Origin of the sequence: Blautia sp. TF10-30 (assembly GCF_003481245.1) — a bacterium.
GTDB classification, from domain to species: Bacteria; Bacillota; Clostridia; order Lachnospirales; family Lachnospiraceae; genus Fusicatenibacter; species Fusicatenibacter saccharivorans.
In genome coordinates, this window is record NZ_QUKM01000011.1 from 1 (window position 1) to 57,671 (window position 57,671).

At 46.6% G+C, this 57,671-nt stretch carries 54 protein-coding genes and 3 pseudogenes (1 of these 57 running past the window's edge); 48 read left to right on the top strand and 9 right to left on the bottom strand.

Annotated elements, in window-relative coordinates; translation table 11 throughout:
- Positions 1 to 60 precede the first annotated feature (60 nt).
- A complete protein-coding gene (locus DXD02_RS10650; protein ID WP_330411384.1) occupies positions 61 to 438 on the bottom strand; it encodes a DUF2800 domain-containing protein in 378 nt (125 codons plus the stop codon).
- Positions 439 to 818: 380 nt separating this feature from the next.
- On the bottom strand, positions 819 to 1,001 hold the full coding sequence (locus DXD02_RS10655) for a hypothetical protein (RefSeq protein ID WP_117510831.1): 183 nt from the start codon (positions 999 to 1,001) through the stop codon (positions 819 to 821).
- 338 nt (positions 1,002 to 1,339) lie between these two features.
- On the opposite strand from DXD02_RS10655, the pseudogene DXD02_RS10660 reads away from it, so the two are divergent.
- The 5 genes and pseudogenes from DXD02_RS10660 to DXD02_RS10680 all read left to right on the top strand — a co-directional run.
- Positions 1,340 to 1,807 (top strand): annotated as a pseudogene (locus DXD02_RS10660) (tyrosine-type recombinase/integrase); the annotation flags it as partial.
- A 98-nt stretch (positions 1,808 to 1,905) separates the two neighbouring features.
- Positions 1,906 to 3,561, top strand: a complete 1,656-nt coding sequence (locus tag DXD02_RS10665) for a hypothetical protein (RefSeq protein ID WP_117805357.1) — start codon at positions 1,906 to 1,908, stop codon at positions 3,559 to 3,561.
- Between the two features lie 346 nt (positions 3,562 to 3,907).
- Entirely contained in the window at positions 3,908 to 4,285 is a 378-nt protein-coding gene (locus DXD02_RS10670) for a TnpV protein (RefSeq protein ID WP_055060280.1), read from the top strand.
- 105 nt (positions 4,286 to 4,390) lie between these two features.
- The gene (locus DXD02_RS10675) at positions 4,391 to 4,870 is read left to right on the top strand and encodes an MGMT family protein (protein ID WP_055154158.1); all 480 of its coding nucleotides are present in this window, start codon (positions 4,391 to 4,393) and stop codon (positions 4,868 to 4,870) included.
- 121 nt (positions 4,871 to 4,991) lie between these two features.
- The gene (locus DXD02_RS10680) at positions 4,992 to 5,642 is read left to right on the top strand and encodes a helix-turn-helix transcriptional regulator (RefSeq protein ID WP_055060282.1); all 651 of its coding nucleotides are present in this window, start codon (positions 4,992 to 4,994) and stop codon (positions 5,640 to 5,642) included.
- Positions 5,643 to 5,748: 106 nt separating this feature from the next.
- On the opposite strand, the gene DXD02_RS10685 is transcribed toward DXD02_RS10680, so the two are convergent.
- Positions 5,749 to 6,555, bottom strand: coding sequence for a helix-turn-helix transcriptional regulator (locus DXD02_RS10685; RefSeq protein WP_055154162.1), 807 nt, complete (start codon positions 6,553 to 6,555; stop codon positions 5,749 to 5,751).
- A 484-nt stretch (positions 6,556 to 7,039) separates the two neighbouring features.
- Between DXD02_RS10685 and DXD02_RS10690 the strand changes: the two genes are divergently transcribed.
- The 11 genes from DXD02_RS10690 to DXD02_RS10750 all read left to right on the top strand — a co-directional run bounded on the left by DXD02_RS10690 (position 7,040) and on the right by DXD02_RS10750 (position 15,973).
- Complete coding sequence (locus DXD02_RS10690) at positions 7,040 to 7,228, top strand: hypothetical protein (protein ID WP_055060284.1); 189 nt, start codon at positions 7,040 to 7,042, stop codon at positions 7,226 to 7,228.
- Positions 7,225 to 7,566 carry a DeoR family transcriptional regulator gene (locus tag DXD02_RS10695; protein ID WP_055060285.1) on the top strand — a complete coding sequence of 114 codons (342 nt, stop codon included), beginning with the start codon at positions 7,225 to 7,227 and terminating at the stop codon, positions 7,564 to 7,566. The genes DXD02_RS10690 and DXD02_RS10695 overlap by 4 nt, the downstream gene beginning before the upstream one ends.
- Entirely contained in the window at positions 7,559 to 7,855 is a 297-nt protein-coding gene (locus tag DXD02_RS10700) for a DUF3847 domain-containing protein (protein WP_055060286.1), read from the top strand. Before DXD02_RS10695 ends, DXD02_RS10700 begins: the two co-directional genes overlap by 8 nt.
- Before the next feature lie 296 nt (positions 7,856 to 8,151).
- Positions 8,152 to 8,580 (top strand): hypothetical protein, encoded by a 429-nt coding sequence (locus DXD02_RS10710; protein ID WP_055218800.1) that lies wholly within the window; start codon positions 8,152 to 8,154, stop codon positions 8,578 to 8,580.
- A 194-nt stretch (positions 8,581 to 8,774) separates the two neighbouring features.
- The gene (mobQ, locus tag DXD02_RS10715; protein ID WP_118666827.1) at positions 8,775 to 10,355 is read left to right on the top strand and encodes a MobQ family relaxase; all 1,581 of its coding nucleotides are present in this window, start codon (positions 8,775 to 8,777) and stop codon (positions 10,353 to 10,355) included.
- A 64-nt stretch (positions 10,356 to 10,419) separates the two neighbouring features.
- A complete protein-coding gene (locus DXD02_RS10720; RefSeq protein ID WP_118666828.1) occupies positions 10,420 to 11,064 on the top strand; it encodes a CHC2 zinc finger domain-containing protein in 645 nt (214 codons plus the stop codon).
- Positions 11,033 to 12,370 carry a virulence-associated E family protein gene (locus DXD02_RS10725; RefSeq protein WP_118666829.1) on the top strand — a complete coding sequence of 446 codons (1,338 nt, stop codon included), beginning with the start codon at positions 11,033 to 11,035 and terminating at the stop codon, positions 12,368 to 12,370. Before DXD02_RS10720 ends, DXD02_RS10725 begins: the two co-directional genes overlap by 32 nt.
- 241 nt (positions 12,371 to 12,611) lie before the next feature.
- Positions 12,612 to 12,845, top strand: a complete 234-nt coding sequence (locus DXD02_RS10735) for an excisionase (RefSeq protein ID WP_016218019.1) — start codon at positions 12,612 to 12,614, stop codon at positions 12,843 to 12,845.
- A gap of 110 nt (positions 12,846 to 12,955) precedes the next feature.
- A complete protein-coding gene (locus DXD02_RS10740) occupies positions 12,956 to 14,155 on the top strand; it encodes a site-specific integrase (protein ID WP_118666830.1) in 1,200 nt (399 codons plus the stop codon).
- Positions 14,156 to 14,340: 185 nt separating this feature from the next.
- Positions 14,341 to 14,805, top strand: coding sequence for a low molecular weight protein-tyrosine-phosphatase (locus DXD02_RS10745; protein WP_055228706.1), 465 nt, complete (start codon positions 14,341 to 14,343; stop codon positions 14,803 to 14,805).
- Positions 14,806 to 15,034: 229 nt separating this feature from the next.
- Positions 15,035 to 15,973 carry a hypothetical protein gene (locus tag DXD02_RS10750; protein ID WP_118666831.1) on the top strand — a complete coding sequence of 313 codons (939 nt, stop codon included), beginning with the start codon at positions 15,035 to 15,037 and terminating at the stop codon, positions 15,971 to 15,973.
- 122 nt (positions 15,974 to 16,095) lie between these two features.
- Here the strand turns inward: DXD02_RS10750 and DXD02_RS10755 are convergent, their stop codons facing one another.
- On the bottom strand, positions 16,096 to 16,350 hold the full coding sequence (locus DXD02_RS10755; RefSeq protein ID WP_022461058.1) for a heavy-metal-associated domain-containing protein: 255 nt from the start codon (positions 16,348 to 16,350) through the stop codon (positions 16,096 to 16,098).
- A 289-nt stretch (positions 16,351 to 16,639) separates the two neighbouring features.
- Here DXD02_RS10755 and DXD02_RS10760 point away from each other — a divergent pair, with 289 nt between their 5' ends.
- Positions 16,640 to 17,542 carry an AraC family transcriptional regulator gene (locus DXD02_RS10760; protein WP_055228413.1) on the top strand — a complete coding sequence of 301 codons (903 nt, stop codon included), beginning with the start codon at positions 16,640 to 16,642 and terminating at the stop codon, positions 17,540 to 17,542.
- A 10-nt stretch (positions 17,543 to 17,552) separates the two neighbouring features.
- On the opposite strand, the gene DXD02_RS10765 is transcribed toward DXD02_RS10760, so the two are convergent.
- Entirely contained in the window at positions 17,553 to 18,887 is a 1,335-nt protein-coding gene (locus tag DXD02_RS10765; protein ID WP_022461056.1) for an MATE family efflux transporter, read from the bottom strand.
- Positions 18,888 to 19,201: 314 nt separating this feature from the next.
- Between DXD02_RS10765 and pckA the strand changes: the two genes are divergently transcribed.
- Entirely contained in the window at positions 19,202 to 20,806 is a 1,605-nt protein-coding gene (pckA, locus tag DXD02_RS10770) for a phosphoenolpyruvate carboxykinase (ATP) (RefSeq protein WP_117510336.1), read from the top strand.
- A gap of 240 nt (positions 20,807 to 21,046) precedes the next feature.
- Here the strand turns inward: pckA and DXD02_RS10775 are convergent, their stop codons facing one another.
- A complete protein-coding gene (locus DXD02_RS10775) occupies positions 21,047 to 22,537 on the bottom strand; it encodes an AAA family ATPase (protein ID WP_118666832.1) in 1,491 nt (496 codons plus the stop codon).
- 135 nt (positions 22,538 to 22,672) lie between these two features.
- Between DXD02_RS10775 and DXD02_RS15470 the strand changes: the two genes are divergently transcribed.
- Positions 22,673 to 22,837 carry a hypothetical protein gene (locus DXD02_RS15470; protein ID WP_158578772.1) on the top strand — a complete coding sequence of 55 codons (165 nt, stop codon included), beginning with the start codon at positions 22,673 to 22,675 and terminating at the stop codon, positions 22,835 to 22,837.
- A gap of 2 nt (positions 22,838 to 22,839) precedes the next feature.
- Here the strand turns inward: DXD02_RS15470 and DXD02_RS10780 are convergent, their stop codons facing one another.
- The gene (locus tag DXD02_RS10780; RefSeq protein WP_118666833.1) at positions 22,840 to 23,766 is read right to left on the bottom strand and encodes a DMT family transporter; all 927 of its coding nucleotides are present in this window, start codon (positions 23,764 to 23,766) and stop codon (positions 22,840 to 22,842) included.
- Positions 23,767 to 24,081: 315 nt separating this feature from the next.
- On the opposite strand from DXD02_RS10780, the gene DXD02_RS10790 reads away from it, so the two are divergent.
- The 25 genes from DXD02_RS10790 to DXD02_RS15960 all read left to right on the top strand — a co-directional run bounded on the left by DXD02_RS10790 (position 24,082) and on the right by DXD02_RS15960 (position 52,113).
- On the top strand, positions 24,082 to 26,010 hold the full coding sequence (locus DXD02_RS10790; protein WP_199691642.1) for an ABC transporter substrate-binding protein: 1,929 nt from the start codon (positions 24,082 to 24,084) through the stop codon (positions 26,008 to 26,010).
- Positions 26,011 to 26,109: 99 nt separating this feature from the next.
- Positions 26,110 to 27,114 (top strand): ABC transporter permease, encoded by a 1,005-nt coding sequence (locus DXD02_RS10795; protein WP_118666835.1) that lies wholly within the window; start codon positions 26,110 to 26,112, stop codon positions 27,112 to 27,114.
- Between the two features lie 15 nt (positions 27,115 to 27,129).
- Positions 27,130 to 28,383: an ABC transporter permease gene (locus DXD02_RS10800; RefSeq protein ID WP_117805092.1), complete on the top strand. Its 1,254-nt coding sequence runs from the start codon at positions 27,130 to 27,132 to the stop codon at positions 28,381 to 28,383.
- A gap of 10 nt (positions 28,384 to 28,393) precedes the next feature.
- Entirely contained in the window at positions 28,394 to 29,401 is a 1,008-nt protein-coding gene (locus DXD02_RS10805; RefSeq protein WP_173841206.1) for an ABC transporter ATP-binding protein, read from the top strand.
- A complete protein-coding gene (locus tag DXD02_RS10810; protein ID WP_022462701.1) occupies positions 29,394 to 30,212 on the top strand; it encodes an ABC transporter ATP-binding protein in 819 nt (272 codons plus the stop codon). Before DXD02_RS10805 ends, DXD02_RS10810 begins: the two co-directional genes overlap by 8 nt.
- A 198-nt stretch (positions 30,213 to 30,410) precedes the next feature.
- Positions 30,411 to 32,276, top strand: a complete 1,866-nt coding sequence (locus DXD02_RS10815) for a sensor histidine kinase (protein ID WP_118601349.1) — start codon at positions 30,411 to 30,413, stop codon at positions 32,274 to 32,276.
- A complete protein-coding gene (locus DXD02_RS10820; RefSeq protein WP_118666836.1) occupies positions 32,248 to 33,696 on the top strand; it encodes a response regulator in 1,449 nt (482 codons plus the stop codon). The genes DXD02_RS10815 and DXD02_RS10820 overlap by 29 nt, the downstream gene beginning before the upstream one ends.
- On the top strand, positions 33,689 to 35,446 hold the full coding sequence (locus DXD02_RS10825) for an ABC transporter ATP-binding protein (RefSeq protein WP_117802568.1): 1,758 nt from the start codon (positions 33,689 to 33,691) through the stop codon (positions 35,444 to 35,446). Before DXD02_RS10820 ends, DXD02_RS10825 begins: the two co-directional genes overlap by 8 nt.
- Before the next feature lie 115 nt (positions 35,447 to 35,561).
- Positions 35,562 to 35,831 (top strand): spore coat associated protein CotJA, encoded by a 270-nt coding sequence (locus tag DXD02_RS10830; protein WP_242998449.1) that lies wholly within the window; start codon positions 35,562 to 35,564, stop codon positions 35,829 to 35,831.
- Positions 35,828 to 36,109, top strand: coding sequence for a spore coat protein CotJB (locus DXD02_RS10835; protein WP_022462706.1), 282 nt, complete (start codon positions 35,828 to 35,830; stop codon positions 36,107 to 36,109). Before DXD02_RS10830 ends, DXD02_RS10835 begins: the two co-directional genes overlap by 4 nt.
- Before the next feature lie 3 nt (positions 36,110 to 36,112).
- Positions 36,113 to 36,766, top strand: a complete 654-nt coding sequence (locus tag DXD02_RS10840; protein WP_055218834.1) for a manganese catalase family protein — start codon at positions 36,113 to 36,115, stop codon at positions 36,764 to 36,766.
- A gap of 165 nt (positions 36,767 to 36,931) precedes the next feature.
- On the top strand, positions 36,932 to 37,102 hold the full coding sequence (locus tag DXD02_RS15475) for a hypothetical protein (protein WP_156327612.1): 171 nt from the start codon (positions 36,932 to 36,934) through the stop codon (positions 37,100 to 37,102).
- Between the two features lie 187 nt (positions 37,103 to 37,289).
- A complete protein-coding gene (locus tag DXD02_RS10845; protein WP_118666837.1) occupies positions 37,290 to 39,137 on the top strand; it encodes a glycerophosphodiester phosphodiesterase in 1,848 nt (615 codons plus the stop codon).
- Between the two features lie 30 nt (positions 39,138 to 39,167).
- The gene (locus DXD02_RS10850; protein ID WP_242856723.1) at positions 39,168 to 40,400 is read left to right on the top strand and encodes an FtsW/RodA/SpoVE family cell cycle protein; all 1,233 of its coding nucleotides are present in this window, start codon (positions 39,168 to 39,170) and stop codon (positions 40,398 to 40,400) included.
- A gap of 95 nt (positions 40,401 to 40,495) precedes the next feature.
- Positions 40,496 to 40,729, top strand: coding sequence for an acyl carrier protein (acpP, locus tag DXD02_RS10855; protein WP_022462712.1), 234 nt, complete (start codon positions 40,496 to 40,498; stop codon positions 40,727 to 40,729).
- 142 nt (positions 40,730 to 40,871) lie between these two features.
- On the top strand, positions 40,872 to 42,323 hold the full coding sequence (gltX, locus tag DXD02_RS10860; RefSeq protein ID WP_118666838.1) for a glutamate--tRNA ligase: 1,452 nt from the start codon (positions 40,872 to 40,874) through the stop codon (positions 42,321 to 42,323).
- Positions 42,320 to 44,140 (top strand): ATP-dependent helicase, encoded by a 1,821-nt coding sequence (locus DXD02_RS10865; RefSeq protein WP_118666839.1) that lies wholly within the window; start codon positions 42,320 to 42,322, stop codon positions 44,138 to 44,140. The genes gltX and DXD02_RS10865 overlap by 4 nt, the downstream gene beginning before the upstream one ends.
- A 150-nt stretch (positions 44,141 to 44,290) precedes the next feature.
- On the top strand, positions 44,291 to 45,283 hold the full coding sequence (locus tag DXD02_RS10870) for a 2-hydroxyacid dehydrogenase (RefSeq protein WP_117805089.1): 993 nt from the start codon (positions 44,291 to 44,293) through the stop codon (positions 45,281 to 45,283).
- 163 nt (positions 45,284 to 45,446) lie between these two features.
- Complete coding sequence (locus tag DXD02_RS10875; RefSeq protein ID WP_022462716.1) at positions 45,447 to 45,806, top strand: zf-HC2 domain-containing protein; 360 nt, start codon at positions 45,447 to 45,449, stop codon at positions 45,804 to 45,806.
- Positions 45,803 to 48,478, top strand: a complete 2,676-nt coding sequence (gene polA, locus DXD02_RS10880) for a DNA polymerase I (RefSeq protein ID WP_117805088.1) — start codon at positions 45,803 to 45,805, stop codon at positions 48,476 to 48,478. The genes DXD02_RS10875 and polA overlap by 4 nt, the downstream gene beginning before the upstream one ends.
- A 34-nt stretch (positions 48,479 to 48,512) precedes the next feature.
- Positions 48,513 to 49,112, top strand: coding sequence for a dephospho-CoA kinase (gene coaE, locus DXD02_RS10885; protein WP_117510320.1), 600 nt, complete (start codon positions 48,513 to 48,515; stop codon positions 49,110 to 49,112).
- Positions 49,099 to 49,896 (top strand): MBL fold metallo-hydrolase, encoded by a 798-nt coding sequence (locus DXD02_RS10890; RefSeq protein ID WP_055218850.1) that lies wholly within the window; start codon positions 49,099 to 49,101, stop codon positions 49,894 to 49,896. Before coaE ends, DXD02_RS10890 begins: the two co-directional genes overlap by 14 nt.
- 99 nt (positions 49,897 to 49,995) lie before the next feature.
- Complete coding sequence (locus tag DXD02_RS10895) at positions 49,996 to 50,268, top strand: ACT domain-containing protein (protein WP_022462719.1); 273 nt, start codon at positions 49,996 to 49,998, stop codon at positions 50,266 to 50,268.
- A gap of 19 nt (positions 50,269 to 50,287) precedes the next feature.
- Complete coding sequence (locus DXD02_RS10900) at positions 50,288 to 51,652, top strand: PFL family protein (RefSeq protein WP_022462720.1); 1,365 nt, start codon at positions 50,288 to 50,290, stop codon at positions 51,650 to 51,652.
- 227 nt (positions 51,653 to 51,879) lie between these two features.
- Positions 51,880 to 52,113 carry a hypothetical protein gene (locus tag DXD02_RS15960; RefSeq protein WP_055267335.1) on the top strand — a complete coding sequence of 78 codons (234 nt, stop codon included), beginning with the start codon at positions 51,880 to 51,882 and terminating at the stop codon, positions 52,111 to 52,113.
- On the opposite strand, the pseudogene DXD02_RS10910 reads toward DXD02_RS15960, so the two are convergent.
- Positions 52,034 to 52,216, bottom strand: a pseudogene (locus tag DXD02_RS10910) (IS66 family transposase); the annotation flags it as partial. The gene DXD02_RS15960 and the pseudogene DXD02_RS10910 overlap by 80 nt on opposite strands.
- Positions 52,217 to 52,694: 478 nt before the next feature.
- Between DXD02_RS10910 and DXD02_RS10915 the strand changes: the two are divergent.
- The 4 genes and pseudogenes from DXD02_RS10915 (at position 52,695) to DXD02_RS15645 (ending at position 56,613) form a co-directional block, all read left to right on the top strand.
- Positions 52,695 to 54,896 carry a hybrid sensor histidine kinase/response regulator gene (locus DXD02_RS10915; protein ID WP_117805085.1) on the top strand — a complete coding sequence of 734 codons (2,202 nt, stop codon included), beginning with the start codon at positions 52,695 to 52,697 and terminating at the stop codon, positions 54,894 to 54,896.
- Positions 54,893 to 55,617, top strand: a pseudogene (locus DXD02_RS16420) (substrate-binding periplasmic protein). Before DXD02_RS10915 ends, DXD02_RS16420 begins: the two are co-directional and overlap by 4 nt.
- A 257-nt stretch (positions 55,618 to 55,874) precedes the next feature.
- Positions 55,875 to 56,180: a response regulator gene (locus DXD02_RS10925; protein ID WP_416388356.1), complete on the top strand. Its 306-nt coding sequence runs from the start codon at positions 55,875 to 55,877 to the stop codon at positions 56,178 to 56,180.
- A 121-nt stretch (positions 56,181 to 56,301) separates the two neighbouring features.
- Positions 56,302 to 56,613 carry a hypothetical protein gene (locus tag DXD02_RS15645; protein WP_147342484.1) on the top strand — a complete coding sequence of 104 codons (312 nt, stop codon included), beginning with the start codon at positions 56,302 to 56,304 and terminating at the stop codon, positions 56,611 to 56,613.
- On the opposite strand, the gene DXD02_RS10935 is transcribed toward DXD02_RS15645, so the two are convergent.
- Positions 56,556 to 57,671 carry the 3' portion of a tRNA(Met) cytidine acetate ligase gene (locus DXD02_RS10935; RefSeq protein WP_117805083.1) on the bottom strand. 135 nt of this gene lie beyond the right edge of the window, so only the last 1,116 of its 1,251 coding nucleotides appear in the window; its start codon lies off the right edge, out of view; it ends in the stop codon at positions 56,556 to 56,558. The two genes, DXD02_RS15645 and DXD02_RS10935, sit on opposite strands and share 58 nt — an antisense overlap.

Here is a 57,671-nt window from a genome sequence, read left to right on the forward strand (position 1 = left end):
TTGCATATCATAGAAGAATCTTATTTACAGACTTTTTCTCACAGTCTCAAAATGGAAAGGTTATAGAACGCCCAGACCATATTTGGAGTCAATGATGTGAAGTACATCATCCGCTACGATGAGGCAGTCCCCCGTTCCAAAGCCATCCGGTACCCATCTGGAAAAATCAAGTCTTTGTTCTACAAGCACCAGAGGATCTTTACAGAGTTTCTTTGCTTCTTCGAACTGTTCTATGACGAAGTTGCAGTATTCCTCTGTGCAGTTTTCCATCTCCACATCGTAGTAATCCAAATCTGCAGTCGGATCACGCCCGGATTTTCCAAGAGCTTTCAGAACTTTGTATTCACAGAGTTTATGTGCATCTGTTCCCTGCTGTGCATAAGGACTTGCCCGATCCCTGATCTCAGCACATAACCTTACGGATGGTGGGCAGTTCAATCACTGCTTACTTGAGGGAGCGGAGAGCAATGCGTGTTTAGGCATTGCCGATCACCTCCAAAGCTGCGATCACTTCCGGGTATTTATCAGCAGGAACTCCGGTCAGAGTACCATCGGAAGAAAAGGTTGCTACGATCTTCTTCACATCCGCTTTATACTTTCCGGCATCTGCCTTGGCCTTCTGAGCCAGTCTTGCTCTGACATCTTCTTTGGTATAAGTGATGGTTTCGGATTCCTTTTCAGGAGAAACTTCCTGCGCCGCCTCAGATACTTTTTCTGCTTTGACTGTTTTTTACTTTTTCGCTGGAGCTTTCGGCTGTGTCACGTCTTCTGTGGAAGAGTAGATTTCACTAAGCCGTGTGAAGCTGTCAGCAATGGTCTTAAATAACTTCGCCAATTCTTTTTCCTTCATCGTCTTTTGCCTCCTTTGACATATGGTTGACTGCGTTTTTCTTTGCAAGCTGTCTGGTAATGACACTGATTGCAATCAGCACATCTGAGATTTCCTTATCAAGTTCTGCATCGCTGATTATGGCAGCATCTGTTTCTGTAACATTTCCCATCGTTTACACCGCCTTTCTGAAAGACTTTTCCTTTCACTATCCCATGGACACAAAATCCCAAAAAGGGCGGGAGAAAAATTTAAAGTGGTCGGATTGGATTTTTACATTTATATAGAAGAAACCCGCTCAAAGGAAAAAAATTAAAAAAAGTGCCGCCCAATTCGCAGATTCCTGTCCATGGGATAGTGAAGAGATAAATACACATCTCTACCATTTAACGAAAGGAGCTATTCTTATGGGAGTAGGTTATAGAAACCAGGAAGGCTATGCCGATCCGGTGCCATATCTGGCAATCTCCAATATGAATGTCCAATATTACCCCTCATGTTTGCAGACATGCAGGAACAAGAGTGCTGCCGATAACAGAAGATGTGGCAGAAATGTTTCGAGCAATCATCGAAGACAGGAATGCTCCTAAAGTGGAAAAATCCATTGATGGCTACAGTGGATTCCTTTTCTACGATGACAATGGAATGCCACTTGTGGCAATGCACTGGCAGCACCGATTCAACCACATGGTCGGCAGATACAATGATATCTATCGGGTGCAGATGCCTAATATCACACCTCATGTATGCCGACACACCTATTGCAGCAATATGGCAAAATCAGGAATGAATCCAAAGACGTTACAGTACCTCATGGGGCATTCGGATATAAGTGTTACAATGAATGTGTACACGCATATCAGTTTTGATGATGCTGAGGAAGAATTGAAACGTATGGAAGAGTTTAGGAAGGCGCAGGCGGAGGTTGAGCAGAAGAAGGAGAAACCGATGTCGCAGAAAGTGTTTAAAGTTGTATAATATGGAAATGGGATGACGCTCTGGTATAGACTGGGGCGTTATTTTTGTGGAAAAAAGTAGGTTCAGAGGATATAATATAATCAGGGTGATTTAGGAAGATGGGAAAAGCGGTTTTGATTTCATATGAAAGGAATGGTTGTGAAATGTATTACGATGAAAAAACAGCGGAGAAGCCAGAAAAATGGCCTGCGAATGCTCGTGAACAGATTTTAGATACATTATGTGAATGTGTAGAAGAATTTAGGAAAAATCCGTCTTATAAGACAAGAGAAGTCCTTTTGTCTTTAACGTGTGAGCATGATTTGAATTTGAATGAGAATTCTGGATTGGTTCGTGTAACCGAGTATGAAGTTGGGATACTGAATTTTCTCTATTTAGTTGGTAATGCATATCAAATATCTTCATTAAAAACATATATATACAATATTATAACGCAGGTAACTAGATTACAGAAAATTACTTCTTGGTTTAATCCTGTGATTAATTGTGATGAAGAAAATACATATCGTGTAATACCATATGAACAGGGGCTTATGTTCCCACTGAGATTGTATCACATAGCGTATCAAAAGTTCACAATAGAAAAGAATAAGTCATTTGCAGAACAATTAATAGAAATTGTAGAGGAAACGTTAAAAAGCTGCCAAACGGAAGAAGAGATTGATACCTTGACTCATTCATATACATCTATGTTACTGGATATTAGTAATATGCATGGAAGTAAAAGAGAAAAGTTATGGGAATTTACAAGAGAAGAATTATACAAATTATTAGCAATAGAAGCAAAACTACTTAGAATGAATAAGCAGCCTGCAAACATTCGACCAGTTAAGGGTGTGCTTATGATGATGATAAGCAATTTCATTTTAAAATCGAGAAATGGGTATAACAATGATTATATTTGTAAATATCTGCCAATAGAAGTTGCAAAGAGTAGTATTAGTAATCATCAAATTTGGATGAAGAAAACAGAGCTGCTTAATGATGAGCGAGAGAAAAAAGTTATTCCAGAATTGTTTGAAGATATGTCATGGATTCATTATGACTGGATAAAAGACATTGATTTTTCTGAGACACGAAACTATTATGTGTCATGTTTCAGTAAGTCAATAAATAATAGCCATATGCAAGACGGTTATGGAGAATGTTTGTATGGATATAAAAATGATAGAATTGTGGACCTGATTGGACCTATTGGATTATATACATTGACAAAAAAGGCTGACGCTGACGCAGATTTGCCAGATACTATGAAAAGACCATATATAGCTCAAGTAATAACATTTGATGTTTTATATGACATTGAAGAAGCAAAGACGGAATTACAATACTTATTTAGCGTTATAGACATGTTTGATTTATCTGACAATAATAAGAAAATGTTTTTACAGGAGATATTGCAATATTGGATTCTTTCTGTTAAAGATAGCAAATGGAAAGCTGAAAGAGAAAGAAGATATGTTATTTTTTTATATGACGATTATGAATATATTGAAACAGAATTGGATGATACATTCTTGAAAGTTAAAACATCACTTTTTATTACGCCTGATTTTATTATAGGGAAAAATCCTAGCAAATGGGAAATAATGCGACAACTTGCGGCAAAAAGAAAAGCATTGTTTAGTAAAGAATATCTGTTTTGTGAAAATTGTTTAATGCAAGATCATGATGTGGCAATACATGAGAAACCAGAAAAATGTCCGATATGTGGTTCTAAAAATATAAGGATGATATATCACGAGAATGCTTAGTAGTAAGAAGCTTCATTTTACTACCAATTTTACTACTAACAGGTAGTAGCAACGTGTTCAATCTTACTCTGATTTGCCACAATCTGTAATTTCAGAGCATTTAATAAAACACCCGAAAACCCTAGCAAAGCAGGGCGTTTCAGGGCAAAACAAGGAGAAATAAAACAATGATTAAAGTACTTTTTATTTGCCACGGCAGGATTTTCTGTTCAGAATGAAAAGTCTCAAATCGTCTTAAATACTTCTATAAATAGCATTTCTTGTGTTCCATTCTCAATTTTACCAATGATTTACCAATATTTCTGGAGAGTCAGACTTGCAAAACCAGAATGAGGAGATTAAAAATATGAGCAAATTGAAACCAAGAATAACGGAAAACGGAATTGATTATATCCTTGTCGGAGATTACTACATCCCGGATTTGAAACTGCCGGAGGAACACCGCCCCATTGGGAAGTATGGACGGCTACATCAGGAATATTTAAGAGAAGTCCACCCAGCCAGATTGAACACATTGATATTGACCGGGGAGTTATGGACATATCTTGCAGACCTGAACGAACAGGCACAGGAACGGTTAGACATCATCATGGAACAGATGAAAACTGCCGAGGGCGTAACCGAGGAATTGAAGCGTACCCATCAAATGGAATGGGTGCAGCGTTGCAATAACATTCACAACCGGGCAGAAGAAATTGTTTTGCATGAGATGATTTATTCGTAATGATATGTTAAGAGTTAAGCAAATATGAAGTTGTCAAGTTTTTTCAAACAGCCTCATTGCATAGAAATGACAAACAGATTATTCTTAAAGCAGGAGGTGGCAGAAATGGCAAACGAAGATAAGAAAGATTTTAATGCTATGTTGCACGACAATAAGGATATGCCAAAATTTCAAATCATTACAGACCAGAAAAGTATTGAAAAATATGGTGGCAGTAAAATGTATTTTGCACCGCCAATCGACTATGACAAAGTAATGAAAAAAATTCCGTATGGTAAAGTGATTACCGTCGGGAAAATACGAGAATACTTTGCGGAGTTAAGTAGTGCAGATTTTACAGAACCGATTACAGCAGGAATTTTTGTTTCTATTGTGGCATGGGCGAGTTATCAGCGTTCAGAAGATGAAACGCCTTATTGGAGAACATTGAAAGCAAACGGAGAACTAAATGCTAAATACCCAAATGGTATTGAAGCACAAAAAGAAAAATTAGAAGCAGAAGGACACACCATCATTCAAAAAGGGCGTAAAAATGTACGATACTATGTAAAGGACTATGAAAACTCCCTCTTTGATTTGAAATAGGTAAATTTGAATTTGGCAGATGTAAAAGGATTTTGACACTCATAATAAGTGATGTCAAAGCTATTTTGTAGACAATAGTGGGTGTTTTTCCTACAATAAAAGTGCAAGGAGGTATAGTGGCATGGAGCATGATATTGGATGCAAAATCAAGGCAGCCCGAATTGAAAAAAAGCTGACGCAAGAACAGGTTGCCGAATTGTTGGGTGTGAGTCGTCAGACCATCTCAAATTGGGAAAATGAAAAATCCTATCCAGATATTATCAGCGTCATTAAAATGAGCGAATGCTACGATGTCTCTCTTGACTATCTATTGAAAGGAGAACAAAAAATGAAAAGCTATTATGATTATCTTGAAGAAAGTACGAATGTTGTGAAAAGCAATGCCAACAGAAACAAGATTATTACGATTCTCTCCTATCTCTTGATTTGGGCGTTTGCAATGATAGTGTTCTGGTTTTTTGCAAGTGGAAGTGACGCTATGGGTTACAGTTTGATGTTTCTTTGGTTTATTCTTCCTATATCCACATTTATTGTATCTATTGTTATTGGTAAAAATAACTTTTGGGGAAAAGGAAAATGGGCATTCACTCTTTTCTTTGGCGTAATGTATATGCTTGCTGAATATGGCACATTCAAAATGGCAAACAACATTGCTTTTAACAAACTGAATGCCCCTGACTTGGGAATGATTGTAGCCGGAGCAATAATCTCTGCAATCGGTATGTTGGTAGGTTCACTGTGGAATAAGAAACGCCACAATCAAAAAAAATAAGTAACAAGAAAAATCCCAACTTGTTATTCTGAAAATTTAACTGAATAACCACAGCACAAACCGCTGCTACATGGAAGCTAACAAACCATGCAACAGCGGTTTTTCTTTACCGTTTTTTCCTCTGACTGATAGGCGTTCCCATTTTCTTTGATTTTTTGAGAATCCGAATCAGCCAGCGAAATTCTTCGTCTGACAGATTTTTATAGTTGATACCAAGCTGCTTGCAGTAAAGAACAACCAGCTTTTCATCCCGACTGCCCTTGAAATTTTCGACTGCTTCCAGATTTTCTTTCAGTTCATCGGCAACGGTAGTTTGGGGTGCGCTCTCGCTGTCCTTTTTGTGGGCTTCCCGAATATCCCGGATAATGAGATTGAGGTCATCCCGTACCATGTGGCTGAAATACTCATCATCACTGATATGGGCAGCTTGCAGCACCTTTAAATGCGGGTCATCTTCGCCGGGGCGATACCGTTCAATGATTTCATGTCGGACGGTATCGACAAGGGCATTGAGGTTCTGAATCTGCATGGTGGCAATCCCATCCACATAAATCTCAATGTCCGCAAGAAACTTGATAAAGTCCTTATGGGTGGCAAGTTCGCAGAGCAGGCGGTTGTTAATCCGACCGCTTTTCAGGAGTGCCACCATTTCATCACTCAAATGCAGCTCCCTTAATGGCGTGTTGATCTCTGTCCTGTTCTCTGACCGGCAAAAGAGATAATCGAGGGACACCCCATAAAAATCTGCCAGCAGGATAAGGTTGCCATGATTGATTTCCTTATAGTCATCTTTTTCATAACTGCCAAGAGCCGATTTTGAAATACCCGTTTGCTCTGCCAGTTCTTCCAGTTTTAATCCTTTGTTTAATCGTAAATCTTTTAGCCGTTCCTGTATTGTAGTAGCTCCGTTCATTGAAGCAGCTCCCCCTTTTTGACAACATATATAACCGTTGAATTGATTATACCATATCAATTCCGCAATCGTGGAAATTTCTGATTTTTACCCCTGATTCCTACTTTGTGGACATACGGCACAGGGCACAAAAATGTTCTATGATACAGGTAGTTCATCGATGGATTATTCCAATCGAATGACCAGCCTGTGTGGGATATGCTTCCCCGGCGATGTAGCGCCATGACTTTTGGCAGGGATGTGGAGGAACCCTGACCGAAACGAGCGTACCAAAGGGAGCGATACGCCGCTGTGAGATTCAGGGGAGGAACGACACCGGGGAGAACTGGCGAACTGACACCGAAATGATACCGAAACACGACAATCTGATAGGGGGACAGTCTACCCTATCGCTGATACTTCGGGAGATTTTAAGCGGCTCTATGGCTGTAATTTTGCCGAAAATCGCCCCGAAACCATACACTAAAACGGGAGAAAACACAATATGCCGAGAATGAGCAAAAAAAGGAAGCATGAGCTTTCCTTTTACCTCAATGACCGGGGGCGTGTCACTTACAACGAATTATGCCGGAAATGCCAGCATGGGTGCAGGCAGAGCTTCCGGGCGGTTGTGATTGACTGCCCTCATTATTTATCCAAACGAGCCAAGAAAAAGGAGGAACACACAGAATGAATTTTGAATTTATGACGATAGACACACCACTGCCGCCCTGTATGCCATTTCCCAGAGCATTGACAGGGTTTCCAGTCAGCAGCACCGCAAAGGTCATGTACTGCCGGATGTTAGACGCTATACTATCCAAAGGGCAGGAGGACGAGAACGGAATCCTGTTTGTCTGCTTCCCTGTCACAGCCATTGCCGCAGTCCTGTCCCGCAGCCCCATGACGGTCAAGCGTTCTCTGAATGAACTGGAAACTGCCGGACTTATCATGCGGGTGCGTCAGGGCATTGGAGAACCAAACAGGATTTATGTGCTGATACCGGGAAAGGAGGATACTGCCCTTGCCTGATACCTCAAAGCTGGAAAAGCTCAACCGGGAGTTGGAGAAAAGCGAAAAGAAACTGCGGAAAGCAATCAATGATGAAAAGGCATTGCAGCACCAGCTAAAGCAGCTTACCCGAAAGGAACGGAGGCATCGGCTCTGTACCCGTGGCGGTATGCTGGAAAGTTTTCTGCAAGAGCCGGAACGCCTGACAGATGATGATGTCATGCTGCTGTTGAAACTCATTTTTCACAGGCAGGACACGCAGGAACTGTTGAAAAAACTGCTGGAACGGGAGAAGCCGGAAAACCCTTAGTTTACTAAGGGCGCAATTATACACCACCCAGAGGTTGGTGCATTGCGTTCTCCGAAGGCTCCTCGCCGGAGGGCTGTGATTTTCCGCAGTCATGGTCTGCTCCAAATCATACAGGGGACGCTACACTTCCCCTGCGCTGGCTGCCGCCAGCTACCCTTTTGTGGACTTGCCATCTGGGGACACCTTGCGTTGTAAGCTGTTCCCAGCCGACAAGTTTTACAAAAGCTCTCTGTACTTTGAGGGTCGAATAAAGTATAATGAAGTCAATGAGAAATCGGGAGTTGGAGGTATTCACTATGAAAAAGATTATAACCGTAACGCTTTGCATTGTGCTGGTTCTTCTCTTTGCCGGATGCGGAAAGAACGGCGATACATCAAAAGTGGAAATTGATTATGGAGCATCTTCCGTTTATTCAAAAGAAGAAATAGATTCTGCCATTGAGATTATAAAAAAGCAGTTCGCTTCGTTTGAGGGCTGTGAATTGCATAGCCTTTCTTATATGCCAGATGAAGAATGCAACAATGCAGATAACATTGAATGGATGAATGATTTAAGAACGGAAGATAATAAAGAAGCCTTTACGCAATGTATTGCATTTAAAAGTAGTTTCCGTTCGCCAAAAAACGGCGGCGGTGCATGGGAGGCGAACGAAGAATACACTTGGTCATGGTGGCTTGCACGGTGTGAAGGTGGAGAATGGAAGTTAATGACGTGGGGGTATTGATAAGCGTAAGAACTTCCAGTTTGCCACTCACACATCGGGTCAACTTGTCCCGAACTTTTACAACTTAATACCCGCCGCCCACACAGCGGCACACCAAGCAGGAAATCTGAAAAAGGTTGCCTGCTTTTTTTCTGCCCGAAATGAGGTGGTAAAACGCCACCCCATCCACCAATTACCGAAAGGAGGGACACGAAATGTCCTGCCCACACAACGAAATCACGATTGTTCAGCGCAGCCAGCGGCAGTCTGCGGTTGCCACCGCTGCTTACCAAAGCGGCGAAAAGCTGTTCTGTGAATACGACCAGCAAGTGAAGCACTACCCGGAAAAGCGTGGTATTGTCCACAATGAAATTCTGCTCCCGGCAAACGCCCCACGGTCGTATGCAGACCGCAATACTTTATGGAACGCCGCCGAAGCGGTGGAAAAGCAATGGAACTCCCAGCTTGCAAGGCGGTGGGTGCTTACCATCCCAAGAGAGATACCACCCGACCAGTATGCTGTCCTTGTCCGGGAGTTTTGTGAGCAGCAGTTTGTTTCCAAAGGCATGATTGCTGATTTTGCAATCCATGACCCCCATCCGCCGGGACACAATCCCCACGCCCATGTCATGCTCACTATGAGGGCAATGGACGAACATGGAAAATGGCTTCCCAAGAGCCGCAAGGTTTATGACCTTGACGAAAACGGGGAACGGATAAAACTTCCGTCCGGCAGATGGAAAAGCCACAAGGAGGATACGGTGGATTGGAACGACCAGAAGTATTGCGAAATCTGGCGGCATGAATGGGAGGTCATCCAGAACCGCTATCTGGAAGCCAATGACCGTCCGGAGCGTGTGGACTTGCGTTCCTATGCCAGACAGGGGCTTGATATTGTCCCCACTGTCCATGAGGGGGCTGCTGTCCGGCAGATGGAAAAGCGTGGTATCCAGACGAATATCGGAAACCTGAACCGGGAAATCAGAGCCGCCAACAGTCTGATGAAGTCCATCCGGCAGCTTATCCAAAACCTCAAAGGCTGGATTACCGAGCTGGGAGAAAAACGGAAAGAGCTGCTTGCACAAAAAGCGGCGGAGGAAGCGACACTTCTTCCCAATCTGCTGATGAAGTACATGGAGATACGAAAGGAAGAACGGAAGGACTGGACGAGGGCTGGACAGAACCGGGGGACTTCACAGGACTTAAAGGCAGTCAGCGAAGCCCTGTCCTATCTCCGGCAAAAGGGGCTTTCCACTGTGGAGGACTTAGAAGCGTTTCTGGAATCTTCCGGGAAATCAGCCGCAGATTACCGCAGTCAGATGAAGCCAAAGGAAGCCCGCAGCAAAGTGATTGACGGGATTCTTGCCAGCCGGACAGACTGCAAGGAATGTAAGCCTGTCTATGAGAAGTACCAGAAGATATTTTTCAAGAAAACAAAGGAGAAATTCAAACAGGAATACCCGGAGGTTGCCCGGTATGCGAAAGCCGCCGCCTACCTTGCCAAGCACCCGGACGATAAGGACAGTACCCAAAAGGAGCTGCAAGAGGAGCAGGAAACGCTTCTGGAAGAAATTGCAGCCCTGAAAACACCGCTGACCGAGGTACAGGAGGATTTGAAGAAGCTGCGGGACATTCGCTACTGGGTACGGAAAGCCACCCCCGGCACAGAAGAAAGCAAAGAGCCGCCCAAGAAACAGCCTATCAAAGAAGTCTTGCAGGATAAGGCTGACGAGAAAAAAGCACAAAGAACTGTCCCGGCACAGGCGAAACACAGACAACAGGATATGGAACTTTAACAGGCACTTGCATTTTCAATCAGAGAATGTCAGGTGCTTTTCTTATTTTCAAGGAGGGATAGATTTGAATGTATTTGAAGCTGTGAAGCAGTCCGTCACAACAAGACAGGCTGCGGAGCATTATGGAATCCATGTAGGTCGGAACGGGATGGCTTGCTGCCCGTTCCATAACGATAAAACCCCAAGTATGAAGCTGGATCGGCGTTACCACTGCTTCGGCTGCGGTGCGGATGGGGATGTGATTGATTTTACCGCCGCCCTGTATGGGCTGGGAAAGAAAGACGCCGCCGTACAACTGGCACAGGACTTCGGGCTTTCCTATGAGGACTGGAAACCGCCGGGAAAAGCAAAAAAGCCCAAGCCCCGGCAGAAATCCCCGGAGGAACAGTTTCAGGAAGCAAAGAACCGCTGCTTCCGTATTCTTGCCGATTATCTTCACTTGCTTATGGCATGGAGAAAGGACTACGCCCCGCACTCCCCGGAGGAAGCCTTTCATCCCCGGTTCGTGGAAGCCTTACAGAAGCAAGCCCAAGTGGAATATCTGCTGGATATATTGCTGTTCGGGGAGACAGAGGAAAAAGCGGCTTTGATTGCGGACTACGGAAAGGATGTGATACAGCTTGAACAGCGAATGGCAGAGCTTGCAGCCGCAGACGCAGCAAGAATTAAAAAACACCATGAACGCCATGCAGCCACCCCAGAGCATTGAGGAAATCAAAGCGGGACTGGAAACTACCGAGAAAGGCGGTGTCCGTCAGAGCATACGGAACTGCCTGACCGTATTCCAGCGTGATCCGCTGCTTTCCGGGGCTATCGCATACAACATCCTGACCGACCGCAAGGACATCATAAAGCCCATCGGCTTCCACAGAGAAAGCACAGCCCTGAACGATACGGATATGAAGTATCTGCTTCTCTATCTGGAAGAAACCTATGGGCTTACCAATGAGAAAAAGATTGATAATGCCATCGGGATTGTGGCGAATGAAAACAAGTACCATCCCATCCGGGACTACCTAAGTGCCCTTGTGTGGGACGGGACAGAACGAATCCGTTTCTGTCTGCGGCACTTTCTGGGGGCTGACGCAGACGATTACACCTATGAAGCGTTGAAGCTGTTCTTGCTGGGTGCTATCTCACGAGCCTTTCAGCCGGGGTGCAAGTTTGAAATCATGCTCTGTCTGGTAGGCGGTCAGGGGGCTGGCAAGTCCACATTCTTCCGTCTGCTGGCAGTCCGGGATGAGTGGTTCTCCGATGATTTGCGGAAGCTGGACGATGACAATGTGTACCGCAAGCTGCAAGGTCACTGGATTATCGAAATGTCGGAAATGATGGCAACCGCCAACGCCAAGAGCATTGAGGAAATCAAGTCGTTTTTAAGCCGGCAGAAAGAGGTTTACAAGATACCCTATGAAACCCACCCGGCAGACCGCCCCCGTCAGTGCGTGTTTGGCGGCACTTCCAATGCCCTGGACTTCCTGCCCCTTGACCGTTCCGGCAACCGCCGCTTTATCCCCGTCATGGTGTACCCGGAGCAAGCCGAGGTTCACATTTTGGAGGACGAAGCTGCTTCCAGAGCCTATATCGGGCAGATGTGGGCGGAAGCGATGGAGATTTATAAAAGCGGCAGGTTCAAGCTGGCTTTCAGCCCCGCCATGCAGCGGTATCTCAAAGAACACCAGCGGGATTTTATGCCGGAGGACACCAAAGCCGGGATGATACAGGCGTATCTTGATAAGTACACCGGGAGCATGGTCTGCTCCAAGCAGCTCTACAAGGAAGCCTTGAACCATGCCTTTGACGAGCCGAAGCAATGGGAAATCCGGGAAATCAACGAGATTATGAACCAGTGCATTACCGGCTGGCGGTACTTCCCGAACCCAAGAATGTTTTCCGAATATGGCAGACAAAAGGGCTGGGATCGAGAAAACCCGGCAACGGACTCCGGCAACCCGTCTGAAAAAACGATGGACGGTTTTGTGGAGGTCACAGAACAGATGGAGCTTCCATTCTGAAAATGACCGCCCGTTGCACCCCCTGTTGCTATCCCGTTGCCGAGCCGGTTGCCGGGAAAAACCCCTTATTTCCGGGCTTTTCTCCCTTATAACAACCAAAACAACAGAAAAATAAAAGAAAAGTATAAATAGTAACCATCGCCAGATTGAGATTGTTTGCAAGGTCTTTTGAAGCCCGTTGCCGGACTTCGTTGCCGACACCCTCTGTCTGGCTATTTTCATGCATGGAGGATAACTGCCTATGGCGAATAATAAGATGAATATTGAAGGAAAAAATTACTCGGATATTCCGGTGTGGCGTAGATATACGCTTACCATTGAGGAAGCAGCCAGATATTATCATATCGGCGAAGGAAAATTGAGAACGCTTATTGACACACATCCCAATGAGGATTTTTATGTGATGAACGGCAATCGTGCCCTCATTAAGCGTGAGAAATTTGAGAGGTATCTGGATCAGGCTACTGCTGTGTAAACAGAGCTGACAGATTTACCGATTTCACATGATATAACTATGCGGAGAGCTGGATTTGTGCTATGATAAGAGCGCAAGTCTGGCTCTCTTTTTTGAAAGGAGAGTTCACGATGAGTGAGAAAAGACGAGATAACCGTAATCGGATTTTGCGAGAGGGCGAGTACCAGCGTAAAGATGGGAGGTATCGGTTCTGCTATATTGATGAGGACGGAAAAGAGAAAAATGTATACAGTTGGCGTTTGGACAAGAATGACCCAATGCCAAAAGGGAAGAAGCGGGAGCCTTCCCTGCGTGAGAAAGAAAAACAGATTGAAGCGGATTTGTTTGACCGTATCGTAACCAACGGTGGCAACTATACTGTTTTGGAACTGGTAGAAAAGTATGTTTCATTGAAAACAGGAGTTCGTCACAATACGGTTGCCGGATATAAAATGGTCATCAATATGCTGAAAAAAGAGAGTTTTGGGAATCTGCGAATTGATAAGGTGCGTTTGTCAGACGCAAAGGCATGGTTGATTAAGCTCCAACAAATTGATGGGCGGGGATACAGTTCCATTCATTCGATCCGGGGAGTTCTCAGACCAGCATTTCAGATGGCAGTAGATGATGACCTGCTTCGCAAAAATCCATTTGAATTTGAGCTGGCATCCGTCATTGTTAATGATTCTGTTACCAGAGAAGCGATTACCCGAAAGCAGCAGAGAGATTTGCTGAAGTTTATTCAGGAGGATAAGCATTTCAGCAGATACTATGATGCAATCTATATTCTTTTTCACACAGGGCTTCGTATTTCAGAGTTCTGTGGGCTGACGATTTCGGAGATTGAGTTTGGAGAAATGCGTATTAAGGTAGACCATCAGTTACAGCGTACTGCACAGATGCAGTATGTAATTGAAGAACCAAAAACTGACAAAGGTATTCGCTATGTGCCGATGACGGAAGCTGTCGCAGCGTGTTTTCGCAGAATTATTGCCAACCGAAAGACACCAAAAGTTGAACCGATGGTGGAAGGATACGCTGGATTTTTATTTTTGGATAAAAACGATATGCCGATGGTTGCCCTTCACTGGGAGAAGTACATGGAGCATATCATTCAGAAATACAACAGGATTTACCGTATCCAGATGCCGAAAGTTACCCCTCATGTATGCAGGCACACCTTTTGCTCTAATATGGCAAAATCCGGGATGAATCCGAAAACCTTGCAGTATATCATGGGTCACGCAGACATCAGTGTAACCTTGAACACTTACACCCATGTGAATTTTGATGATGCAAAGGAAGAAGTATATCGGATAGCGAATAGTTAAAAAAGCCCGTTGGTAAGGACGCTTGCTTTACCAACGGATTTACCAAGATTGCAGGGAAAAACACAAGAAAATACGAGAAGATTTGAGAAGATACCTTGAAAAGAAAGGAAAACTCAAAAGTCGGAAAACCCTGAAATATCAAGCGTTTGAGAAGAAATACAAGACTTAAATGGAGATATAAAAAGATGATTAAAGTATTATTTATTTGCCACGGCAATATTTGCCGCTCGACTCTTGCTGAGAGCGTATTCACCCACAAAGTAAATTCCCTCGGCCTTGCCCACAATTTTGAAATCGACAGCTTCGCCACCAGCCGCGAGGAGATCGGCAATCCGCCGCACTACGGGACAGTCAATAAACTGCGCGAGGAGCACATTCCGCTCGTGCCGCATCACGCGAAGCAGATTACGTGGAAGGATTACGAGCGCGCCGACTACATCATCGGCATGGATACCGCGAATATCCGCAATCTGAACCGGATGCTGAAAAATGATCCGGATGGAAAGGTTTACAAATTTCTTTCCTTCACCGGTTCCGGCCGCGATATTGCGGATCCGTGGTATACGGGAGATTTTGAGGCGACGTACCGCGATGTCGTGGAGGGATGCAACGGCTTTCTGGCGTATCTGCGCCGGGAAGGAAAAATCTGAAAAACAAAAAGCGCCGAAAACAAGGCCAGCGCCCATTTGCAGAGAATGCGGCACTGGCCTTTTAATATAAGAAAATCCTATAGCCGCTCCAAAGAATTAGCAATTAGACGTAACCAGACAGATATGGTATGATAACTGCATAGAAAACATAGCGAAATGATAGGAAAGCAAAAGCTTTCCTATTTGAAAATTCATTCGATAGAACACGCGAAAGAGAGGCAGAAAATCAATGGCGAATTATGATTATGAGATTGTAAATGGAAGAAAAATCCGCGTAAGACCAAAAGAAACCGTATCGGAGATCGACAAAAACGGCTATTTCCGCAGACAGCCGAATCACTTCACGACTCCGTTCGGCGACGGTGAAAATGATCTGAAGGCAGAAGGTAATAAGAGATACCGTCTCGTCTGGGCAAAGCTGTGCCACTGGTCCAACCGCGCGGCGATCGTAAGAGAGCTGGAGGGCCTGGAAGATCAGATTTCCGTCAATATGGTAGAACATGCCCCGCATGAGAAAAACCTTGGCTGGGAATACGTTTACAATGAAAACAACATCGACCCGGTGCTCGGCGATCAGTTCCTCTCTGAGGCGTATTACCGTGCTGATGATGATTACCAGGGAAGAACGACCGTTCCGGCGCTGATCGACACAACGACGGGAAAGGTAGTCAACAACGATTACAACTGGCTGACCACTTATTTCGAGGTCAACTTCCGCCCATGGCACAAAAAAGGTGCGCCGGAGCTGTATCCGGTGGAGCTGCGGGAAGAGATTGACAAGATGAATCTCTGGCTCTTCGATAATATCAACAACGCGGTATACCGCAGTTCCTTCTCCAGAAGCAACGAAGGCCATTTCGACGGTGTGAACACCTTCTTTGCAGATTTTGCCGTGCCGCCGGCAGACGCCAAGGGAAGAATTGAGGGAGAGGAAGACGGCTTCCGCGCCAGCACACACTACGATCTGGCACTTCCGAAGATTGACTGGGATGCACAGTGGAAGGTTTCGACCGAGCGCGCCTACCTGTCCTCAGACCCGACCCATCCGATCTATCTTGGAAACAACCGCAGATTCGACATCGACCCGACCTGGTACGATCTGGGCGCAGAATCTCCGAAAAAAGAGGAGAAAGAAACGCCGCCGTCCTGCGGATGCTGCTGCGGCTGATCAAATCATAGATAAAAAATAGAAAACACCGTTTCAGAGGCAGATTTCCAAAAGGAAATAAACTTCTGAAACGGTGCTTTTTTTCGACGCACAAACTGCAAAAGGAAGGGCATGAAATCCGCTTACCGTCCGAAATGGAAAAATCCCTTTTTCTCATACGGCTCACTCGTATACGAAACCAGCTCATATCCGATGTCCTTGATCTGCTGTTTCAGATACGGAATATCGAGCGGTGCTTCGCTGATGACAACGGTCTCGCCGTTTTTTGCAGAAGAGTTTACTTTCTTTGGAGAGCAGCTCTTGCGGACTACATCATTCATATGGGATTCGCACATGCCGCACATCATACCATCAATTTTTAAGACTGTTTTAATCATACAATACCTGCTTTCTTCCGGGAATACAGCGAAACGAAAGCGTGCCGGACTGTATTCCTGGAGTTTGATGAAAAATTTGAAATCGCATACCCTATCGGGGTATCTAAAATATAGCGCGGATGAAAAGAAATGTCAATAAGCTGATAAAATATGATAATTATTATCATTTAAGAAGGAAAAATACGGTCATGGAAGGGCGATTCGCCGGCAGAACATGGAAACTTGCCGGAATCGCAAAGTTCGTGTTACAATCGGGACAGCAGAGCAAAACAAGAGAGGAGACAAAAATATGCTCTCACAGATGAATTACCGAAAAGAAACACAGCCCCACGGTGATGAGCTTTTTCCGCTGAGCATTCACGTTTTCGAGACAGACCTGCAGAGTACCGTGCGGGTGTACTGCCACTGGCATGAGGAAGTGGAGCTCTTTTATGCAGTAAAGGGCGAAGCTGTTTTTCATATGGATACCGAGACCTTTCTCCTGCGGGAAGGGGAGACCGCCTTTGTCAATGCAAACCGTCTGCATGAGGTAGAGGGAATCGACGGACAGGAATTTACGTTTCTTGCCGTTGTATTCCAGCCGCGTTTTCTGTCCGGCACATCGCTTGACCGGATCCAGCAGCAGTATATCGAACCAGTGCTGTCCTCCGAGATCCGTTTTCCATCCAAGACAGAGCGGGGGACACGCCTTGCAGAAAAAACGGCACAGGCCATGCAGGAGATCCGAAATCTGCAGGAAAGAAAAGAACCGGGCTGGGAGCTGCTGTTAAAAGCGGAACTTCTGAAAATCTGGCAGGGATATTACAGTGCGGCAGAAAAGAACGGCGGAAAAACGGATGCCTCGACGAATTACCGTGTCAGCAGAATGAAAGAGATCCTCACATACATGAATGCTCATTTCTGTGAGGATCTCGAAATCGCGGAACTGGCGAGCCAGTTTCATATGAGTGAGAGCGCTTTCTGCCGCTTCTTTAAGTCGATTATGCATATTTCCGCCGTGACGTATGTCAATAACCTGCGGATTGCCGAGAGCTGCCGGCTGCTGCTTTCCACCGAGGAGGCGATCAGCAAGATTGCGAGCGACTGCGGATTCCGAAATATCAGCTATTTTAACCGCGTCTTCCAGGAACGCATGCACCAGACGCCGGGGCAGTTCCGCAGTTTATCCGCAGAAAACCGTACTGCGATATAAGATTCGGAACTTATGCAGGCTTCTGCGATCGGAATGCACGCCGCAGGAAGAAAAGTCCGGTCATATCAGCCAGTGCCCAGCCGATCGGAATAGCGATCCAGATTCCGGCAACGCCAAGCGCCGTGGCGGAGAAAAGGTATGCCAGCGCCACACGCATGCCAAGCGAAATGACGGTCAGAACAACCGACATCTCGGCGCGTTTGACAGCGCGGTAATACCCGTACAGCAGAAACAGCCATCCGATGCCGAGATAGAACGAGCCTTCCAGCCGCAGGTACTGTACGCCGATCGCGATGACCTCCATTTCTGATGCTTTCACGAAAATCTGCATCAGCGGATGCGCGAACAGATTGACAAGCAGAGAAATGACGATGGAAAAAGCAGCGCTCAGTGCAAAAGCATCTTTCGTGCCGCGCCGGATCCGCTCGTGATTTCCGGCTCCGTAATTCTGTGCGGTGAAAGTGGAGTAGGCATTTCCGAAATCCTGCACCGGCAGATAGGCAAAGGTATCAATTTTCACCGCGGCCGCAAATGCCGCCATGACCGCCGGACCGAAGCTGTTGACGAGCCCCTGTACCATCAGAATGCCGAAATTCATGACCGACTGCTGAATGCAGGTCATCGAAGAAAGATTCAGAATCTCTTTTAAAATGGAATGGCTGAAACGCCATTCTTTTTTTGACGGCAGCCACATGCGGCAGCGGAGCAGCACATAGAGCAGAATACCGACGGCGGACACATACTGCGCAAGAACCGTAGCGAGCGCCGCGCCTGCGATGCCGAACGGCAGTACAGCGACAAAGAGCAGATCCAGTGCAATGTTCAGCACAGCAGAGACAGCGAGAAAAATCAGCGGCACAGAAGAGTTTCCGAGCGCGCGCAGCATACAGGAAAAGAAATTGTATACGGATGTTGCAATAAGGCCGGCAAAGATAATCAGAAGATACGTCCGCATGCCGGGACGGACTTCATCCGGGACGCGAAGAAACGTAAGGATCGGCTCGATGCCTGCATAAACAGCGAGATTCAGCACGAGCGTAACGGCAAGGATCAGCAGAAACGCGTGGAGAATCGAAAGTTTTAAAGAAGAAAGATCTTTTCGTCCCTGATAAATCGAAAAGAGCGCACCGGCGCCCATCGACAGGCCGAGAAAAATGGAAGTCAGAAACGTCATCAGCGTATAGGAGGAGCCGACGGCGGCGAGCGCATTGCTTCCGAGAACGCGTCCGACGATCAGGGTGTCGGCAATGTTGTAAAACTGCTGCAACAGATTTCCTGCGATCATCGGCAGGGCAAACAGGATAAGAGAGCGGGAGATTTTCCCGCGGGTCAGATCGTAATACATAAAGAAACTTCTTTCCGAACATAATTATTAATATTATAACATAAAAAATCAAAAAATGTCAATTTGCAGGATGAAGTGTACAAAAATGCAATTGTCAGAAAACTTCGAAAAATCGAAGTTTATAAAATTTTTACAGATTTTGGGACACGTTCTGTAAAAAAACGGAAGATTTTCAGTTGATTTTTTTGGCCTTTTATGTATAATTAGAGTAGAAGAGGCCGGCTGGTCCGGTTTCTTCTAAAGGATACCTTCAAATTTCTGCATTTTGCAGAATGAAGCAGTATTACTATCAAAGGAAAGAGGTTAATTACAAGATGGCACAGATCGATTTAACAAAGTATGGCATCACCGGTACCACAGAAATTGTGTACAACCCTTCTTATGAGCAGTTATTTGAGGAAGAGACAAAACCAGAGCTGGAAGGCTATGAAAAAGGCCGGGAGACAGAGCTTGGTGCAGTTAACGTTATGACCGGTATCTATACAGGCCGTTCACCGAAAGACAAATACATCGTTGTGGACGAGAACTCGAAAGATACTGTATGGTGGACTTCTGATGAGTACAAAAACGATAACCATCCGGCAACCCAGGAAGCATGGGCAGCAGTAAAAGAGATCGCCAAAAAAGAGCTCTCCAACAAAAGACTGTTCGTTGTAGATGCATTCTGCGGCGCAAATAAAGATACCCGTATGGCTATCCGCTTCATCGTTGAGGTAGCTTGGCAGGCACATTTCGTAACTAACATGTTCATCAAACCTACAGCAGAAGAGCTTGAGAACTTCGAGCCGGATTTCGTTGTTTACAACGCATCCAAAGCAAAAGTTGAGAACTACAAAGAGCTGGGTCTGAACTCTGAGACAGCAGTAGTATTCAACATCACAAGCCGTGAGCAGGTTATCGTCAACACATGGTACGGCGGAGAGATGAAGAAAGGTATGTTCTCCATGATGAACTACTATCTGCCGCTGAAGGGCATCGCTTCCATGCACTGCTCTGCAAACACAGACCTGAACGGTGAGAACACCGCAATCTTCTTCGGACTTTCCGGAACAGGAAAAACAACTCTTTCCACAGACCCGAAACGTCTTCTGATCGGTGATGATGAGCACGGCTGGGACGACAACGGAGTATTCAACTTCGAGGGCGGCTGCTATGCAAAAGTCATCAACCTGGACAAAGAGTCTGAGCCGGACATCTACAATGCAATCAGACGTGACGCTCTGCTTGAGAACGTTACCGTTGATGCAGCAGGCAAGATCGACTTCAATGATAAGAGCGTAACCGAGAATACTCGTGTATCTTATCCGATCAACCACATTGAGAACATCGTTCGCCCGATTTCTTCTGCACCGGCAGCTAAGAATGTTATCTTCCTGTCCGCAGATGCATTCGGCGTACTTCCGCCAGTATCTATTCTGACACCAGAGCAGACTCAGTACTACTTCCTGTCCGGATTTACTGCAAAACTTGCAGGAACCGAGCGCGGAATTACCGAGCCGACTCCTACCTTCTCTGCATGCTTCGGCCAGGCATTCCTGGAGCTGCACCCAACCAAATATGCAGAAGAGCTTGTTAAGAAAATGGAGAAGAGCGGAGCAAAAGCATACCTGGTTAACACAGGCTGGAACGGAACCGGAAAACGTATCTCCATCCGTGATACCCGTGGAATCATCGATGCAATCTTAAGCGGTGCTATCAACGAAGCTCCGACGAAGACTATTCCGTACTTCAACTTCGAAGTTCCGACTGAACTTCCGGGCGTTGATCCGGCTATCCTGGATCCTCGCGATACCTATGCTGATGCTTCCGAGTGGGAGACCAAAGCACTGGATCTGGCTGAAAGATTCATCAAGAACTTTGCAAAATACGAAGGAAACGCTGCTGGTAAAGCACTTGTTTCCGCTGGTCCGCAGAAATAAATTTTCTGAATTGACCGAAAGGAAGCCCCTGACATGAAAGTGTCAGGGGCTTCCTTTTATGAAAATATCTGGAGAAATAAAATAGTTCCCTGCCCGAAAGTACAGACTGAGGGGACAGGAAACTATTTTACAGCACACTCCAAAATAATGCAAAAAATTTCAGCACCACAGAGCGTGAATTGTTGCGTCACTGGTTTTCGCCGTACCCTGATACGCCTTCAAAATAGAAAATAAGGCAGATCAGCAGGACAAGAGCAGTTCACGTACCATTTCTGCATCAAAGGTAACAGAGGAAACATGGTTGACTTCTATCTGATATAACGCATTTGCTGCGATATGCTCAGCAGCCTGCTCAAGATCACGAATACCGCTTGTGTTTTCGTGGCAGGAGATTACGGCATCGAGTCCTTCCGGTGTCAGAATGCATTCATTTTCTTTCATACCGATGCGTTTTAATACCTTTGGAAGTGCATAGCGGGAGAAAATGATTTTCTTTTCTTCCGGTGTGTAGTCCGGAATTTCAATCACAGCGAAGCGGGACATCAGCGGAGCACTGATCTGGTTCTTGTCGTTTGCGGTTGCAATCGGGTATACACCGACGGTCGGGATCATACATTCGATATAGTTATCGGTAAAACCAAGATTATCAAGAAGGGTCAGCAGAACATCTGCCGGGTTTCCGTTTCCTTTGCCGGAGGCAGCCTTGTCGAGCTCATTGATGATAAAGACGAGGTTGGATTCACCAGCCATGGAAAAAGCATCCATGATGATTCCCGGTTTTGCGTTTGCGTAGATGCGGGAACTTCCGGTCAGCTGTTCCGGGTCATTAATCGAACTCATATCGAGTGTTGTCCACGGTAATTTTAAGATACGCGCAACGGCATAAGCAATCTGCGATTTTCCGGTTCCGGCAGGACCGATCAGTAACAGACCATAGGCCGGCAGCGTATGAGTCCGGTTAATCTGAATGATGGTTTCGATAATTCTCTGCTTCACGCGTTCCATGCCATACAGTTCTTCATCGAGGATCCGGCGTGCTTCCACTGGATCAATGGCTTCAAAATAGTTGCTTTTCCATTGAATATTCATCATCATGGAGAGGGCGCGCTGTGCGTGACGACGTTCTTCGGGAGAGACTTCGTGGGAACGGGCAACAGCGAGGTTTCGACGAGCCCAAAGGCGGATATTGTCCGGCAGCGTTCTTCCGGCACAGTTCATAAAATCAGTGATGGATTGGATGCTGGTGAGCTTCATGCTGTCACCGGTTTCCTCCTGATCCTCATCCTCAACTTCTTCTTCCGGTGCATTGCTGGCGAGGAGACGCTCAATCATAAACTGTAAAAATCCATCCTCAGCCGAAAGCTTTGCGCCGCCACCGAAAGCGATCTCGCGGATTTTGTAAACTTCATAACCGTCGGATGTTTGTGTGCCGGAAAGGCGGACATTGATATGGTTTTCACCGAGCCATTTTAAAAGGCTGACAAAACGGGCATCAATCTGGAGAATATCGGCGATGAAGGTTTCTTCTTCATCTTTAAATTCAAACGAGGTCCGTTTGGATGGGTTTGTGAAAATACCGCAGGGATGATGCGGGAAAGCCTTCTCTTTCGTATCCAGAATAAGGATCGGCTGATCCGGAGAAGTAAACGGTGCGTTTGTGCGGAAAACAGTATACGTACATTCGGAAACTTTTGCTTTTTCCGGGGAATTGCTGAAATCAAAAACGGGCATGACAGAACCTCCTAATAAAATAAGTGCTTATTGGTACAATAAAAACAGTGTAGCACGAATTAAAAAATCCTGCAATCAATATGCAGAATTTTGTATTTTTATGCTATGAAAATATTGGGCAAGCGGATATTCGAAATGGAAGCAGGTGACTTACTTGATTCGGTTAAATTTTCGGATGGCATAAAAAAGCCCTCCGGACAGGATCACACTGCGGCGGAGGGGAATTATGTCATCAAAGCAAGCTGCCGTAAGAAAGAAGCTCGCAAAACAGAAATCTTTCTTACACTGAAAAAGGAATAACATCAGGAAACAGCGTTGGCTTTGTGAAAGTTCGGAAGCTGTACCAGCACGATCGCTGCAAACATCAGAATACAGCCGGAGAGCTCGCGAGCGGAGAGAGCCTGATGAAGGAGAATCCAACCGGCAAGAACAGAAAAAACGGATTCCAGGCTCATAAGCAGAGAAGCTGTGGTAGGATTTAATCCTTTCTGCCCGATAATCTGCAGGGTATAGCCGACACCGGAAGAGAGAATTCCGGCATAGAGAATCGGCATCCAGGCGTGCAGAAGATCGGAGAAGTTTACAGTTTCAAAGAGAACCATACAGACAGCGGACAGGATCGAACAGGTAAAAAACTGAATGCAGGACATTTTGATACCGTTGACAAGCGGAGAAAAATGATCAATGACCAGAATATGTATGGTAAATCCGAGTGCACAGGCAAGCACAAGAAGATCGCCCTTCTGCAAAGAGAAGGATCCGTCTGTCATGCAGAGCAGATAGAGACCGGCGACGGCAATGAGAACTGCGAGCCAGACCTTCGGCTGTACTCGTTTTCGGAGGAACAGGCCGCAGACCGGAACAAGTACGATGTAAAGTGCGGTGATAAAACCGGCCTTTCCGACTGTTGTGTACTGGATGCCGATCTGCTGCAGGGTTGAGGCGACAAACAGTGCGATGCCGCAGAGAATACCGCCCGCCCAGAGCGTTTTTGGCTGTGTGCCATTTTCTGACGAAGCATCTGGCGGTAGGGTTCGCTTTTTACGCGAGGAGAAAAAGACAATCAGCGGAAGAAGCGTAAGTCCGCCGAGCAGGTTTCGTGCCGCGTTGAACGTAAAAGGTCCGACATAATCCATACCGGTCTTCTGTGCGACAAAGGCAGAACCCCAGATCGCAGCGGTCAGAAGCAGAAGCGCTGACTGTCGGTACTTATGAGAAACAGTATTCATAATAGAAAAAACCTCCTGAAATTGATACGATATTCATCATAGCACAAAGAGATGGAAAAAGCGAACGGAAAAATGTCAGAAAAGACGGAAAAATGGCACAAATAATCATAATGACGAAAGAGCGCAGATGTTGCGAAAATGGATATGTGAAAAATGAGCAGAACAAAGGGAATTAAAAAGAGCAAAATGAGCGATTTAACCAACACAAAACAAAAAAAGAACACCAAAAACAAAAAATAGACACTGTTTTTCTGACAGCCTTTGTGTATAATGAACTCATCAAGCAAGAACGAAAACCTTAAGGAGGTAAAAAGTATGAAAAAGCGTAACATGAAAGTCCTTGCGCTGTTAATGACAGTGACAATGGCAGGAACGATGCTTGCCGGATGTGGAGACAGCGGAAGCACAAGCACTAGTTCAAGCGGAGGAGCAACAGCATCCTCCAGCGGAACAGCAGATGCATCAAGCGATACCACAGCAACATCTTCCAGCACAGCAGATGCTTCCAGCGAAGATACCACAGGTTCAGATGATGTGGTAGGAGAGCTTCCAAGAAATGAAACTCTTTACTTCGCAGGACAGCAGTGGGGTACCGTCAATGATTACAACCCAATGTCCGCAAACTCAAACAATGCAATGGTTATAGCACAGGGCGATGCTTCACGTGTACTTGTTTATGAAACTCTTTATATGTGGAATCCACTGGATGCAAAAATGTATCCGTTGCTTGCAGACGGAGATCCAGTATGGAACGACAGTCGTACCGAGATCACAGTGAAAATCAAAGCTGACGCAAAATGGAATGACGGCACACCGGTTACTGCAAAAGATGTAGCAGCTACCTATCATGCGCATGTGGATTACAATTCTTCTACCGGCGCTGAAATGAAGAGCTACATTGCAGATGTTGTTGCACAGGATGACAGTACCGTAGTCTTCAAACTGACAACCGATGACTCCGGCGAAGCAGTTAACCCGGTTCTTGCGGAAAGATATCTTCCAATGCTTTATATCATGCAGGAAAACTATCTGAAGACCGTAGCTGACAGAAACAACAACGATGCTGAAGCAATTAAAATGGATAAGATGGACGATCTGGTAACTTCCGGACCGTACAAAAAATACTTTGACAATGACCAGAACGTAGTTCTGATCCGCGATGATAATTATTGGGGACAGGCAGATTCCATGTGGGGTAAGCTTCCGGTTCCGAAATATATTTCTCACCCGATCTTTAAAGATAACGCAGCAGCTACCACCGCATTCCAGAATGGTGATATTGATGTGGCACAGATATTCATCACAGACCTTCAGAAATTGTGGTTAGAGCAGGATCTTCCGATTTCTACCTATGTTGATGAAGCACCGTATCAGCTGTGTATGACAATGCCTACCCTGTTCTTTAATACAGAAGTAGAAGGACTGGATCAGGTAGCTGTTCGTAAGGCAATCGCTATGGCAGTTGACTACGATCAGGTTATTTCTTCAGCAATGTCCGGACAGTCTCCTACCTTCGCAGATGTTCCGCGTTCTGTCATGAACCCGACCGATGCTGAGCAGGCTATGGTGGATCAGGATGCCTTAAAAGAGTATCAGTGGTCCAATGCCGATGTAGAAGGTGCTAAGAAGCTTCTGGACGATGCCGGAATCGTAGACACCGACGGAGACGGAATCCGTGAGTACAACGGAAAGAACCTTTCCTATAAGGCTGAGTGCCCGACAGGATGGTCTGACTGGAATGCAACCCTTGAAATCGTAGCAGCAGCAGGAAAGAATATTGGTATCAACATTGAGACCTACTTCCCGGAAGCAGCAAACTACAGCACGGATTACAGTACCGGAAACTTCGAAATCACCATGCAGTCCGGCCCTGGTACATCGGTTGCCAACCCGTACATGAGATGCCGTTTCTTCATGAGCTCTGATTACAACGATCTTGAGGTTAACTTCAGTGGTAACTTCGGTCATTATCAGAACGACCGTGTAGATGAAATCCTTGCAGCAATTCCTCATGAGACCGATGATGCAAAACTGAAAGATTACTATACAGAACTTTCCAAGATTATGCTGGAAGATTGCCCGTGTGTACCGCTGATGTACAGACCGCAGGTATTCCACGAAGTAAACGAGTCCGTATGGACCAACTATCCGCAGAAAGACGATGGAACCAATGTTCCTCCGATGGACTGCACCGATGGTTATGGCGTAGCAGCACTGTACAATCTGGAACTGATTGACGGCTGATTTGCCAAACAGAAAGAAAGCACACACTGAATTGTAACAGAGGCGGCCGGAGCCGGGGTGCTCCGGCCGCTTTTACAAAATCAGAAGGAGGGTTCCTCTATGAAAGGAATGAAAAAGTATTATACGCAGAAGATCATGTGGTATCTTTTGACGTTAGTCTTTGCAGTGCTGCTGAACTTCATTCTTCCGCGTCTGATGCCGGGCGATCCGGTTTCAACTATTGCGTCCAAATCGGTAGAAGGTATGACCGATGCGACTGCAATTCAGAAAGTATATGAAGACTATGCAGCGAAATTTGGTATTAACAAACCAATGTATGTCCAGTTTTTTACTTGGGTAAAAAATGCACTTCGCGGTGATTTCGGCATTTCTTTCAGCCAGTATCCGCGTACCGTATCCGATATTATTTCCAGTTCGGTTCTGTGGACCATATGTTTACAGCTTCCGGCCATTATTGTTGGATGGATTCTTGGTAACCTGCTTGGTGCAATTGCAGCTTACATGAAAGGTGTTTTCGACAAGGCAATCCTTCCGGCATTCCTGTTTATCAGTAACGTACCTGCCTTTGGTATGGCGACCGTACTTTTGTTTATTTTCTCACTGAAATTACATATTGCACCTGCAGCAGGCGGCTATGCGAGCAGTATGATTCCGCATATGAGCCTTGCTTTTATGAAATCTGTGCTTTCACATTACCAGTTGCCATTCTGGTCTATCGTAATCATCACGATCGGCGGCCAGGCGATTGGTATGCGTTCGATGTCAATTTATGAATTGAATGCTGACTATGTAAAATACAGTCGTTTCCTTGGTATCAAGGATCATACGATTGTGAAATATGTGTTCCGTAACGCAATGCTTCCGCAGATCACCGGTCTCGCAATGTCCCTTGGTACCATGATCGGCGGCAACCTGGTAGCTGAGATGGTATTCAGTTACCCGGGACTTGGAACGACAATGCTCTCAGCAGTTACCGGCCAGGATTATCCGCTGCTTTCTGCCTGTACGTTAATCATTACCATCATGGTTCTGCTGGCCAACCTGCTTGTTGAACTTCTGTATGCAGTCATTGACCCACGTGTCAAAGCATCCCAGCAGGATTAGAAAGGAGAATACGCTATGAAAAATACAATCAAACAGATTTTTCATTCAGGAAAATTCGTGACAGGATTTGTAATCTTCTTGGCAATTCTCCTGACCATTATCATCTATCCGTTTGTTGTGGCAAAAGATCCGCTGGCAATGATCGGAAACGGAAACTTTTTCAAACCGGGTACCTATCTTTCGATTCAGGACACCGTAAATTCCGGCAAAACGTATAAGATGAATGTTGATGCAACCGCATCCATCGTTGAAAGCAAACTGACAATGGACAACCGTTCTATGATGGCAGAATGGCTGGAAAAATACGGCGGTGTAGATGCCAGTGAAATCGATGTTACCGACGCAGAAGGTCTGATTGCGCTTTGGGAGGAAAAATATGACCCAAATGCAGAACAGAAAGGCCTTATCGCAGCAAAAAAGAAAAAATATCAGCGTCTCGACAACGAAATCGACGGTATTTTAGAGGATGTTCCAACCATTATTGCCGAGAAAAATGAAGAGACCGGTGAGCTGGAAGAGGTTCAGAGCATCGACAGCAAGCAGTACATCAATGAAAAAGATGTCATTAACCGTCAGACCTTCGTGCTTGGTACAGATAACTTTGGTCGTGATGTTTTGACTGAGCTGATCTCTGCAACAGGTTCATCCCTGAAAATTGGTCTGGTTGCGGGAATCATTGCAACCGTGATCGGACTGTTCCTCGGACTTCTTGCAGGTTACCTTGGAGGTTTTGTGGACAACCTGATTCTGTTCTTTACCAACTTGTTCACCGTTATCCCATCCTTCGTTCTCTTGATCCTCATCTCCTACAGCGTAGGTGAGTCTCAGAGGGGAATCATGATGGTGGCACTCCTGATCGGAATTACAGCATGGCCGTGGACAACACGTTCCGTACGTTCCCAGGTTATTTCTCTTCGAAACCGTGACCATGTAAACCTTTCCAAACTGTCCGGCCACAGCATGCTGCGGATTGTCCTTACCGACATCCTTCCGTACGTTGCATCCTACGTTGTTATGGCCTTCATTCTCCAGATTTCCTCCGGAATTCTGGCAGAAGCACAGCTTTCTATGATCGGACTTGGACCGGCAACCACAAAGACTGCAACACTTGGTCTTATGATGCAATGGGCAACCCAGTACAATGCACACTTAAACGGTGCATGGTGGGCATATTTCCCGGTCATTCTTGTAATCGCACTTATTTCATTCTCTCTTAACCTGATGAACACCGGTCTTGACCAGGTATTCAACCCGCAGTTAAGAGACTAAGGAGGCAGCTATGGGAAAAGTAATGCTGGAAGTAAACAATCTGAAAACGAAATATGTGACTCGTTTTCATGAAGATGTATACGCCGTAGACGGAGTCTCCCTGAAGATTGAGGAGGGAAAATCCCTCGGTGTAGCAGGTGAGTCCGGCTGTGGTAAATCGACGCTGGCGCTGTCACTGATGGGCTATTATTTCGCACCGCTTCACTACATCAGCGGCGATATTATCGTAGATGGAAGAAAAATTTCCGGAATGAAACCAGACGATGTCCGGAAAAATATTCTGGGCAATGAGATCGCCTACATTCCGCAGGCAGCAATGAATGCTCTGAACCCGACACAGAAAATCATCCGATTTGTAGAAGACGTTATTCATGCGCATGATCCGAAAATGCCGAAAAAGGATATTTATGATCTGGCAAAAGAACGTTTTCAGATCTTAGGCCTGCCGGCGGAGGTACTGCAGAAGCATGCGGTTGAGCTTTCCGGAGGTATGAAACAGAGAACCGTTATCGCAATTTCGACCATTCTTTCTCCGAAGGTACTGATCGCCGATGAGCCGTCATCCGCGCTGGATGTAACTTCCCAGAAAATGGTTATTAAAATGATGCGTGATCTGATGGAAAAAGGATTTATCAAATCCATGATCTTCATCACACACGAGCTGCCGCTTCTTTACAACGTAACCGATGATATTATGGTTATGTATGCTGGACAGATTGTAGAAAAAGGTACCGCAAAAGAAATGGTATTCGATCCGCTGCATCCATATTCCAAAGGTCTGATGGGATCGATCATCGTTCCGGAGGAAGGTGTAAGAGAACAGAAGCTGACTGCAATTCCGGGAACTCCGCCAAACCTGAAGCATCCGCCGGAGGGCTGCCGTTTCGCAGACCGCTGTCCTTATGCACAGCCAACCTGCCGCGGTATGAAACCAGAGGTCATCGAACTGCCGAACGGAAGAGAGTACCGCTGCCTGATGTCTGAGAGAAAGATTCGGGAGGTGTATGCAAATGCGTGATGGTAAAGAATTAAAACCATGCCTCTCCGGAAGAGGCGTAACGAAAGTGTTTGGCTTTGGCGATGCAAAAACGGTCGCTGTAGACCATGTTGATTTCGATTTTCATGAAGGTGAATTTGTTTCTATCGTAGGAGAATCCGGATCCGGAAAAACAACCCTTTCGAAGATGTTGCTCGGGCTGATCAGCGTAACGGAAGGCGAAATTGATTTCCAGGGTAAACCAAGAGACATCTCGAACGGAAAGAAGAAAAAAGAGTACTGGAAGGGAATTCAGGCGATTTTCCAGGATCCGTTCGCTTCCTACAATATGTTCAAACGTGTAGATTCTGTTCTGCTGGATTGCATTAATATGCGCGGTGACAAAAATCTGCCGAAAGAAGAAAAAGAACGTCTGATGACAGAGGCCTGCAGCTTTGTAAACTTAAAATACGCAGAACTGACAAACAAATATCCATTTGAGCTGTCAGGAGGCCAGATGCAGCGACTGATGATTGCACGTATTTTCCTTCTGAAACCAAAGATTCTGCTTGCCGATGAGCCGACGTCTATGATTGATGCCTGCTCACGTGCAACAATCCTGGATATGCTGCTGAAGCTGCGTGATGAGATCAATATGACGATTATCTTCATCACCCACGATATTGGTCTTGCTTACTATGTATCCGATAATGTTTATATTATGGAGCATGGAAAATTTGTGGAATCGGGACCGGCAGAAGAAGTAATTCTTCACCCGACAGCAGCGTATACCAAACGTCTGATCAGCGATGTTCCAAAGATTTATGAACCGTGGGATCTGACAACAGTATAACAATGGTACGAAAGCTGTTTCCCTGGAATCATGCTTTGCGTCATATATGAGTCTTGCGAAAAGAGAGACGGTACACGGAAAAAAAGTGTACCGTCTTCTCTTTTTGTCAATAATTTTTCTGAAAAAATTGCTTTTTGAAGAGAAAACTGGTAAAATTAGTAAAGTTACAGAACCGAAAAGAAAACTGGGGGATAAAAAATGGGAAACTGGTTTCGCGGACTGAAACTGAACCAAAAATTTACCGTAACAACGTTGATCTTTATTTTTATTCCACTTTTTGGCATGATGTGCTTTGGATTTAGGAGTATCAAAAAGAATGCCATAGATCATGGGGTAAATGAAGCAGTAACAGCAACAGATCTTACCTGTGCGGAGGTGAATGCAAAAGCGAATGCCTGCTCAATGGTTGTAGATACGCTGCAGGAGTATGAACCGTTGGAAAAATATCTTCTTCATCTCAGGAGGGGAGAGGAGATCTCGGAGATCTATTATCAGCAATTTCGGAATAACAGCATCAGCATAATCGACAAAATGCAGGAGGCAATGCCGGATCTGTACCAGATCCATATTTTTGCCATGGCAGATGGTTTTCTGGAGCAGCAGCCGATCCTGTACCAGAAGGAAAAGATGAAAAACTGCGCCTGGTACCGAAGCTATCAGGGCGGAGGACAGTGGTTTTTTGACGTACAGGAAAAAAATATTATCTCCGGTACAAAAAAAGAAGGTTCCCATTTGATGACTTATGTACGGGAGCTGCGGGATCAAAGCGGAGGAAGGCTTGGCGTGATCGAGGTATCCATGCGTATGGCAGACATATTTCCTGAAATCTATCGATCCGGTGACAGCAGCTGGGCCTGTTTTGTTGATGAAAATTGGAATTTATATGACTGCGGGAAGACAGCGGCAGCCTGCAAATGGCAGTCCTATCGGGGGCTGATTCTGTTCCGGGCAGGAATCCGTGACAAAAAAGAGAGTCAGCAGAGCGCGGTGATTGACCGGAAAAACGTTGCAATTGTGCTTCGGAAAGTCGATAAACTCAATGGAATGTTTGTAACACTGATCAATTTGGATGATGCAACCGGAAACATGATCAAACAGCAGCAGAGAATGCTGCTTGAATTTGCCGGCTTCGGACTGCTTCTGATTGTGGTGGTCAATCTGATTGTGCGTGGCCTGCTGAAGGAGTTTTATGACGTCCTGGGTGAGATGCGTCAGATTGACAATGGAACAACAAAGATAAAGGTTTGTTACAGCGCAGAAGAGATGCGGGAAATGAGCTATGGTATCAACGGAATGCTGGAGAGAATTCAGAAACAGAACGAGGAAAGCATCAAAAGGGAGGCAGCGCTGAAAGATACGGCAATCCGGGCAATGCAGAACCAGATTAACGCTCATTTTATTTATAATGTTCTGGAATCCATTAAGATGATGGCTGAGATTGATGAAGAGTATACGATTTCCGATGCGGTAACAGCACTTGGTGAAATGCTGCACTACAATATGCGCTGGAATAAATTTCTGGTAACCGTTCAGGATGAGATGAATTATATTCAGAACTATGTGGAACTGATGAATCTGCGGTATGATTTCACAATAACACTGTCCGTTCAGATACCGGAAAATTTATATCGGCAGGATATCCCCAAGATGTCTCTTCAGCCGATTGTGGAAAATGCAATCACACATGGAATTGAGGAGCTGGATGCAGACGCCGTCATTGAAATCAAAGGAATAGAGCATGAAAAGAGCTTTGAGATTGAAATCACAGATTCCGGAACAGGCATGTCAGAAAAGCAGCTTGCAATTCTGAGACGTAAACTAAGAATGCGCCTGAATTCAGATACACAGCCGAAACATGGAATCGGGCTTCGGAATGTACAGGACAGAATCCACATTCAATTTGGAACAGAGTATGGACTGTCAGTTTATACAAAAGAGCATTGCTATACGAAGGTGAGTATTCATCTTCCCATCACGAGGGGGAAATATTCTCTGATGGATCAAGAGGGTGACGAGAAAGAGGAAGAAAAAGAAAATGAATACACTACTGGTTGTAGAAGATGAAAAATTGATTCGACAGGGAATCGTGGCGATGATCCGGCGAAGCAGCGTGCCGGTGGAGGAGATTCTGGAGTGTCGAAACGGAGAAGAGGCATTGGAGATTTTGGGGAAACAGAGGGTGGACGTCATGTTCACTGATATCCGTATGCCCAAAATGGATGGTCTGACACTGGTCAACAAAATGGAGGAGTTATCACAGAAACCTGTTGTTATTGTTTTAAGCGGCTATGATGAATTTTCCTATGCGGTTGAAATGATGAAACATGGAGTTCGGGACTATATTTTAAAACCGATCAAGCGGGAGACGATAGAACAGCTTCTGGAAAATCTGAAACGAGAGCTTTCGGAGACCCGGGAAACGGAAGAAGAGGAAGAACGGTGCTTTTTAAATCAGCTCCGTTATCTGATGATGAATGCAGAAATGGCCGAAGAAAACGAATGGATGGATATGGAAAGCAGGATCCGGCGATACATCGGAAACGACAGCTTCCGGATCCTGCTGACCAGCAAGGCAAATGGGGAACGGTTTTCGAAATGCAGCGGAATTCTGCTGGAAGGCGTAGAAGGAGGAGTTCTGTATCTTCTGCCGGAACCGGAGGCAGAGCGGATCATGAAAGAAAAAGATGAGAGATTTTGTCTCGGAGTGGGAAAAGAACATCATTCTGTGATGGAAATTCCAGAGGCATACCAGGAAGCACTGCTGGCCAGGGAAATGGCATTTATACAGAAAAATCCTGTGGAAGAATATCAGAAAAAATGTTTTGAGGAAAAGCCGGAACTGGCACAGTTTCAGGAAAAATTTATTCTGCAGGTGCCAACGGACCGGGCAGATACTGTGCTGCGAAAAATGCGGAACTGGTATTTTGAGGCAGCACATCAGAGGGTTTCCCCCTATCAGCTTCTGGCAGTAACAGAAGCAATCTGTAAAGAGCTGGATCTTTTTCATCGAGTGGCGGAAAAACAGGAAAAATGTCCGCGCCCTCTGCAGTACCGTGATGCAGATCTGTTTCTGGATGCGTTTGAAAAATGGATACACGTTTACAGGGAAAGCCTGAAAAGTCAGACAGCCGGAAAAGAAAAAATGGAAGAGGCAATTTCATATATTCGGGAAAATTATGCAAAAGATCTGAATATGGCAATGGTATCTAACCATATTTGTATGAATTATTCGCTGTTTTCAGCAGCGTTTAAAGAACATACCGGTGTGAATTTTGTGAACTATCTGAAGGAGATCCGCATTGCGGAGGCAAAGCGTCTGTTGATTCAAACAGAAGATAAAATTACGGAAATTGCCAAACAGGTTGGATTTGAAAATGATAAGCATTTCATGAAATCATTTAAAACGGCATGCGGCGTATCACCGTCTGAGTTCCGAAAAGATTACAAAATGGTTTCCAACGGAAAGGGAGGACAGGATGAGTAAAGAAAAAGAAACCGGAAAAGAGAAGAGAAGAATCCGCCAGCTGGCGCGGTATTACATTCCATATAAGGGATTGTTTTTTACCGACATGTTTTTTGCAATGCTTGGAGCAGCCATTACACTGGTGATTCCACTGATTGTACGGTATATTACGAGTACGGTTGTGGAAAAGCCGCTGGAGCAGGCAACGGGTGAGATTATCCGCCTCGGTATTCTGATGATTGCTATGGTTCTGGTTGAAATGTACTGTAACTTTTATATTGCCTATTACGGCCATGTGATGGGGGCGCGGATTGAGCATGATATGCGGAACGAGATCTTCGGCCATTATCAGAAGCTTTCGTTTGCTTTTTTCGACAACCAGAAGGTCGGCCATCTGTTGTCGCGCATCACAAGCGATCTGTTCGATATCAGTGAGCTTTTACATCATGGGCCGGAGGATATTGTCATTTCGTTTATCAAACTGATCGGTGCGATGATCATCCTGTTTGTGGTAAATCCGATGCTGGCATGTGTGCCGCTTGTGGTTATTGTGGTGATGCTGCTGTTTGCGTTAGTGATGAACAGCCGCATGAAGAGTGCATTTAAGGAAAACCGCCGCAGAATTGCGGATATCAACAGTCAGATTGAGGACAGTCTTTCGGGGATCCGTGTTGTCAAATCGTTTGGAAATGAGACAGAAGAGATGCGTAAGTTCAATGCGGGAAATGACCGTTTTGTCGATTCGAAGAAGGTCAGCTACCGCTATATGGGAATTTACAATTCGGGAATGGGAGCCTTTTCGACGCTGATTACCGTTATTTCGCTGATTGTCGGCGCATTGCTGATGACAGGCGGGAAGCTTGGGGCGGCGGATCTGGTTACCTTTCTTCTGTACATCAATAACTGCACAGATCCGGTGAAAAAGCTGGTGAACTTTACGGAGCAGTTCCAGAATGGTTATTCCGGTTATGAACGTTTCCTGGAAATTATGAGCATCGCACCGGACATCCAGGACAAGCCGGATGCACTGCCACTGAAGAATGTGCAGGGAGAAGTAACCTTTGAAAACGTTTCGTTCCATTATGAGGAGTCGAAGGAGAATGTGTTAAGCAATGTGAATCTGCATGTCCCGGCAGGAGACTATGTGGCGCTGGTGGGCAGCTCCGGCGCCGGAAAGACGACACTCTGTTCTCTGCTTCCGCGTTTTTACGATGTGACAGAAGGAAGGATTCTGCTGGATGGAAAGGATATCCGCGATGTGAAATTGAAGGATCTGCGCGATGAGATCGGTATTGTGCAGCAGGATGTGTACCTGTTTGCGGGAACGATCATCGACAACATCCGCTATGGCAGACCGGATGCGACCGACGAGGAGGTCATCCGCGCAGCGAAAGCGGCCAATGCACATGAATTTATCATGGAACTGGCGGACGGCTACGACACCGATATCGGCCAGCGCGGCGTAAAACTTTCCGGTGGCCAGAAACAACGGCTTTCCATCGCCCGCGTATTCCTCAAAAACCCGCCGATCCTGATTTTCGACGAGGCAACCTCAGCGCTCGACAACGAAAGCGAAAAAGTCGTCCAGAAATCTTTGGAACTTCTGGCGAAAGACAGGACAACCTTCGTGATTGCGCACCGGCTGTCCACAATCCGGAATGCAAAGCGGATTCTGGTGCTGACGGAGAATGGAATTGCGGAGGAAGGCACACATAAGGAACTGCTCGCGAAAGGCGGGATTTATGCGCATTTGTATGAGATGCAGTTTTGATGAAAATTTCATTAGTATGACAGAAAGGCAGTGGAAGAGAAACCGCTGCCTTTTTTGACACTTTCTTATTTTCTTCATACTCTATAAAGAACAGAAAATGAAAGAGGAACATGGTATGGATTCATCCCGTATGAATCGCGGCTGCTGCGGTGCGAACAATATGCAGAACCGCCGCGCCGCTTCAAACAATATGGAACTGAAGATGGAATCAAGGAATTTCCCGCGGAAAATGCAGCATGTAGATCATATGATACCTGCAATGGCGTACGTTCCGATGCAGCGGTTTGAACAGATCTATGATCTTTCCGCTGCATTAAAAAATGGAACCTTATTCCCGGAACTCTGTAAACCATTCTGTGGAAAGGGAGGAGGACAGTGCCTATGATGCCGCAGATGCCATCCCGCGAAAAGCTGCTCGCCTGGATTGATCAGGTCAGCTTTGCTGTTGTTGAAATGAACCTTTACCTCGACACCCACCCGGAGGATGAAGATGCACTTGCCTTTTTCCGGGAAAAAGTGGAGCTTCGAAAAGAAGCACTGAAACAGTACGCCGAACAGTACGGCCCGCTCACGATCGATACCGCCAACGACCGCATGAGCCGTTCTTTCGAATGGGTTATGCAGCCATGGCCGTGGGAAGTCAACCGGAAAGGAGGGTGCTGACGGATGTGGAATTATGAAAAACGCCTCGAGTATCCTGTAAACATCACGACACCAAACCCTAAAATCGCCCAAATTATCATGAGTCAGTATGGTGGCCCGGATGGAGAGATGGGCGCATCCATGCGGTATCTCTCTCAGCGTTTCACAGCACCGAACCGAATTGTAGCGGGGGTGTTGAATGATGTTGGGACAGAAGAACTCGCACACCTTGAGATGGTTTCAACGATCGTTCATCAGCTCACCTGCAATCTTTCTCTGGAAGAAATTCAGAATTCCGGTTTTGCTAATTACTATGTAGACCACACAGCCGGAATCTGGCCGCAGGCGGCTGGCGGAGTTCCGTTTAATTCCTGCGAATTTCAGTCGAAAGGCGATCCGTTAACAGATCTGTTCGAAGATCTCGCTGCAGAACAGAAAGCCCGGTCAACGTACGACAACATCCTTCGCTTGGTAAAAGATCCGGAGGTAGCTGATCCGATTCGTTTCCTGCGGGCGCGTGAAGTTGTGCATTTCCAGCGTTTTGGTGAAGCACTGCGTTCTGTACAGGACGAATTGAATTCGAAGAACTTTTATGCGTTTAATCCGTCGTTTGATGCAAAGACTTTCTGTGCGGCACCGCAGCCAGGGGCAGGTCAGGGGAATTGCTGCACAAGATAGTAAATTAAAAATCAAAGAACAGCACACCACTGGAAAATCCCATCTGAAAAACAGGTGGGATTTTTTTGGTTTACAGTAAGAAAATCTTATCCAGTCGTAAATCATTATCCCATCATAATATAGAAAAAAGACTTTCAAAAACAGAACAGTCAGAAAGGATGTTCCATGGAAGCAATGAATTATGTAAAGCCCGAACTCATCGTCGTTGCGTTCGTGCTGTATTTTTTCGGTGTTGCTTTGCGGCAGGCACCGGATGCGGACAGCAGGATGGAAAAATCAGTAAGCAGCCCATCCGCCATGGTAAAAAAACTGCAGAAGTGGTGCAACCAGAAATAGAAAAAAGAATACTCAAAGACCCGGTTTTGTGTTATACTGGAAGATAGTTTAAAATGAACAGAAAGAAAAGAGCTTCAAAAAAGACTCGAAGTGTCAAATGTAAAATACAAAAGAGAAAAAATAAAGGTAATTTTTGCATACAGATTCATCGGGGGGAATTGCGGCTGACAGGAGAGAACAACAGCAGATGAGAAAAAAGGCAGTAAAAAATGCAGGAATGATACGAATTTATCTGAATATGGCATGGAAACTTTTGCAGAAAAACCTGCTTAGCATCGTGATATTTGAGACGGTCTACCGCCTGTTTTCCAGCCAGCTGGTTTCAAGACTCGCCAATGCGGCGATCAACTTTTCCTTAAAACAGCTGGGAACGAGTTATATGACATCGGAAAACTTCAACAAGATCATGCTGCATCCGCTGACCCTTCTGCTGATTTTTGGAATTCTGCTTGTTTTCTTTTTCTGTATGCTGCTTGAAATCTATGCTGTCATGGCGGCTCTGGAGGCCTCCTGGAAACGAAAACGGATTTCCGTTCCTGTCATGATGCTTGCCGGCGGAAGAGGAGCTGCACAGTTTGTGCGTGCCCGCCCGTGGACCTGGTTTTTTTACATGGCAGCGAGCTTCCCGTACCTTTGGCTGCACAGCAGCTACAGCGCCATCCGCAGTATGAAACTGCTTCAGGTTTCCCTGACGAAGATTTTCAATGCCTTCCCGGCATACTGGATCCCGGTGGTGCTGACGATTCTGCTTGTCGCGTTCTCGTTTGTGTTTTCCTACACCATCCCGTTCCGGTGCATGATGACGGAAAAAGAGAAAAATACCCATTTGCGGGTGCGCCAGACACTGGAAAAACGCGTGCTGCGTGAGCTTGGCATCAACGTCTTTTTCCAGGTGCTGATTTTTCTGATTACGTGGGTTTTGTATCTGATTTTCGGAACGGCTGTCGTTGCCTATGCAAAGCTGGTGAAAACGCCGTCTACCGTTGTCAGTACCGTCATCGTCTACGGTGACTGGGTCAAATCGACGATGAGCCTGATCGGCGGAGCGTTCGGCCTTGTCGGAAGCATTACGTATCTGTATCTGATTTTTATTCGTTCCTCCCGAAAGGGCTACCAGAAGAGCCGGACAACGAAAAAGCCGAGCTCGAAGCTGGTACGCACCTTCTGCGGTCCGGTAACGGCGGTGATTCTCACGATCGCCATGCTGGCGGGAGAAACGGTTTATCTTGTATATGCCATGCGCGCAACACGTGCAGAGGCAACGGCTTCCTCCCAGTATATTTCGGTGTCAGCGCACCGGGGCGGAGCCAGAAAAGCACCGGAAAATACGATGAGCGCGATCAAATATGCAGTGGACAGCATGTCGGATTACGCGGAGATCGATGTACAGGAGACGAGTGATGGTGAGATTGTCCTTATGCACGACACAAATCTGAAGCGGACAACCGGTCTGAATGCCAGCATCTGGACCCTGACCTACGATGAAATCAGCCAGCTCGATGCCGGTGTACGATTCAACAAAAAATTCCGCGGCGAGCAGATTCCGAAGCTGGAAGAAGTCATCGCGTACGCGAAAGGAAAAATCAACCTGAATATCGAAGTAAAATACAACGGCCACAACCAGAATATTGTCAAAAAAGTGGTGAAAATCATCGAGGACAATGACTTTGTGGATCAGTGTGTGCTGACTTCCATGAACTACAATTTTCTCAGGCAGGCAAAGAAAATCAATCCGGATATCAAGACCGGGTATACGATGAAAATGTCGTACGGAGGCCTGGAGGATATGGACGCGGCGGACTTCTTTTCTGTAAAATATACGTACATTACAGAAGGCTTCGTAGAGCATGCACACAGTCTTGGTAAAGAAGTCTGTGCCTGGACGCTGAATTATCAGGGAGATATGCAGCGGATGGTCAACTGCGGCGTGGACAACATTATCACGGACGATCCGGAGCTGGTGCGTAAGGTTATCCTCGGAACGACCGACCGAAATCCGGGCTTTGTCAGTCTGCTTGGCTATGCACTGAAATAAATGGAGTAAAACAATGGAGGTGGAAACTTCATGGCAGAGAAAGTAAACATGCCATCCCAGAAGAAAGAAAAGAAGAAAAAGAGGAAGAAAAAACTTCCTTCGGATTTTTATGATTATAACCTGCTTGCCTGCACGATTTTGCTGGCCAGCTTCGGACTGATTATGCTGTACAGCGCGAGCGCCTACGAGGCGGCCAGTACATTCAAAGGAAATGATATGTATTATTTCACGCATCAGGCGGGGCTTTCTGCTATTGTTCTGGTGGGGATTGTGATATTGTCGAAGTTTGTAGATTATCATAGTGTATGGTTCCAGCGGATTGCAGCACTGGTATACTGGGGAAGTCTCCTTCTGATGGCAGCGGTAAGGTTTACGCCGCTTGGTTATGAAGCCTACGGGGCGAGAAGATGGCTCCGGATCGGCAGTGTCAGTCTTCAGCCTGCGGAGATTGGAAAGCTGGGGCTGATTCTGTATTTGCCATACATTATCCTGAAGATGGGAAAAAATATGCGTACCATCCGCGCAAAAGCAATTGTCCTCGGACTTGGCGTGCTGCAGGCGCTGGCTGCGTGGATTCTGACGGACAACCTGAGTACCGCCATTATTCTGGGACTCATCGCCTGCGTCATTTTGTTTCTGGCGGACCCGGAGGTAAAATTTTATGCGCGTGTGATTCCGGGCGCGGCGGTAATTGGCGTTTTTGCGATTATCATTTTAAAAAATAATCTGCAGATCTTTGAAAGAATAGGCGGTGACTTCCGGTCGAACCGTATCTATGAATGGCTTTCCGGAGGCAGCTATCAGATTCTGCAGGGACTTTATGCGATTGGATCCGGTGGATTTCTCGGAAAAGGACTTGGCAACAGTACGCAGAAGATTACAACAATTCCGGAAGCACAGAACGATATGATCTTCTCGATCATCTGCGAGGAGCTTGGAATATTTGGCGCGATTCTTGTATTGCTGCTGTTTGGCTACCTGCTGTACCGTCTGTTTGTGGTTGCACAGAATGCGCCGGACGCGTATGGAATGCTGATGGTGAGCGGCGTTTTTGCACATATTTCCATTCAGGTTATTCTGAACCTGTGCGTTGTTCTGAAACTGATGCCGGCAACGGGAATTACCCTTCCATTTATCAGTTACGGAGGAACATCGGTGCTCTTTATCCTGACGGAAATCGGCATTGCCCTGTGCGTCTCCCGCTTTATTGTGTTCCAGGATGGAAAGAGCGGAGAAGGAGAGGCACAGGCGGAAGAACAGTAAAAGTAGAAAAATCTATTGACAAATGCCGGAATAACAGATACACTTTTTTCGAAAGAAATACTGGCTGCCGGGTAGAGGCAGGAAGGAGCAGGACAATGTTAGAAAAGATAAAAGAAATTTTAGTAGAACAGCTCAACTGTGATGCAGACAGCATCAACGAAGATACCTCTTTTAAAGATGACCTGGGTGCAGATTCCCTGGATCTCTACGAGATGGTTATGGCATTAGAAGACGAGTATGGAATTGAAATCGACACCGACGAACTGACAGACCTTTCTACCGTCGGCGACTTTATGGAATATTTGAAACAGCACGGCGTAGAGGTCTGAAAAAGAGCATTGCCGCTGGCAAAAGTGGAAGGATGGTGCAGCTCGGAAGAAACGCCGGGCTGTTTTCCATTCTAAATAAATGGTGGAAGGAAACAGACAAAAGGATTGTTCCAGAAAAACCAGAAATCAGGAGAAAAGAAAAATGAGCAATGTAAAAACAAGATTTGCACCGAGCCCGACAGGCCGGATGCATGTAGGAAATCTGCGTACTGCCCTGTATGCGTATCTGATCGCAAAACACGATGACGGAACCTTTATGCTCCGTATCGAGGATACCGACCAGGAGCGTTTCCAGGAAGGCGCACTTGATATCATCTACCGTACCTTAAAAGAGACCGGCCTGGTACACGACGAGGGACCGGACAAAGACGGCGGCTGCGGCCCGTACGTACAGAGCGAGCGTAATGCAGCAGGTCTGTACCTGAAATACGCAAAACAGCTGGTAGAGCAGGGTGACGCTTATTACTGCTTCTGTGACGCAGAGCGCCTGAGCCAGTGCAAGCGTAACGTAGGCGGAAAAGAAATCTCGATCTACGACAAACACTGCCTTGGTCTTTCCAAAGAGGAAGTAGAGGCCAATCTGGCAGCCGGCAAACCGTACGTCATCCGTTTCAATATGCCGACCGAAGGAACCACAACCTTCCACGATGAGATCTACGGAGACATCACCGTAAACAACGAGGAGCTGGAAGACCTGATCCTGATCAAATCCGACGGATATCCGACCTACAACTTCGCAAACGTCATCGACGACCATCTGATGGGTGTAACCCACGTTGTCCGCGGTAATGAGTATCTGTCCTCATCCCCGAAATACAACCGTATTTACGAGGCATTCGGCTGGGAAGTTCCGGTTTACGTACACTGTCCGCTGATCACCAACGAGGAGCATCAGAAGCTGTCCAAACGCTGCGGCCATTCTTCTTATGAAGACCTGATCGATCAGGGTTTCTTAAAAGATGCCATTGTCAACTTCGTAGCCCTTCTTGGATGGAGCCCGGAAGGAAACCGCGAGATCTATTCTCTCGAGGAGCTGATAAAAATCTTCGATTACCACCACATCAGCAAATCTCCGGCCGTTTTCGATATGACAAAACTCCGCTGGATGAACGGCGAGTACATGAAGGCAATGGACGACGAGAAGTTCTATGAGATGGCGCTTCCGTATATCCAGAAGACAGTCCACCGTCCGCTCGATTTTAAGAAAATTGCAGCCATGGTAAAAACAAGAATCGAAGTATTCCCGGATATTGCAGACCTCATCGACTTCTTCGAGGAAGTTCCGGAGTACGACGCTTCGATGTACACTCACAAAAAGATGAAGACAAACGAGGAGACCTCCCTTGCACTTCTTCAGGAAGTAAAACCGCTGCTGGCAGCGCAGGAAGATTTCAGCAATGATGCTCTCTTTGAGATGCTCAGCGCATTCGGAAAAGAAAAAGGATACAAGACCGGTTATATTATGTGGCCAATCCGTACCGCTCTTTCCGGAAAACAGATGACACCGGCCGGCGCAACGGAAATCCTTGAGGTTCTGGGAAAAGAGGAGTCTCTTGCCCGCATCGACAAAGCGATTGAGAAATTATCCAAATGATATATAATAATTCACAGAAAAAAGCGGTGATGCATACCACCGGCCCCATGATGGTCCTTGCCGGACCGGGGTCGGGGAAAACCGCAGTGATTACGGGGCGGACCTGCCAGCTTGTAACGAGCGGCATTTCCGCCTCTCGTATTCTTGTCGTAACATTTACGCGTGCGGCGGCAAAAGAGATGAAGGAGCGGTATTTGAAGGCGATGGGAAAGACGAGTACCCAGGTCACCTTTGGAACGTTCCACGGGGTATTCTACGCGATTCTGCGCCATACGTACCGCATGTCCGGCAACAATATTTTAAGCGAGGAAGAGAAAAAGCGGCTGATGCGCGAGCTGGTCAACCACTATGCCAGAGACCTGGAGGAAGAGGATCTCGAGGAAAATCTGGCGCGCGAAATCAGCACTGTGAAGAACAATCAGATCCCGCTGGAACATTACTATTCCGCCTGTATGCCGCAGGAAAAGTTCCGCGAAATCTATGAGGCGTATGAGAAATGGCGGAAGGAGAACAAAAAACTCGATTTCGACGATCTGATGGTGCAGTGCAAACGTCTCTTTCTGGAGCGGCCGGAGGTCCTCCGCGCCTGGCAGCAGAAATTTCAGTATATCCTGATTGACGAGTTTCAGGACATCAGCCCCGTGCAGTATGAGATTGTGCGGATGCTGGCGCTGCCGGAAAATAACCTCTTTATTGTCGGGGATGACGATCAGTCGATTTATCAGTTCCGCGGGGCCAAGCCGGAGATCATGCTGAATTTTCCGAAAGATTACCCGGGCGCGGCGCAGGTAGTGCTCGATAAAAATTACCGTAGTACGGAATTTATCGTGAAGCGGTCCCAATGCCTGATCCACCACAACAAAAAGCGGTATGAAAAGGCGATTTCCACCGACAACGAGAAAGGCGCTCCGGTTGCAATCCGGGGATATAAGAACCCGCGCGAGGAGATGCGTGCCGTTGCCGAGGAGCTGCGGGAGGCGGAGAAAAACGGCTGTCCGTATGAAGAGATGGCGCTTTTGTTCCGCACGAATCTTGGCTGCCGGACAGCAGTAGAGGAACTGATGGAAGCACAGATCCCGTTCCAGATGCGGGATACCCTGCCGGATCTCTATGACCACTGGATTGCGAAAGATCTGCTGACGTATCTGAATCTTGCGATGGGAAGCCGGAAGCGCGGCGAGTTTTTAAAGATTGCCAACCGCCCGAACCGTTATCTGTCGCGGGATGCCTTTGAGGAGGCGACTGTTTCGTTCGATGCACTTCTGGAATATTACGAAGAAAAAGACTGGATGTGCCAGCGGATCCGCAAACTGGAGCAGGATATCACGACACTGACGCATTTATCGCCGTTCGGCGCGGTCAATTACATCCGCTATGCGATCGGCTATGAACAGTATGTGAAGGAATATGCTGCATACCGCCATCTGAAAGAGGATGATCTGATTTCCGTTTTGGACGAGCTGCAGGAGGCGGCAAAGAGCCAGAAAAGCATCGAGGGCTGGTTTGCACATATTGAGGAATACCAGCAGAAGATGAAGGAAAAACAGAAGCAGCGCGCAGAGAGTGCGGAAGGAGTTATGGTTTCCACCCTGCACAGCGTCAAGGGACTCGAGTACGACAAGGTCTATCTTCTTGACGTCAACGAGGGTGTAATGCCGTATCAGAAAGCAGTCCTTGCGGAGGCGATCGAGGAGGAGCGGCGGATGTTCTACGTCGGAATGACGCGCGCCCGGAAAGAGCTGACGCTCTGTTATGTGGAGGAACGGTTTGAAAAGAAAGTCGAGCCGTCCCGGTTCCTGGACGAGGTGATCCAGTAAATTTGTACTGTTGTGAAAGATGTTGAAAATAAATTTACTAATTGATAAAATTTTAACAAATAATACATTGACAAAGTTTTAACAATGAAGTATAGTAATACCTGTAAGCGGGAACAATAAGATGACCGCAAAGCGAGGAGGAAAAACATTATGAAAATTTTATTTTACGATACCCAGAGCTACGACAGAGAATCTTTCGACCGAACCAAAGAGCAGTTTCCAGAAATTGAAGTGGAATATTTAAAAACCGGCCTTGCTGCAAGAACCGCTTCCCTGGCAAAGGGCTACGATGCCGTGTGCGCCTTCGTAAACTCCGATGTCGGAACAAAAACCGTAGAAGCACTGCATGAGGCAGGCGTCAAGCTGATCCTAATGCGCTGCGCAGGCTTCAACAACGTAGATTTAAAGACAGCTGCAAAATACGGCATTGATGTACGCCGTGTACCGGGTTACTCCCCGGAGGCTGTAGCTGAGCATGCGATGACACTGGCCATGACGGTAAACCGCCACATGCACAAAGCATATACGAAAGTAAGAGAAAACGACTTCAGTCTGGGCGGACTGATGGGATTTAACTTCTATCAGAAGACCGCCGGAATCGTCGGAACCGGAAAAATCGGTGCGGCTATGGCAAGAATCTGCCGCGGTTTCGGCATGAAAGTCATTGCTTACGATGTATACCAGAATGAATCCTTAAAAGATTTTGTTACGTACGTAACTCTTGATGAACTGCTGGCACAGAGTGATCTGATCTCCCTGCACTGCCCGCTGATGGACAGCACATACCACATGATCAACCGCGAGAGCATCAAAAAGATGAAAGACGGCGTGATCCTGGTCAATACGTCCCGCGGAGGTCTGGTAAAGACAGACGACCTGATCGAGGGAATCCGTGCAAGAAAATTCTTCGGCGTCGGCCTTGACGTATACGAGGAGGAAACCCCGAACGTATTCGAGGACCGTTCCGATGAGATTCTGGAGCACTCCACCACAGCACGTCTCCTGTCCTTCCCGAACGTTATGATCACTTCACATCAGGGATTCTTCACCGAGGAAGCACTGCGTGCGATTGCAGAGACCACACTGCAGAATGCACTGGATTTCGAGGCAGGAAAAGAGACCCCGAACATTGTCCGTGTATAATGGAAATCCACTAGAAAACAGTTATCTTATAAGAGAACAAGAGACAACCCATTTTCGGCGGGTTGTCTCTTTTAAATTATGAGAAAATAGTGTATGATGGTAGATAGCAGAAAAAACGGCCAGAGGAAAACACTGGCCGGATACAAAAGGAGAGCAGGATTTTATGGACTGTAAAGAAGCAGAAAAATTAATACAGCCATACGTGCAGGGAAATATGCCGGAGAAAGAGATGGAACCGTTTATTTCCCATATCCGGAAATGCCATACATGCCACGAGGAACTGGAGACATATTTTATTGTGAACCGTGCGATGGCATATTTCGAGGATGACGCGCCCGATTCCTACAATCTGACAGGACTTCTGGAACGCGATCTGGAGAAAAAAGAGGAAGAAGCGAGACACCGCCGGTACAAAGATACGTTTTTCCGGGTGCTGATGCTGATTCTCGTTCTGTTTCTGGTGCTCCTGGCTCTGCACTATTTTGAAGTGATAGAATTACCCTGGCTGAAAGGATTATTATGAGTGATAAAATCGTATTACTGGACGGACACAGTATTCTGAACCGGGCTTTTTACGGCGTACCGGATCTGTCCAATGCAGAAGGACTGCACACGAACGCCGTATATGGATTCCTGAATATTCTGTTTAAAATTCTCGATGAGGAGCAGCCGCAGTATCTTGCCGTGGCGTTTGACCTCCATGCACCGACATTCCGCCACAAAATGTATGACCAATACAAGGGAACGAGAAAGCCGATGCCGCAGGAATTGCGCGAACAGGTCCCGGTGATCCAGGAAGTGCTCGCAGCAATGGACATTGAGATTGTCACAAAAGAGGGCTATGAGGCGGATGATATCTTAGGAACGCTCGGCCGCAAATGCGAGGCGGAAGGGATGGAAGTTACGATCGTATCCGGAGACCGCGACCTGCTGCAGCTTGCAACGGACCACATTCTGATCCGGATTCCAAAGACCGTAAAGCGTGTGACGACGATTGAAAATTACCACACGGCAGAGGTGCTGGAAAAATACAGTCTTCTCCCTAAACAGATCATCGATCTGAAAGCGCTGATGGGCGATACCGCAGACAATATCCCGGGTCTGCCGGGTGTCGGCGAGAAAACCGCGACGAAAATCCTGCTGCAGTACGAGACACTGGAAAATGCGCATGCACATTTCGAGGAGATCAAACCGAACAAGGCAAAAGAAGCGATGCGTGATCATTATGATCTGGCGGAATTAAGCAAAAAACTTGCAACGATTGATACCGATGCGCCGGTGGAGCTCGACCGTGAAAAAGCGGCACTCTCGAATTTTTATACACCAAAAGCGTATGAGATGTTCAAACGTCTGGAGTTTAAGAACCTGCTGGGCCGCTTCGAGGAGACGAATGCAGAACCAGAGGATGCCGTCTTTCTGCGCACCGTAACGGATTTTTCCGAGGCGGAAGAACTCTTTGAAACCATCGCGAAGGAGGAGAAGGCAGGAGCCGCTCTTCTGACAGAAGAAACCCCGAAGGACGGACCGATGGCAGATCGGAGCCGTTCACTTGTCGGTATGGCAGTTGCGTATGGAAGCGGAGAGCCGGATGTTGTTTACTTCCCAGCAGAAGGTTTCCTGACCGGAGATTATTTAAAAGAAAAATTGACTGAGCTGCAGAAGCAGATTTCGGTTTTCTGCGTCATGGACGGAAAAGAATTTCTGAAGGATATGCCGGACGCCGATGAAGCCCATCTGTTTGATGCCGGAATTGCCGCGTATTTATTAAATCCATTGAAATCACAGTATTCGTACGATGATATCGTAAAAGAGTACGTACACCGCTATGTGCCGGCAGTGGAAGAGATCTTCGGCGGAAGCAAGATTCCGGCCGCAGGAAAGATGACGCCGGAACAGCAGGAGTCGTATGCAGGTCATCAGGCGTATGCTGTATTTGCCGCACAGGAAAACATGGAAAAGCTGCTGAAGGAGCAGGGCATGTGGGATCTGTACCGGAATGTGGAGATTCCGCTGGTGTTTACGCTCCGTCAGATGGAAGCGGATGGAATCGCCGCAGAAAAAGAAGCACTTTCCGTTTACGGAGCTGAGCTGGCGGAGCGGATCGGAGAGCTGGAGGCACAGATCTACGAGGAGGCCGGCGAGGAGTTCAACATCAATTCCCCGAAGCAGCTCGGCGTGATTCTGTTTGAAAAGCTGCAGCTTCCGGGCGGCAAAAAGACCAAGACGGGTTATTCCACCGCCGCCGATGTGCTCGAAAAGCTCGCACCGGATCACAAACTCGTTGCCGATATTCTGGAGTACCGCCAGCTTGCCAAACTGAAATCGACGTACGCCGACGGTCTGCAGGCCGTGATCGGGAAAGATGGAAGAATCCATTCGACATTTAACCAGACCATCACCGCGACCGGCCGCATCAGCAGTACCGATCCGAATCTGCAGAACATTCCGGTGCGGATGGAGCTTGGCCGTCTGATCCGGAAAGCCTTCGTGCCAAAGCCTGGCTGTGTCTTTCTGGATGCCGACTATTCCCAGATTGAGCTCCGCGTGCTGGCCCATATGTCGGGCGATGAAAACCTGATCGAGGCGTACCGCGAGGCGGAGGATATCCACCGCATGACGGCATCGAAAGTGTTCCATGTGCCGCTTGAAGAGGTAACACCGCTGCAGAGAAGAAATGCGAAGGCGGTCAACTTCGGTATCGTATACGGCATCAGTTCGTTCGGTCTGGGCCAGGATCTCGGCATCAGCCGGAAAGAGGCAGAGGCCTATATCCAGCAGTATTTCGAGACGTATCCGGGTATCCATGAGTTTTTGAACCGCTGCGTAGAGGATGCCAAAGAAAAAGGCTATTCCGTGACGATGTTCGGACGCAGACGGCCGATGCCGGAGCTGAAATCGAGCAACTTTATGCAGCGGTCATTCGGCGAGCGCGTTGCGATGAATGCGCCGATCCAGGGAACGGCGGCGGATATTATTAAAATAGCGATGATCCGCGTGGCGAAACGGCTGAAAGAGGAGCGGTTAAAGACCAGACTTCTTCTTCAGGTACACGATGAGCTGCTGCTGGAAGTGCCGGAAGACGAGCTCGAAAAGGCAGAACAGATCCTGGAAGAGGAGATGACCGGGGCAGCACATCTGGCTGTCAAACTCGAGATCGATATGCACACAGGAAACAACTGGTACGAGGCGAAATAGTGCACTCATACCAGGAGCGAAAGGATACAAAAGAATGAAAGTTTTTGGAATTACAGGCGGCGTGGGCGCCGGAAAAAGCGAAGTGCTCACGTACCTTGGACAGAATTATGATGCAACGGTGATCCAGGCGGACGAGGCAGGTTACCTTGTGATGCTGCCGGGCGGCGAATGCTATGGAGAGATTGTGAAGCTGTTCGGCAGACAGATCACCACAGAGACCGGCGAACTTGACCGGAAACGGATTGCTGAGATCGTTTTTCAGGACGAAGAAAAGTTAAAAGCCCTGAATGCGATCGTTCATCCGGCGGTAAAACGGTATATCAAAAAAGCCATTGCAGCCGCGGAAAAAGCAGGGACGGAATACGTCTTTGTGGAGGCCGCACTCTTAATCGAAGAAAAATATGATGAAATTTGTGATGAACTGTGGTATATTTATGCGGATGAAGAAGTCCGGAAGGAGCGATTGATCGAAGGACGCGGCTATTCCGAGAAGAAAGTACGCGAAATCATGGCAAATCAGCTCTCCGAGGATGAATTCAGCAGCCACTGCGATTTTGAAATCGACAACAGCGGCGATTTTGAGGAAACAAAAAAACAGTTAGACCATAGGATGAAAAAATATGAAACTTTGTAGTATTGCAAGTGGTTCGAGCGGAAACTGCATTTTCGCGGGAAGCGAGACCACAAGCCTTCTGATTGATGCGGGCATCAGCGGAAAGCGCGTGGAGGCGGGACTGGCTGTTCTCGACCGCAGCGCGAAGGAGCTGGACGGCATTCTCGTGACACATGAGCATTCCGATCATATCCAGGGCCTTGGCGTGCTGGCGCGCCGGTATGGTATTCCGATTTACGCAACGGATGGAACAATTCAGGCGATGCAGCAGACGAAGAGCCTTGGAAAGTTTCCGGAGGGGATTTTTCACACGATTCACGCGGATGACACGTTTACACTGGGAGACATCGCCGTACATCCGTTTACGATCTCCCACGATGCGGCAGAGCCGGTCGGCTACCGCATGGAATCCGGCGGGAAATCGATTGCGATTGCGACGGATCTTGGCGTTTACAGCGATTACACGGTTCAGAATCTGACCGGGCTGGATGCCGTTTTGCTAGAGGCAAATCACGACGAGAACATGCTTGCGGTCGGACCGTACCCGTATCCGTTAAAACAGCGGATCGCCGGGGCAAAAGGCCATTTATCGAACCTGGCGGCAGGCCATCTCCTCTGCGAGATTCTGCACGACAATCTGCAGGAAGTGCTGCTCGGCCATCTGAGCAAGGAAAATAATTATGAGGCACTGGCCTTTGAAACCGTGGCCTGCGAGGTCACAACGGGTGATAATCCGTATCACTCGGGTGATTTTCATCTCGCTGTCGCTAAAAGAAGCGAAGTATCACCGTTAATTGAGGTTTAAATATACATTTTTAGAGCTACATACCATGTTTTTCGCAAGGCCGCCATTACCGGTTTTTCCGGGGCTTTGACATAAAACCAGAAAAAGGAGAATGGAAACATGAAGAAGACAATTATCACTGTCGTAGGCAAGGACACCGTGGGCATTATCGCAAAGGTATGTAATTATCTGGCAGAGAACCAGGTAAACATCGAAGACATTTCTCAGACGATTGTGCAGGGATATTTCAACATGATGATGGTAACGGACGTCTCCAAGAGCGAGAAATCCAACGCAGAGCTTGCAAAAGATCTGGAGGAGCTTGGAAGTTCCATCGGCGTTGTCATCCGCTGCCAGCATGAAGATATTTTCAATATGATGCACCGTATCTAAAGCGAAGGAGAAAAACGACATGATAAATCTGTTTGAAGTAAAGGAAACGAACGAGATGATCGAAAAAGAGAATCTGGACGTTCGTACCATTACCCTTGGAATCAGTCTTATGGACTGTATCGACTCCAATCTTGACAAGCTGAACCGCAAAATCTACGACAAAATCACGACGACTGCCAGAAATCTGGTTTCCGTAGGTGAGGAGATCGAGGGCGAGTTCGGTATTCCGATTGTAAACAAGAGAATTTCCGTTACCCCGATTGCCTTAGTCGGCGCAGCAGCCTGCAGAACGCCGGAGGATTTCGTGACGATTGCACAGACTCTGGACCGTGCGGCAAAAGAAGTCGGCGTCAATTTCCTCGGCGGCTATTCCGCTCTGGTAAGCAAAGGTATGACGACAGCAGATGAGCTTCTGATCCGTTCTATCCCGAAGGCACTGGCTGTGACGGATTTTGTCTGCAGCTCCATCAACCTTGGCTCCACTAAAACCGGTATCAACATGGATGCTGTCAAACTGATGGGTGAGATCATCAAGAAGACGGCGGAGGCAAGCAAAGAGAACAACTGCCTTGGATGCGCAAAACTCGTTGTTTTCTGCAATGCACCGGACGACAACCCGTTCATGGCAGGCGCTTTCCACGGCGTAACCGAGGCGGATGCCATCATCAATGTCGGCGTTTCCGGCCCTGGTGTTGTCAAACATGCTCTGGAAAAAGTACGCGGCGAGAACTTTGAGGTACTCTGCGAGACGATCAAGAAGACGGCGTTTAAGGTAACGCGTGTCGGCCAGCTCGTTGCACAGGAGGCTTCCAAGCGGCTGAACATTCCGTTTGGTATCATTGACCTTTCCCTGGCACCGACTCCGGCGATCGGAGATTCCGTTGCGGATATCCTTGAGGAGATCGGCCTCGAGCACGCAGGTGCACCGGGAACGACAGCGGCGCTGGCACTTCTGAACGATCAGGTGAAAAAGGGCGGTGTTATGGCATCTTCCTATGTCGGCGGTCTCTCCGGCGCATTCATCCCGGTTTCTGAGGACCAGGGTATGATCAACGCAGTCAACGACGGTGCGTTGACCATCGAGAAGCTGGAAGCTATGACTTGTGTCTGCTCTGTAGGCCTTGACATGATCGCCATCCCGGGAGACACGAAAGCATCGACCATCTCCGGAATCATCGCAGATGAGCTTGCCATCGGTATGGTCAACCAGAAAACAACGGCAGTCCGCCTGATCCCGGTCATCGGAAAAGGCGTGGGCGAGACCGTAGAATTCGGCGGCCTCCTCGGCTATGCACCGATCATGCCGGTCAACAACTTCTCCTGCGAGGCATTCGTCAACCGCACCGGAAGAATCCCGGCACCGATTCATTCGTTTAAAAACTAAAAAGACAGCTGAAAAGCCGGCAGTGATCCTGGATGGAAAGGATCGCTGCCGGCTTTTTTTACTATCTGCGCAAATAAAAATAGTAATTTTAAGGAATGTATAGTATGATATATTACATACTGATAATTTTACTTGCAACCCATAAAAAGTGTAAGAAAAAATGAATTATTACGGGGAACTTCAGCGGTAGCAGCCGTTGTTCTAGCAATACCTCTGCGGATGTGGATGTGAAGGCCGCCATAGAAAACACAAAGTATTATTTGAACAAAAACGGCAAAATGCAGACTGGCTGGCAGAAGATCGGTGGAAAATGGTATTACATGGATAAGAACGGAGCGCTGCAGGAATCTAAATGGATCAGCGGAATTTATTATGTAAAAGTCGATGGGCAGTCCGTTCGTCTGATGAAAGACCGGAAAGCTTTCCTTCCTCCCGGTAAATCGCACGGATCTGGTTCATGATGAGGTACAAAACAGACTGTTTCCTCAGATCTTTCGGTATGACCTCCAGTGCCTCATGGAACTTGCGCCTGTAATGTACCCAGCACCCTGCGATCTTCAGATCTCCAAAATATGATGTTCCTCAACTTCGACTTTTCAGGCACAAAGCGGTAACATCTGGATATGGCATCTGGAAGCTGTTTTCATTCTTTTTGCCGATCTGTTTTTTCTTTTTGGCTGCTCTTATTGGACAGCACGATCTGTTCCATCATCAGCTGCATCTTATCATTGCGGGTCTGTGTCTGTTTTGTCAGTTCCTCCATCTGATCCTGAAGACAGAGAAACAGAAGAAAATATATCTGCCGAAAGTCCATTTCCGTTTTTGATACACATCACTGGAACTTCGGGCACAGTTGCTGTTCTTTTTTTGCCTTTTAACGCTAAAAGGTAATGTTTTTCTTGTGTGCAGTAAAGTGTTAGAGTATAATAAAACCAGTTTTTTGCATAAGTTTAGGCGGAGAATCCTGCCGTAGCAGGATCCTTTCTTACGGTGTTATTTCACAGACGTAACCATAATAGTTTTACTGCAGGGGGGATAGAAAATGAAAACAAAAGAGATTCAGGAACTCTATCAAATAAAATTACATAGTATGGACACGATCCTGCATCAGATATCGCTTATGGATCAGGTGGAAAATGAGCAGGAGCTGTCAGAAATTATTCACTCTTTGTTGCAGGCGATTGGAAACTATACAGGGGCAGACCGGGTATATGTTTTTGACTGGGAAACCGATCAGAAGGACAGTCTGAGCAATGCATTTGAATGGTGTGCCGATGGAGTGGCACCAGAGATAGATAACCTTCAGGCAATCCCGGTCAGTTCGATGCCGAACTGGGTGAAACGATTTGAAAACAAGGAAGTAATCGTGATTCATGATCTGGAAGCGACAAAAAATTCTGAACCGGAAGAATATGAATTGTTAAAAACACAGGAAATATGTTCCTTGATTGCGGTGCCGATTTATGCCAATCATCAGATGAATGGATTCATCGGGGTAGATAATCCTGATTTGAGGCAGAATGAGATTTCCATTACACTGCTGTCTGATGTTGGCGGACATCTTGGATGTGTGAGGGAAAATCTGAAAAGTACGGTACTGTTGAAAAAGGCTCTTGATGAGGCGACAAAGAGGTCAGAGATTATTGCCGCAATTGCTACGTTGTATGTAACAATCGTACAAGCCAATGTTAAAGAGCGGACATATGAGCTTTTGAAAGGTCATGACCTTGTGCAAAAAATCCTTGGACAAAAGGGGAAAATTGATGATGTTATGGAAAGACTTCCAACAGCATTTGCCGCCCAGGAAGAGAGAGAAAAATACCGGGAGTTTCTTGACTTTGATACATTGACAGAGAGACTTCGTAATACGAATTCTGTTTCGATTGAATTTATGGGAGTAAACGGAGAATGGCGGCTGGCCAGATTTATTGTAAAGAGCAGAGATGCACATGGAAACGCTGTGGATGTGCTTTATGTCGTACGAGATATTACGGAAGAAAAATCACGGGAACTCATGTATCAGAAACAGCTTAAGGAAAGCATGGAAGATGCTCATCGCGCGAATCTTTCAAAAACAGCCTTTCTCCGGCGTATGAGCCACGATATCCGTACACCGCTAAACGGAATCGTGGGGATGATCCATATCGCTGAAAAATATAACAATGATGTGGTCAAGTTAAGGGAATGCAGGAAGAAGGTACTTCAGTCCGCCGATTATCTGCAAAATCTGATCAACAATGTCCTGGATATCGGCAAACTGGAATCCGGTTCCCTTGTGTTGGAACATAAATCCTTTGATCTGGCAGAACTGTTAAGGAATAATCTGACGGTTGTTGCAATGAGTGCTTATGAGAATGGTGTAAGATTTGAAGGCGGCGTGGAAGCAAGCACAATCCGCCACAGATATTTGATTGGAAGTCCGGTACATCTGAGCAGGGTTTTAATGAATCTTTCTTCCAACGCGATTAAATACAATCATTTTCATGGAACAGTGAATGTTCATTGCGAAGAATTATCGGATGATGGGAATATAGCTGTTTTTCAGTTTGTATGTTCAGATACCGGTCTTGGTATGAGTGAAGAATTTCAAAAACATGCGTTTGATGCTTTTGCGCAGGAAGGCAAACAGTCAACTACAACATTCAGTGGCTCCGGTCTGGGACTTTCGATTGTCAAAGATATTGTTGAACGGATGGGTGGAACGATAGAACTGGAAAGCGAAGAAAATGTAGGAAGCACGTTTACGGTTACGGTTCCATTTGAAATAGATTATTTGGCTGAAAATAATGATTCACAGAAGGACAGCTACTCACAGGACAGGGATCTGTCAGGAAAACGGGTGCTTCTTGTTGAAGATAATGTCATTAATATGGAGATAGCCCATGCAATCCTGGAGGAGGAGCATCTGAACATTACAGAAGCGAAAAACGGAAAAGAGGCATTTGAAATATTTCAGAATTCCAGGTTGGATGAGTATGATGTCATCATCATGGATGTGATGATGCCGGTCATGGATGGGCTGGAAGCAACAAAAGCAATTCGTATGCTGGAACGTGAAGATGCCAAAAAGATTCCAATCATTGCCATGACGGCAAATGCTTTTGAGGAAGATCGGAAAGCATGTCTGGAGGCCGGGATGAATGAACATATTGGAAAGCCGATTGATATTCCGCAATTAAAAAGAGCGATCACAAAACTGCTGACAAAAAGGGGTAGTAAACGCAAAAACATAATCATTCATTGAAATTAAGAAGAACTATAGTAATTGGAATTTTAGCAGTCACCGTGGCAGGGTGCAAAAACACAGATAACACGAAAGAAGAAACCGAAAAGCCTGTTATTACTCTCGGCTGCGACAGCTATCCACCATACAATTATCTGAATGAGGATGGTGTACCGACAGGAATTGATGTAGAACTGGCTACGGAAGCATTCAAAAGAATGGGATAACAGGTGAAGGTTGTCCAGATCAACTGGGAGGAGAAAAAAGAACTGGTGGAGAGCGGCGAGATTGATTGTATCATGGGCTGTTTTTTCTATGGAAGGACGTCTTGACGATTACCGCTGTCCAGTCCACAACCAAACCGAAAAGCATCTTTCTGAACCGGACGGATGAGAGGATCCCAAAGCTGGGAAATCTGATCATCCTGGGACACCGGGAGCTGATCTATACGTTTCTGGGAAAAGGATATGTAGATGCGGTTGCTGCACACGAGGAATCTATCGTTCAGTATAGGAAGGATTATGATGCAAGCTGCCGTATCCTGGAAGAGCCTCTGATGATCACCGGAATAGGCGTTGCTTTTGCAAAAGAGGATGACAGGGGAATCTGTGAGCAGATGGGCCAGACACAGGAAGAGATGCGTCTGGATGGCACATCCCTGAAAATCATTGAAAAATACCTGGATGATCCCCAGAAGTATCTGGAGGTGGAGAAAAACGGATCCAGCTGCTCGGCGGTCTGATAGGAATCTGTGTAGCTGTAGTCTCTCTGTTTTATTTCTTCCACGCAGAAAAAGCAGAAGCAGAGAAAAGAATGGTGGAGATTGTAAACTATGTGAAAGTGCAGTGTTCCACTACACCCATTATAATGAATCTTCGGAATCCAAAAGTCTCCTCCGTGCCATTGAAAGTGCCAGACAAATGAGTACAAATATTAAAATGGAAACAGAAAACGGCGGGCAGCTAAGAGAGGATTTCCTGAAAGAAAAAAGGTGCCGACGTGACAAAAACATGGGATGGTCAGGAAGCTGTTGAACTGTTCAGAAATAGTGAACCTGGTGAATTTGATGTCATTCTTATGGACATTATGATGCCGGTCATGAATGGTTATGAAGCTACAAAGATGATTAGGTCTCTGGACAGAGAGGATGCAAAGAAAATACCGATCATTGCAATGACAGCAAATGCGTTCACGGAGGACAGAATAAGGGAAAAAGAAGCAGGGATGAATGAACATGTTGCTAAGCCTGTTGATGTGGAATTACTGATGAAAGTAATTTATAGCGGGAGTGCTATGAAGCATTAATAGTACATGAGAAAACAAGGAGGAATTCAGTTGTTGGAGAAAGCGGTTCAGGCTGCAATATATGAAAAAGCTCTTAAAAATCATTATATAGAAATCCTGTACATTGATTTTGAAGATACTCATGCGTTATGCATCTGGCAATATAGATGATCTTAATCGGATAAAACAGCAGATGACGATGGAAGCAATCACACAGGGAACAGCAGAACACATCATGCATCATGTTATGATCAATTTTATACTGAATGGTGAGATGCGTTTCATGCAGTTTGACTTTACAAGAGAAAGTGCAGATACAAAAAATGTTTTCCTGTTTGTGGAGGACTATACAGTTCCACAGCAGCAGATGATGCTGCTGCTGGAAAAAAGCTGGTTCTATAACAGAACCAGCTTTTTTGTGTATTCATGGACGAACTGTGTCCCTGTTTTGTGAGAACGGACAGTCTCGTAAAAAAGAGAGGCCTGTATATCGCTCTCAAAGGCGGCAAGTGCATCGCCGGTAAGAAGCCGCGGGGCGTCGGCTGCCTTGGCAATGAGCGGCAGAGAAGAACGTCTTCTAATCTCTTTTAACAATGCACCGGCACTTTTTCGGAAACCGAGAACACGGTTATAGCCGGCCGGGTACAATGTTTTCTGGTTCAGAAGCAGATGCATCAGGGCACGGCTGATGCGGGTGTAGGTCATCTCTTTTGTTTTGAGCTGCAGGGCGAACTCCGAGAATGAGGAGCATGCGTGGCGCTGGCGGAGGATGCGGTTGGCAAGATCCGGCGAAAGATCAAGATAAGAGGAAAGGGATTCCTTCGTTTCTGTGAGGAGCCGCGCGGCGAGGAGCAGGCTGAAATCATCGCTGGAAAGCAGGCCGTGTGCGGTGACGGCGTCCTGGAAAGCGGGATAGACTGCTTCCGGCATGCAGGAGGCGAGCGCGGACAGTTCCGGATCCTTATGCGGATTGGAAAAAAGAAGATTCCGCATTGCTGTAGCAGAAGGGAGTGCCTGTGTGAAAAGCGCTCCTTCGTGGTAGCCGCTGCCCTCCCGGCGGATCGTTACCGGCCGAATGCGGCTTTGTGACAGCAGAAGTGCCTGGACATATTCAATGCCTAAAATATTGTTTGGTTCTTTTAAAAAGGTATCAAGTTCTTCTTTTGAAAGCGAAGAGAAGGAAGCGCTGTCAGAAAAATAAGCGGAAAGTGCCTGTGCGCGCGCCGTCGGGAAGGAAAGTCCGTTCCGAAGCAGACCGGAGAGCAGCTCGCGGTATTCCTCCGGCTCGTGGAGCAGAACATCAGCGAGTTCCAGAAACGGCGCCGTGTCTCCATATTCACTGCCAAAGCAGAGAAAATCGACGCAGCCAAGCGCAGTAAGAAGCGATACCGCCCCGCGTGCGAAATGCTGTGCACTGCCGAGTGCAAAGTGACACGGAAGCTGTAAGATAAGGTCCGCGCCGCCAAGAAGCGCCAGCTCCGCACGGTCATGTTGGTCAAGAATCGCAGGTGC

Coding starts and splice junctions, on each gene's coding strand:
- DXD02_RS10745 (WP_055228706.1), top strand. CDS start 14,341: ATGATTAAAGTATTATTTATTTGCCACGGCAATATTTGCCGCTCGACT.
- DXD02_RS10865 (WP_118666839.1), top strand. CDS start 42,320: ATGATATATAATAATTCACAGAAAAAAGCGGTGATGCATACCACCGGC.
- pckA (WP_117510336.1), top strand. CDS start 19,202: ATGGCACAGATCGATTTAACAAAGTATGGCATCACCGGTACCACAGAA.
- DXD02_RS10870 (WP_117805089.1), top strand. CDS start 44,291: ATGAAAATTTTATTTTACGATACCCAGAGCTACGACAGAGAATCTTTC.
- DXD02_RS10800 (WP_117805092.1), top strand. CDS start 27,130: ATGAAAAATACAATCAAACAGATTTTTCATTCAGGAAAATTCGTGACA.
- DXD02_RS10915 (WP_117805085.1), top strand. CDS start 52,695: ATGAAAACAAAAGAGATTCAGGAACTCTATCAAATAAAATTACATAGT.
- DXD02_RS10755 (WP_022461058.1), bottom strand. CDS start 16,350: ATGATTAAAACAGTCTTAAAAATTGATGGTATGATGTGCGGCATGTGC.
- DXD02_RS10900 (WP_022462720.1), top strand. CDS start 50,288: ATGATAAATCTGTTTGAAGTAAAGGAAACGAACGAGATGATCGAAAAA.
- DXD02_RS15645 (WP_147342484.1), top strand. CDS start 56,302: ATGCGTTATGCATCTGGCAATATAGATGATCTTAATCGGATAAAACAG.
- DXD02_RS10740 (WP_118666830.1), top strand. CDS start 12,956: ATGAGTGAGAAAAGACGAGATAACCGTAATCGGATTTTGCGAGAGGGC.
- DXD02_RS10850 (WP_242856723.1), top strand. CDS start 39,168: ATGGCAGAGAAAGTAAACATGCCATCCCAGAAGAAAGAAAAGAAGAAA.
- DXD02_RS10875 (WP_022462716.1), top strand. CDS start 45,447: ATGGACTGTAAAGAAGCAGAAAAATTAATACAGCCATACGTGCAGGGA.
- DXD02_RS10890 (WP_055218850.1), top strand. CDS start 49,099: ATGAAACTTTGTAGTATTGCAAGTGGTTCGAGCGGAAACTGCATTTTC.
- DXD02_RS10805 (WP_173841206.1), top strand. CDS start 28,394: ATGGGAAAAGTAATGCTGGAAGTAAACAATCTGAAAACGAAATATGTG.
- DXD02_RS10830 (WP_242998449.1), top strand. CDS start 35,562: ATGGATTCATCCCGTATGAATCGCGGCTGCTGCGGTGCGAACAATATG.
- DXD02_RS10780 (WP_118666833.1), bottom strand. CDS start 23,766: ATGAATACTGTTTCTCATAAGTACCGACAGTCAGCGCTTCTGCTTCTG.
- DXD02_RS10790 (WP_199691642.1), top strand. CDS start 24,082: ATGAAAAAGCGTAACATGAAAGTCCTTGCGCTGTTAATGACAGTGACA.
- polA (WP_117805088.1), top strand. CDS start 45,803: ATGAGTGATAAAATCGTATTACTGGACGGACACAGTATTCTGAACCGG.
- DXD02_RS10825 (WP_117802568.1), top strand. CDS start 33,689: ATGAGTAAAGAAAAAGAAACCGGAAAAGAGAAGAGAAGAATCCGCCAG.
- DXD02_RS10760 (WP_055228413.1), top strand. CDS start 16,640: ATGCTCTCACAGATGAATTACCGAAAAGAAACACAGCCCCACGGTGAT.
- acpP (WP_022462712.1), top strand. CDS start 40,496: ATGTTAGAAAAGATAAAAGAAATTTTAGTAGAACAGCTCAACTGTGAT.
- DXD02_RS10895 (WP_022462719.1), top strand. CDS start 49,996: ATGAAGAAGACAATTATCACTGTCGTAGGCAAGGACACCGTGGGCATT.
- DXD02_RS10765 (WP_022461056.1), bottom strand. CDS start 18,887: ATGTATTACGATCTGACCCGCGGGAAAATCTCCCGCTCTCTTATCCTG.
- gltX (WP_118666838.1), top strand. CDS start 40,872: ATGAGCAATGTAAAAACAAGATTTGCACCGAGCCCGACAGGCCGGATG.
- DXD02_RS10735 (WP_016218019.1), top strand. CDS start 12,612: ATGGCGAATAATAAGATGAATATTGAAGGAAAAAATTACTCGGATATT.
- DXD02_RS10685 (WP_055154162.1), bottom strand. CDS start 6,555: ATGAACGGAGCTACTACAATACAGGAACGGCTAAAAGATTTACGATTA.
- DXD02_RS10680 (WP_055060282.1), top strand. CDS start 4,992: ATGGAGCATGATATTGGATGCAAAATCAAGGCAGCCCGAATTGAAAAA.
- DXD02_RS10675 (WP_055154158.1), top strand. CDS start 4,391: ATGGCAAACGAAGATAAGAAAGATTTTAATGCTATGTTGCACGACAAT.
- DXD02_RS15475 (WP_156327612.1), top strand. CDS start 36,932: ATGGAAGCAATGAATTATGTAAAGCCCGAACTCATCGTCGTTGCGTTC.
- DXD02_RS10810 (WP_022462701.1), top strand. CDS start 29,394: ATGCGTGATGGTAAAGAATTAAAACCATGCCTCTCCGGAAGAGGCGTA.
- DXD02_RS10820 (WP_118666836.1), top strand. CDS start 32,248: ATGAATACACTACTGGTTGTAGAAGATGAAAAATTGATTCGACAGGGA.
- DXD02_RS10795 (WP_118666835.1), top strand. CDS start 26,110: ATGAAAGGAATGAAAAAGTATTATACGCAGAAGATCATGTGGTATCTT.
- DXD02_RS10845 (WP_118666837.1), top strand. CDS start 37,290: ATGAGAAAAAAGGCAGTAAAAAATGCAGGAATGATACGAATTTATCTG.
- mobQ (WP_118666827.1), top strand. CDS start 8,775: ATGTCCTGCCCACACAACGAAATCACGATTGTTCAGCGCAGCCAGCGG.
- DXD02_RS10695 (WP_055060285.1), top strand. CDS start 7,225: ATGAATTTTGAATTTATGACGATAGACACACCACTGCCGCCCTGTATG.
- DXD02_RS10665 (WP_117805357.1), top strand. CDS start 1,906: ATGGGAAAAGCGGTTTTGATTTCATATGAAAGGAATGGTTGTGAAATG.
- DXD02_RS10690 (WP_055060284.1), top strand. CDS start 7,040: ATGCCGAGAATGAGCAAAAAAAGGAAGCATGAGCTTTCCTTTTACCTC.
- DXD02_RS10670 (WP_055060280.1), top strand. CDS start 3,908: ATGAGCAAATTGAAACCAAGAATAACGGAAAACGGAATTGATTATATC.
- DXD02_RS10750 (WP_118666831.1), top strand. CDS start 15,035: ATGGCGAATTATGATTATGAGATTGTAAATGGAAGAAAAATCCGCGTA.
- DXD02_RS10840 (WP_055218834.1), top strand. CDS start 36,113: ATGTGGAATTATGAAAAACGCCTCGAGTATCCTGTAAACATCACGACA.
- DXD02_RS10655 (WP_117510831.1), bottom strand. CDS start 1,001: ATGGGAAATGTTACAGAAACAGATGCTGCCATAATCAGCGATGCAGAA.
- DXD02_RS10835 (WP_022462706.1), top strand. CDS start 35,828: ATGATGCCGCAGATGCCATCCCGCGAAAAGCTGCTCGCCTGGATTGAT.
- coaE (WP_117510320.1), top strand. CDS start 48,513: ATGAAAGTTTTTGGAATTACAGGCGGCGTGGGCGCCGGAAAAAGCGAA.
- DXD02_RS15470 (WP_158578772.1), top strand. CDS start 22,673: ATGGAAGCAGGTGACTTACTTGATTCGGTTAAATTTTCGGATGGCATA.
- DXD02_RS10725 (WP_118666829.1), top strand. CDS start 11,033: ATGAACGCCATGCAGCCACCCCAGAGCATTGAGGAAATCAAAGCGGGA.
- DXD02_RS10775 (WP_118666832.1), bottom strand. CDS start 22,537: ATGCCCGTTTTTGATTTCAGCAATTCCCCGGAAAAAGCAAAAGTTTCC.
- DXD02_RS10710 (WP_055218800.1), top strand. CDS start 8,152: ATGAAAAAGATTATAACCGTAACGCTTTGCATTGTGCTGGTTCTTCTC.
- DXD02_RS10815 (WP_118601349.1), top strand. CDS start 30,411: ATGGGAAACTGGTTTCGCGGACTGAAACTGAACCAAAAATTTACCGTA.